This is a genomic window from Duganella sp. OV510 (genome assembly GCF_900100205.1).
Classification (GTDB): domain Bacteria; phylum Pseudomonadota; class Gammaproteobacteria; order Burkholderiales; family Burkholderiaceae_D; genus Rugamonas.
In genome coordinates this window covers 1,246,648-1,303,173 of record NZ_FNEQ01000001.1, presented here as the reverse complement: position 1 = coordinate 1,303,173, position 56,526 = coordinate 1,246,648, and the positions used below count along the sequence as shown (strand labels likewise).

The following is a 56,526-nucleotide window of genomic DNA, read 5'->3' as shown; positions in this document are numbered from 1 at the left end:
CCGCCTCGACGCAAAATCTGCCATTTGTCGACGCGTGCGCTGGCGCTTTTCAAGGTCGATTCGAGTTGGCCGGCTGCAGGCTCATTGGCGCCTACCGACAGATGAAAGGTGTGCGTCATGCGGAACTGGCTGTCCAGTGGCCTGGTATCTGGGGAAAGGGCGGTAAATGTGCTCATGATTTCTCCTGCAAGCTTGGCTCGATTTGGAGTAACCATGTCACACCCGCTTCGTTGCCGTGAAAAGGCCGCATCGCCGTAGAGGCTTCCACCTTGCCCGGGGAGGCAGGTTGGCGTCGGTTGAACCGACTCTTGATGCTGATGAGCTATAGCGAAAATCCGTTATAGCGAAACTTTGTTCAATATAGCGGAAATTCGTCTGGCATGCAACCGGTGGGGATTATTGATTTTCTTGCAGCAGCTGGTGGAATATGGCGCGGCTGTCATCGTCGATGCGCAGGAACTGGACGCCGGTTTTGAAGCCGAGTTCGGCGTCGGGATCGCTGTAGATCACCTGGCCCATGGCCAGCACGTTGTGGTCGACTTCGCCCAGCTGGACCTTGAAGGAGACGGCGCAGTATTGCGCCAGGCGCATCTGGCTTCCGGTTTGCAGGCTGATGCCACCGTGGGACAGGTCCAGCGTGTGGACTTCGTGGCGGCTCTCGTCGGTCATGGTCAGCACGGCTGGCTGGCGCACGTCGTGGCGGCGGGCTGTGCGGGCTTTCTGAGTCATGGTGCTAGCGGAAGTTCGATTATGGAAAGATTATCACACTCTCCGATTGCGGCGGTCGGGACGTAGCACTAATAGCCACCAACACAACACTCCGATCGTCAATTGCGGCAAATTGAACAGGAATTTGTCGAGCGTGACGTCGCGCCGTTGCGGCCACGCGCTGTTGGCGGTTTCGGCGATGATATTGGTATGGTAGAAACAGGCCGCCAGCAGGAGCAGCGCGGCAATGCCCCATACCACCGGCAGGCTGGTGAGGCGGTGGCGCAGCAGCGCCGCGAACGGATAGGCCAGCACGCAGCAGAAGACGTAGGCAAACAGGTTGGCCGGCAGGTTGGCCAGATCAAAGTGCGGCAGCACGACCGGCACCGCACAAATCGCCACCGCCAGCATGACAGCAATGACAGGATGGGCGCGTTCAGGCCAGGAATCAAAACGAATGGTCATATTATGTGTATGCTGAAAAGGCGATCATTGTAGTGCTACTTTCTGCACTCGGTGAACTTGTCTTTTCGGAACTTGTCCAAGCTGTTATGGTGGTTGGTGTTTTACGGAGGGAATATGTCTAAGTCCGCAACTGTTGCGTTTATTGTTCAATTGGAAACAGCGCTAAAGCGAAAATTGGAAGCCGTTGCTGAAGCGCGTGGGCAAGCTGCGGATGATCTGGCTTCGGAGGCGATTGCTCTTTTCCTTGAGCAGGCGGATAGTTTGACGCCTGCAGAGAAAGCAGCAAGGCAAAGCTGGGAGCATTACAAGACCACCGGGCTTCACCTAACGATGGCTGAAGCCGACGCCTGGTTGTCAGAGTTGGAGGGGGGGCAGAATATAGAGCCTCCCCCATGTCATCGCTAATCTGGTCCGCTGCCGCACTCTCTGATGTGCAGCGTTTATACCGATTCCCGGCGCCCAAAAGTCAGACCGCCGCAAAGCAGGCCGTTGCTGCGATACGGCGGGCAGTCAGGTGGTTACAGGCTTATCCGCATCTGGGTAAGCGAACCTTTCACCTCGGACCGGGGCATCGACAACTGGCTGTGCCGTTTGGAGCTGAAGGATACGTTGTCTTTTATGTAGTGAGTGGCGGCGTGGTCACTATACTGGCAGTAAAACATCAACGTGAGTGCGCGCCTTAGCCCTGTTATTTTTCCTGGTCGAGCAGGGCCTGAATTTCTTCGCGTTCTTTTTTGCTGACGTGGCCGCCGCGCAGGGCGGCCAGCACCAGGGCTTTGCCGGAGCCGGCGAAGGCTTTCTGGATCAGGTCTTTCAGCAGATTGGTTTGGACCGAGTCCTGTTCCTGCACCGGCGAGTAGATATGGGCGCGCTGGCTTTCGTCGCGCTTCAGCAGGCCTTTGGTGTGCATGATCTGCAGCACGCGCAGCACGGTGGCGTAGTTGCTGTCGGGACGCGTTTCCAGCGCGGCCTCATGGACCTGGCGCGCCGTCGCCGGGCCGAGCGCGAACAGCAGGCGCAGCATTTCCAGTTCGGCGGCGGTCGGTTTTGGCAGATTCTGGGTACTCATGGATGTAGAATAAAATATCTAGAATTGATTGTCTAGCTGTTCTTTGATGGTGTCGAAGCGTGGCTGGCCTTGCTGGCAGACGGCTTGCAGCGCGCGCAAGGGCTGTGGCGCACTGTCGGCGCGGTCCAGCAGCTCTTCCAGCAGGTTGCCGAAGGCGCGGACTTCCAGCGTTTGCAGCGCGTCCGCCTGCGCGCCGGCCGGATCGTAGAAGGAGGCGGCGCCGAAGTCGCCCAGCAGTGTGTGGCCGTGCTCGTCGTGCAGGATGTTGTGGCCGTAGAGGTCGCCATGCAGGATGCCGTGGGCGTGCAGTTGCGCGGCGGCGGAGGCGATGCCGTGGGCGATTGTCAGGGCAGCTTGCAGGGTGAAGCGTTTGTCTTCGGCGTAGATGTCGCGGGTGCAGCTATCCAGGCTCGGCGGGCCGGCCAGGTTGCGGAATTCCGGCGGGATCAGGGACATGACCAGGCCGTGCGTGTTGTCGGGATGGTCTTCAATGTGGCCGAGGATGGGGATCAAATTCGGATGGCCGCCGGCGCCGAGGCAGGCGGCCATTTCGCTTAGTGGCGAGCCGTCGCTGGTCATGGCGCCTTTGAACAGCTTCACCGCGACCGGCTGGCCGGCGTCCTGCCATTCGGCGCGGTAGATGATGCCGGAGGCGCCTTCGCCGAGTTTGTCGCGCAGCGTCAGCGCCGGCCAGCGGATGGCAGCGGACGGGGTGTGGACGAGGGCATTCTCGCGCTGTTCGCTAAAGGGATTGCCGGCGTAGGCCAGCCACGTCAGGCGCGGCAGCGACAGCAGCCAGTCCGGCAGCCCGGTCAGCTGGTTGCTGGCGATGCGCAGCAGTTCCAGTTTATGCAGCTGCGCCATCGAGGCGGGCAGGGCGCGCAGGCGGTTGCCGGCCAGCATCAGCTTTTGCAGCTGTGGACGCTCGCCCAGTTCGGCTGGCAATTCTTCGATGGCGTTATCAGTCAGCACCAGCCAGCGCAGCTGCGCCGGCAGCGCGGCGGCCGGCACATGGCGGATGCGGTTGGCCTTGAAGCCGATCATGCTCAGCGCCGGGCATGAGCCCAGCACCGCCGGCAGCCCGGTGAACTGGTTGTCTGAGCAGAAGATGATGCGCAGCTTGTGCAGCCGGTGCAGATCATCCGGCAGCGTCGACAGCGCGTTGCCCGACAGGTCGAGAATTTCCAGGCTGTCGGCCAGCGCGTAGATGTCGCGCGGGAATTCGGTGAGGCCGCAGCGCAAGGTCAGGCGTTGGATGCCCGCCAGCGCGCCGCTGCGCAACTGCTCCAGGGTGTGCATGTGAGGTGGCGATTGAAAACGACGGCGCAGTGTATCACTTCGCCGCCACCGCCGGGCTCACCCTCACCACTTCATTTCACCCTTGGCGACCTTGGCGCTGATGTCCAGCGCGCTTTGCAGGCCGGCATCCGGGTACAACTGCTTCATGCGGCCGATCAGCGCGGCCGAGTCGGTGGCCTTGGCCGCTTCGTTCTCGAACTTGACCAGATACTCGCGGGTGTAGCCCACGGCTTCCGGCGTCTGCGGCGCGCCCGGCTTGAAGTGGCCCGGCACGACAGTCACCGGCTTGAGCGCGGCAATGCCATCCAGCGTGGCCAGCCACTGGCGGCGCGCTTCGAGCGTCTGCGTGTCGGCAGTCCACACGTGCAGTTGATTAAATACTGTCACACCGCCCACCACCGCCTTGATCGATGGTATCCACACATAGCCGCGCGGCGCCGCCTTGATTTCCAGCGCCTTGCCTTCCAGCGTGATGCGGTCGCCTTGCAGCGGCTGCGGCACGATCACTTCACGCGGCGCGTTGTCCTTCAGGATCGGGCCCCAGTAAGCCAACTTGGCGGCTTTCTTCTTCTCGATGCCGGCAATGACGGCTGGCGTGGCGACGATCTTCGCCTGCGGGAAGGCGGCGTGGATCACGTCCAGGCCGAAGTAATAGTCCGGATCATCATGGCTGATATAAATCGTGGTCAGGTGCTTGCCGCTGGCGCGGATGCGCTCGACCAGCTTCAGCGCCTCGCCGCGCGAGAACTGGGCGTCGATCAGCACCGCGTCCTGGTCGCCGCTGACGATGACCGAGGCCACCGGGAAGATCGCGGCCTCGCCGGGATTGAACACTTCCAGTTGCAGCGGCGCTGCCTGGGCGGCAACGGAGGTGGCGAGGGTGGCGGTCAGCAAAGCTTGTTTGAACATGGTCACTCCAGATAAGTAAGAATGACGCCATCTTAAATTTCTCAATCCAATAGAAAAATACGGTAATCTGGCTTTGTTAATTGCATAAATCGGATGAATCATGGATCGCATCACTGCCGCGCGGGTATTTGTCAGCATTGCCGAACGCGGCAGCATGATCGCCGCCGCCAACGCGCTGGAGATGTCGCGCGCGATGGTGACCCGCTATCTGGCTGAAATGGAGCAGTGGGCTGGTGCCCGCCTGCTGCATCGCAGCACCCGCCGCCTGAGCCTGACCGATGCCGGCGACATCACGCTGGAACGCTGCCGCCGCATGCTGGACGTGGCCGACGGCATGGAAGTCGCCGCCAGCGAGGACGCGGACACGCCGCAAGGCCTGCTGCGCATCACTTGCTCGCAGGCGCTGGCGCAGGCCGAGCTGCTGGGCGCCGTCAGCGAATTCCTGAAACGCTATCCGCGCACCTCGGTCGACCTGCAAATGAGCAATCGCGCCGTCAACCTGATCGAGGAACGCATCGACCTGGCGCTGCGCGTCACCAACACGCTGGAGCCCAACCTGATCGCCCGCCAGCTGGGCGTCTGCGCGTCGGTGGTGTGCGCCGCACCATCGTATCTGGCAGCGCATGGCACGCCGACGCTGCCGCAAGACCTGGCCGGCCATAACTGCCTGACCTACACCTACTTCGGCAAGAGCCTGTGGCAATTCACCGATGCGGGCGGCGAACAGCTGTCGGTGCCGGTCAGCGGCAACCTGTCGGCCAACGAGGACTTCATCCTGCTGAAAGCGGTGGAGCAGGGCGCCGGCATCGCGCTGCAGCCGCTGTACAACGCCGGCCCACTGATCCGCGCTGGCAAGCTGGCGGCGTTGCTTCCCGGATACACTCCCTTAAGCATGGGTATTCACGGGATTTACACCTCGCGCCAATATATGTCGCCAGCCTTGCGCGCCATGCTGGACTTATTGGCAACCTGGTTTGGAAGCGAGCATGGGCGCGGCTTAAGTGAAAGTTAATGGCGGAAGTTTCATTTGTAATTTTCCGCACAAATGGTTGTTGGGATACAATACCGGTGCTATGCTGAATGGCCCGTTTTAGGTAACACCCGAACAAAAGCCCTTCCCCACAACTTGATGTGCAATCCGCTAACCGGTCAGGCCGTGTCGCGGAAGGTTAGACCAACCCGCTAATTCCTCGCGAAGCGCGAAGAAAGGTGAGCAAGAATGATGCAACAATATACGTCCAACTCCTACCTGTTTGGTGGGAACGCTCCGTACGTTGAAGAACTGTACGAAGCGTATTTGAACAACCCAGGCTCCGTTCCAGACAACTGGCGTGCCTATTTCGACGCCATGCAGCACGTGCCGGCAGTCGATGGCTCCAACAAAGCAGACGTCGCTCACGCCTCCGTCATCGCCTCCTTCGCAGAGCGCGCCAAAGCAGGTCCTATCCGTACCGTCACCGCTTCCGCCGACGTTGAAATGGGCCGCAAGCGCGTGGCCGTTACCCAGCTGATCGCAGCCTACCGTTACCTGGGCTCTCGCTGGGCCAACCTGGACCCGCTGCAACGTCAGGAACGTCCAAGCATTCCTGAGCTGGAACCAAGCTTCTACGGCTTCACCGATGCCGACCTGGACACCGTATTCAACATCAGCAACACCTATTTCGGTGGCGAGACCGCGACCCTGCGCGACCTGCTGAATTTCCTGCGCGACACTTACACCCGTTCGATCGGCGCAGAGTATATGTACATCTCCGATCCGACCGAAAAGCGCTGGCTGCAAGAGCGCCTGGAGTCGATCCGTTCGACTCCGAATTTCACGCCGGAAAAGAAAAAGCACATCCTGGAGCGCCTGACCGCAGCTGAAGGCCTGGAACGCTATCTGCATACCAAATACGTCGGCCAGAAGCGTTTCTCGCTGGAAGGCGGCGAAACCTTCATCGCTTCGATCGACGAGATCATCCAGCGCGCCGGTGAAAAAGGCGTGCAAGAGATCGTCATCGGCATGGCCCACCGTGGCCGTCTGAACGTGCTGGTCAACACCCTGGGCAAAGCGCCTAAAGACCTGTTCGAAGAATTCGAAGGCAAGCACGGCGACGACCTGCCGGCAGGCGACGTGAAATACCACCAGGGCTTCTCGTCGGACATCTCGACCGCTGGCGGTCCAGTCCACCTGTCGCTGGCGTTCAACCCATCGCACCTGGAAATCGTCAACCCGGTGGTTGAAGGTTCGGTCAAAGCCCGTATGGATCGCCGTGGCGACCACGGCGGCAAACAAGTGCTGCCGATCCTGGTACACGGCGATGCGGCATTCGCTGGCCAGGGCGTGGTGATGGAAACCCTGAATCTGGCGCAGACCCGTGGCTATGGCACTGGCGGCACCGTGCACATCGTCATCAACAACCAGATCGGTTTCACCACCTCCGACCCACGCGACGCCCGTTCGACCATCTACTGCTCGGACGTGGTCAAGATGATCGAAGCGCCAGTGCTGCACGTCAACGCTGACGATCCAGAAGCCACCGTGCTGGCTTCGCAGATCGCCATGGATTACCGCGCCGAATTCGGCAAGGATATCGTGGTTGACATCATCTGCTTCCGCAAACTGGGCCACAACGAGCAAGATACCCCAGCGCTGACCCAGCCACTGATGTACAAGAAAATCGGCAAGCACCCAGGCACCCGCAAGCTGTACGCGGACAAACTGGCAACCCAGGGCGTGATCGCGGCCGATGGCGGCGAGCAGCTGCAAACCGCCTTCCGTGACGCCATGGATGCCGGCAAGCATACCGTTGATCCAGTCATCTCCAACTTCAAGAACAAGTTCGCCGTTGATTGGCTGCCGTTCCTGAACAAGAAATGGACCGACGCCGCCGACACCGCCGTGCCGCTGACCGAACTGAAACGCCTGGCCACCCGCATCACCACCGTGCCGGAAAACTTCAAGGTGCACTCGCTGGTGGAAAAAGTGCTGGCTGACCGCGCTGCCATGGGCCGTGGTGAAGCCAATCTGGACTGGGGCATGGGCGAACACCTGGGCTTCGCCTCGCTGGTATCGTCCGGCTATGCGATCCGCCTGACCGGCCAGGACGCCGGCCGTGGCACCTTTGTGCACCGTCACGCCGTGCTGCACGACCAGAACCGCGAACGTTGGGACGCCGGCACCTACGTGCCGCTGCAAAACATCGCCGAAGGCCAGGCGCCGTTCACCGTGATCGACTCGGTGCTGTCGGAAGAGGCAGTGCTGGGCTTCGAGTACGGCTACTCGACCGCCGAACCGAACACGCTGACCATCTGGGAAGCCCAGTTCGGCGACTTCGTCAACGGCGCCCAGGTTGTCATCGACCAGTTCATCAGCTCCGGCGAAGTGAAGTGGGGCCGCGCTTCCGGCCTGGTGATGATGCTGCCGCACGGCTACGAAGGCCAGGGTCCGGAGCACTCGTCGGCTCGCCCGGAGCGCTTCCTGCAACTGTGCGCGGACAACAATATGCAAGTGGTGCAGCCTACCACCGCCGCGCAGATCTTCCACGTGCTGCGTCGCCAGATGGTACGTCAGTTCCGCAAGCCGCTGGTCATCATGACCCCGAAATCGCTGCTGCGTAACAAGGATGCAGGTTCGCCGCTGGGCGAACTGGCCAAAGGCGCGTTCCAGACCGTGATCGGTGAAGTGGACGAGAGCATCGACGCCAAGAAAGTCAAACGCGTGATCGCCTGCTCGGGCAAGGTCTACTACGACCTGGTCAACGCACGCAAAACGCGCGGCCAGACCGATACCGCCATCGTGCGTATCGAGCAGCTGTACCCGTTCCCGCACAAGGCTTTCACTGCCGAACTGAAAAAGTTCCCAGCTGCGACCGAAGTGGTGTGGGCACAGGACGAACCGCAGAATCAGGGCCCATGGTTCCAGATTCAGCACAACATCTTCGAGAGCCTGGAATCGGGCCAGCGTCTGGCTTACGCCGGCCGCCCAGCTTCGGCGTCGCCAGCAGTCGGTTACTACGACAAGCACTACGCGCAGCAAAAAGAACTGCTGGAAACCGCATTCTCGAAACTCAAGGGCTTCATCCTGACCAAGTAATCGTCACCACTTTATGAACGGAGCGCCCGGCTGCTACGCGGCGGGCGCCGCAAAAACAAAATATACGGAGTTTTTTCATGGCACAAATCGAAGTCAAAGTCCCACAACTGTCGGAATCCGTCGCTGAAGCGACCATGCTGACCTGGCATAAAAAAATCGGCGAAGCGGTAGCGCGCGACGAAAACCTGATCGACATCGAAACCGATAAAGTGGTGCTGGAACTGCCAGCGCCAGCCGCTGGTGTTCTGGTACAGATCATCAAGGGCGACGGCAGCACCGTGGTGGCTGATGAAGTCATCGCCATCATCGACACCGATGCCGGCGCCGCTGCAGCACCAGCCGCCGCCGCGCCTGCGGCTGCCCCGGCCGCCGCTCCTGCCGCTGCTGCTGCACCGGCCGCCGCCACCGGTGGTTCGAAAGGCGACGTGGCGATGCCAGCCGCTGCCAAGATCCTGTCGGAAAAAGGCCTGAGCGCTGGCGATGTCGCCGGTTCGGGCAAAGATGGCCGCGTGACCAAGGGCGACGCCCTGGCCGCTTCGGCATCGTCGACCCCGGCAGTTGCGCCACTGGCCGCACCAGCCGCCAAGCCAGCGCTGGCGCAAGTGTCGGCCCCTGCCGCCGCCAACCTGGGCGACCGTCCGGAAGAGCGCGTGCCGATGAGCCGCCTGCGCGCCCGTATCGCCGAGCGCCTGCTGCAATCGCAATCGACCAACGCCATCCTGACCACCTTCAACGAAGTCAACATGGCTCCGGTCATGGAACTGCGCAACAAGTACAAAGACAAGTTCGAGAAAGAGCACGGCGTCAAGCTGGGCTTCATGTCGTTCTTCGTCAAAGCCGCTGTTGCAGCGCTGAAGAAATACCCGATAATCAATGCGTCGGTGGACGGCAACGACATCCTGTACCACGGCTACTTCGACATCGGTATCGCTGTCGGTTCGCCACGTGGCCTGGTGGTGCCTATCCTGCGCAACGCCGACCAGATGTCGATCGCTGAAATCGAGAAGAAAATCGGCGAATTCGGCGCCAAAGCCAAAGAAGGCAAGCTGACGCTGGACGACCTGACCGGCGGTACCTTCTCGATCTCGAACGGCGGCACCTTCGGCTCGATGCTGTCGACCCCGATCATCAACCCGCCACAATCGGCGATCCTGGGCGTGCACGCGACCAAAGACCGCGCCGTGGTGGAAAACGGCCAGATCGTTATTCGTCCGATGAACTACCTGGCGATGTCCTACGACCACCGCATCATCGACGGCCGCGAAGCCGTGCTGGGCCTGGTGGCCATGAAGGAAGCGCTGGAAGATCCTGCACGTCTGCTGCTGGACCTGTAATTCATCGCATGATCCCGAAGCCGCGCGGCTTCGGGAGTTCTCAGGAAGGTCTTGCATGAGCGTTGCTGAAGAAATCAAGCGTTTGCACGAGCTGCACCAGGCGGGCGCGCTGTCGGACGAAGAGTTCGCCGCCGCCAAAGCCCGTTTGCTGAATGGCCAGGCGCCTGGCGCCACCAGCGACATCACCACCTTGCGCCGTTCGCGCACCGACCGCTGGCTAGGCGGCGTGTGCGGTGGACTGGGCCGCATCAGTGGTGTCGAGTCGTGGATCTGGCGCCTGCTGTTTGTGCTGTTTGTCTGCACCTTCGGTTTCGGCCTCGCCATCTACATCCTGTTATGGATCTTCGTTCCAGAAGACGAACTGATTGGAAATTAAAAAATGAGTAAACAATTTGACGTAGTAGTTATCGGCGCCGGTCCTGGCGGTTACATCGCCGCCATCCGCGCCGCACAGCTGGGCTTCTCGGTAGCCTGCGTGGACGCCTGGGCAAACGAAAAGGGCGGTCCGGCACCAGGCGGCACCTGCACCAACGTTGGTTGCATTCCATCGAAAGCGCTGCTGCAATCGTCGGAGCACTTCGAGCACGCCGGTCACGCGTTCAAGGATCACGGCATTGATGTTGCCGGCCTGTCGCTGAACCTGCCGCAAATGATCAAGCGCAAGGACACCGTTGTGAAGCAAAACAACGACGGCATCCTGTTCCTGTTCAAGAAAAACAAGGTCACCTTCTTCCACGGCCTGGCATCGTTCGCCGGCGCCGCCACCGCTGAAGGCTACCCGCTGGCCATCTCGGCGCCAGCCAACGAAAGCATCGTTGCCAAGCAAGTCATCATCGCTACCGGCTCGAACGCCCGTGCCCTGCCAGGCGCAGAATTCGACGAGCAACTGATCCTGTCGAACACCGGCGCACTGGCGATCGGCGACGTGCCGGCCAAGCTGGGCGTGATCGGCGCTGGCGTCATCGGCCTGGAAATGGGTTCGGTATGGCGTCGCCTGGGTTCGGAAGTGACCGTGCTGGAAGGTCTGCCGACCTTCCTCGGCGCCGTCGACGAGCAGATCGCCAAGGAAGCCAACAAGCTGTTCACCAAGCAGGGCCTGAACATCAACCTCGGCTGCAAGATCGGCAAGATCACCAAGGGCGCGAACAACGTCACCGTTGAATACGACAATGCCAAGGGCGAAGCCAACACCGCCGTGTTCGACAAGCTGATCGTGTCGATCGGCCGCACCCCGAATACCAACGGCCTGGCCGCCGACAAAGTCGGCCTGGCGCTGGACGAGCGCGGCTTCGTGGCGGTCGATGACGACTGCAAAACCAACCTGCCAGGCGTATGGGCCATCGGCGACGTGGTACGCGGCCCGATGCTGGCGCACAAGGCGGAAGAAGAGGGCGTTGCGGTTGCCGAGCGCATGGCTGGCCAGCACGGCCACACCAACTTTGCCACCATTCCCTGGGTGATCTACACCTCGCCGGAAATCGCGTGGGTAGGCCGCACCGAGCAGCAACTGAAGGCCGACGGCGTCGCTTACAAAGCCGGCACCTTCCCATTCCTGGCCAACGGCCGCGCACGTGCGCTGGGCGATACCTCGGGCATGGTCAAGTTCCTGGCCGATGCCAACACCGACGAAATCCTCGGCGTGCACATCATCGGCCCGATGGCGTCGGAGCTGATTTCGGAAGCCGTGGTGGCGATGGAGTTCAAGGCTTCGGCTGAAGATATCGCGCGCATCTGCCACGCTCACCCTTCGCTGTCGGAAGCAACCAAAGAAGCGGCGCTGGCGATCGACAAGCGCACGCTGAATTTCTAAGCCTGATGTAGCTTGGTGACAGGGCGGGCCGTCATGGCCCGCCGTTTTTGTTTGTGCAGATTGAAACTATGAACGTCCAAGAGTACTACCACAACGCGCTGTCGCAGCGCGGCTACAAGCCCGACGAGGCGCAGCAGCGCGCCATCACCCGTCTGCAGCAATGCTATGACGAATGGGTGGAGTACAAGTCGCAACGCTCCAGCACTTTCCGGCGCCTGATCAACCGTCCGGCCGTGCCGAAAGGCGTGTACATGTGGGGCGGCGTGGGCCGTGGCAAGTCCTTCCTGATGGACAGCTTCTTCTCGGTGGTGCCGCTGGTGCGCAAGACGCGCCTGCACTTCCACGAATTCATGCGCGATGTGCACCGTCAGCTGGACGAGCTGCGCGGCGTGGCCGACCCGCTGGACGAGGTGGCCAAGCGCGTCGCCAAGAAATACCGGCTGATCTGCTTCGACGAGTTCCATATCTCGGACGTGGCCGACGCCATGATCATGTACAACCTGCTGAAGGCGCTGTTCGACAATGGTGTGTCCTTCATCATGACCTCGAACTACGATCCCGAGCTGCTGTATCCGGACGGTCTGCACCGCGACCGCATTCTGCCGACCATCGCGCTGCTGTACGAAAAGCTGGACGTGATGAATATCGACGCCGGCATCGACTATCGCGGCCGCGCGCTGGAGCAGGTCGAGGCGTATTACACGCCGCTCAACGCCAAGACCGATGAGGCGCTGCGCGCTGCCTACGCCAGCGTCGCCGAAACCGCCGACGAAGATCCGGTGATCCGCATCGAGGCGCGTGAAATCCGCTCGCTGCGCCGTGCCGGCACCATCATCTGGTTCGACTTCCACACGCTGTGCGGCGGTCCGCGTTCGCAGAACGATTACCTGGAAATCGCCAGCCGTTTCCATACCGTGATATTGTCCGGTGTGCCGATGATGTCGGCCTCGATGTCGTCGGAGGCGCGCCGCTTCACCTGGCTGATCGATGTGTTCTACGATCAAGGCGTGAAGCTGCTGATGTCGGCCGAAGTCGAGCCGGAGGAGCTGTACACCACCGGCGCCATGGCCAACGAGTTCCACCGTACCGTGTCGCGCATCGTCGAGATGCAGTCGCAGGAATACATGAACCGCCAGCAGCGTGGCGCCGCCGCGTCGCTGTCGTGAAGGATAGACTGATGAAAGCCCGTTTTATAATGATCGCGCTGGCTGTGCTGAGCGCAGCGGCGCAAGCCCAGCAGGTGCAGTCGGTCGAGCAGGCCGATGCCGCCCTGGTGAAGGTGAGCAAGGACCGTGACGCGGTGGAAGGGGAATTCTCCGCCAGCGAGCGCGAGTGCTACACCAAGTTCTTCGTCAACAACTGCCTGGACAAGGCCAAGGAAAAGCGCCGTGTCGCGCTGGCCGAGATCCGCGCGCGCGAGGTCGATGCCGAACACTTCAAGCGGGTCGCCTCGGTTGCCAAGCGCGATGCCGACCTGGCCGAGCGCACCCGCAAGGACGCCGAGGAAGCGGCAACGCGTGCCGCCCAGCCGCCCAAAGCGCCGAAGGAAGAACATGCCGAGCCGAAGGCGCCAACCGGCCCGCGCGTGGCCGACCGCGAAGCCCAGCACGAAGCCAAGCTGAAACGCCAGGCGCAGCAGGATGCGGCCAATGCCGCCAAGCGCGCCGCGAATGTCGACGCGTTCGAGCGCAAGCAGAGCGAATCGCAGCGCCGCCAGGACATCGTCGCCCGCAAGAAAGCGGAAAACGAGGAGAAGGCACGCAAGGCTGCCGAGAAAGAGGCCGCTGCCGAGAAGAAGGCTGCTGCGCAGCCGGCGCCGGCCAAATAGCTTACACGGCGCGCGCCGCGCGGGCGCCTGGCGCCAGCAGCTTGATGATGGCCATCGAGCAGTTGTCGCCCTTTCCCTGCGCCCGTTCGCCGGCCTTGGCGATCAGCCGTTCGGCGGCCTGGCGCGGCGTGTTGCGCGCCACCGCCGCCGCCAGTTCTTCCGGCCGGAACCATTGCCACAGGCCGTCCGAGCACAGCATCAGCGCGTCGCCGGCTTGCAACCCTTCATGCGTGCCGAAGCTGACGAAGGGATCTTTCATGCTGTTGCCCAACGCATTATTCAACAGGCGCGCGCCGCGATGTTTTTTGGCGGCCTCCAGCGGCAGTTTGTCATGCTCGACCAGATGGGCGATGTATTCAGCGTCATTGGTACGCATGGTGCAGGCTTCGCCGCTGAAGCGGTAAATGCGGGCGTCGCCCACATGCGCCCACACTGCCTGCGCCTGCGGCGTCAACACCAGCAGCGCCAGTGCGCTGTGCGGCTCGGCTGAGGCGGCAATCGGATTCATCTTGATGACGTGGTGGGCTTCCTGGGCGATGTCGCGCAACAGTTGCTGCAGGCGGGGCAGGCTGGAGCTGTCGCTGGCGCGGAATTCGTCGAACAAATGCTTGCTGGTCAGCAGTACCTGATCTGGCGCGACGGCGTTGTGATTGCCATCGGCCAGCACCGCCAGCACATAGCCCGGCGCCTGCGCGGCGGTGAATAGCGCCACGCGGTCGTTTTGCTGCGGCCGGCTACCGGCGTGCTGCGCGGTGCCAGCCTCGATTTTATAATGGCTCATAAGATCATTTGTTGGCGTCCGGCGCGCCGTAGATTAAACTATGCACCGTGTCGCAGTTTGTATGCAACGGGGTTAGCAAAAGTGTTGTTCAAGTGAAACCATTTGGCTGAGAAATATGACTGATGTACAAGATATCCAGCGTCGTTTGATCGAACTCGACGTCGAACACCGCGATCTGGACGCGGTTATTGACATGCTCACCCTGGACGGCCACCACGATCAACTGCAATTGCGCCGCCTCAAGAAGCGCAAGCTGCAACTGAAGGACCATATCACGCTGCTGAAGATGCAATTAGTGCCGGACGTGCCGGCCTGAGCCGAACGCCACTACGAAGTTTATTTTGACCGAACACCTCCCACCGTCCAGCGACGCCACGCCCGCCGTCATCGGCGCCACGCCTGAACAGCCTCCCGGCAAATATGACTCCGAGGTCGAGCGCCTGTTCGGCGCCGGTGGTCCGCTGGGACCGGCTGTCGGCGATTTCCGTCCGCGCCGCTCGCAGACCGAGATGGCCAAGGCGGTGGCGTCTGCCATCGCCGGCCAGACCACGCTGATCGCCGAGGCCGGCACGGGCACGGGCAAGACCTTCGCCTATCTGGTGCCGGCGCTGCTGTGGGGCGGCAAGACGATTGTCTCCACCGGTACCAAGAACTTGCAGGACCAGTTGTTCCTGCGCGATATCCCGACCGTGCGGGCCGCCCTGCAGGCGCCGGTGTCGGTGGCGCTGCTGAAGGGACGTTCCAACTACCTGTGCCACTATCATCTGGAACGCACGCTGCAGAATGGCCGCATGACGTCGCGCGACGATGTCGGCCACCTGCGCGAAATCTCGCGTTTCCTGAAAATGACCAAGACCGGCGACAAGGCCGAGCTGGCGCGCGTGCCGGAAAACGCGCTGATCTGGAATCTAGTGACCTCGACCCGCGACAATTGCATGGGCGCGGAATGCCAGTATTACCAGGACTGCTTCATCATGAAGGCGCGCAAGGAAGCGCAGCAGGCCGATGTGGTGGTGGTCAACCACCACCTGTTCTTTGCCGACGTGGCGCTGAAGGATTCCGGCGTGGCCGAGCTGCTGCCGTCCGCCAACACGATTATCTTCGATGAGGCGCACCAGCTGCCGGACACCGCCACCTTGTTCTTTGGCGACACGTTTTCGACCTCGCAAGTGCTGGAACTGTGCCGCGATGTGCTGGCCGAAGGCTTGTCGAACGCCCGCGACGGCGCCGACTGGGGCAAGGTGGTGACGGTGGTGGAGAAGGCAGCGCGCGACCTGCGCCTGACGTTCCCGCAAGACATCGTGCGCCTGTCGCTGCCGCAGATCGCGCCGTCAAGCGACTTCTTCCCGGCGCTGCAAACGCTGAAAGACGAGCTGGACGGCATGATGGCGGTGCTGGAAACGCAGGCCGAGCGCGCGGAAACGCTGGAGCAGTGCCGTCAGCGCGGCCTGGACCTGGTTTCACGTCTGGCCGCCTGGAAATTCGATCCGAAAGCCAAAGTGGCCAAGGGCGAGGAAGCGGTATTCTGGGTGGAAGCCTATGCCTCATCGCTGCAGCTGCACAAGACGCCGTTGTCGATCGCGCCGATTTTCGCCGGTCAGCGTGAGGGCGTGCCGCGCAGCTGGATCTTTACCTCGGCGACGCTGGCGGTGAAAAAGGATTTCAGTCACTTTTCCGAGCAGATGGGACTGACGGACGAACCATCGATGTCCTGGCCCAGCCCGTTCAACTACGAGGATCAGGGCATTTTGTACGTGCCGACCGGCTTGCCGGACCCGAATTCCTTCGGCTACACGGACGCGGTGCTGGACCTGGCCTTGCCGATCATCGAAGCGGCTGGCGGCAAAACTTTCCTGTTATGCACGACTTTGCGTGCGGTGAAACGCGCCGCCGAACGCCTGCGCGATGAGTTTGAAAAGCGCGGCCTGCCGTATCCGCTGTTCGTCCAGGGCGACAAGGGCCGTACCGAATTGCTGGACCAGTTCCGTAAGGCCGGCAACGGCGTGTTGATCGGATCGCAAAGTTTCTGGGAGGGCGTGGACGTCCGTGGTGATGCATTGTCGCTGGTGATTATTGATAAATTGCCATTCGCACCACCGGATGATCCGGTGCTGGCCGCGCGGATTGAGGTGATGGAAAAGCAGGGTAAAAACGGCTTTATGCATCACACTTTGCCGGAAGCGATCATCAACCTGAAGCAGGGCGCCGGCCGTTTGATCCGCGACGAGAACGATCGCGGCGTGCTGATGCTGTGCGATCCGCGGGTGATTTCCAAGCCTTACGGCAAGCGTATCTGGCAAAGCCTGCCGTCCTTCAAGCGCACGCGCGAGCAGGAAGTTGTGTTCGAATTTTTCCGTAACAAGAATTCTGAACAGTAACTTCCGGTATCAAAACCACGGTCAGACGGCTGCCCCCGCAGCGGATCACAGTGCGGGGTGAACCCATATTTAATGGTCCTCTTGCGGCAACACGACAATCTTGCCCGTCACCCGCCGCGCCGCCATATCGTTGAGCGCCTGCGCAGCTTCCGCCAGTTTGTAGCGACCGGAAATCCGGGGTTTAATCTTGCCTTCTTGTAACCACTGCAGCAACTGCCGCATATTCTTTAAATTGCCTTTTGGATCACGCTTGGTGAACTCGCCCCAGAACACGCCCACCAGCGATGCACCTTTCAACAACGTCAGGTTGAGCGGCAATTTGGGAATCTCACCGTTGGCAAATCCGACCACCAGATAACGCCCACCCCACGCAATCGAACGGAACGCCGGCTCGGCATATTCGCCGCCAACCGGGTCATAAATGACATCCGGTCCCTTGCCGCCGGTCGCCGTCTTGACCGCCTCGCGCAAATCTTCCTTGCTGTAGTTAATCAGGACATCCGCACCGTGCTGGCGGCAGACCTCCAGCTTCTCATCGGACGAAGCACAAGCAATAATGCGGGCTCCAAGGGCTTTTCCTATCTCGATCGCCGCCAGACCTACACCCCCGGCTGCGCCAAGAATCAGCATGTTCTCACCATCTTCTAGCTTGGCCCGGTCGACAATCGCATGGTAGGAGGTGCCGTAGGTGAGCGTAATTGCTGCCGCTGTATCGAAGTCCATGCTGGGCGGCATGGGAATCAGGGCTTGCACAGACGCTAACAGTTGCTGTCCGAAACCGCCGGTCGGAACGAAGGCGATGACCTTGTCGCCCGCCTTGAAAGTTGTCACGTCGTCGCCGATGGCGTGAATCACACCGGACACTTCGCTGCCGGGCACGAACGGCAATTCCGGCTTGAATTGATATTTTCCTTGCACGATTAACACGTCCGGGAAATTCACGCCGGCCGCTTGAACGTCGATGACGACCTGCCCAGGACCGGGCTGCAGGTCTGGTAATTCTTTCACTTTCAGCGCATCCGGCTGGCCCCACGCTTCGCAAACGACAGCTTTCATTCTGGTCTCCCTGGTTATAAAAAAGAACGCTCGTTATATTTTTATCTTACCGGAAAACGCCAGCCGTTTGCGCAAAGTTCAGACTGTCGCGCGTTTGTTCTGGCGCAAAGTGTTCGCAGAAATGCTTGTTAGAGTTGGTTAAATGAAGGGGGATATCATGACTATCCGTCACGGCTGTTTTTTCAGTTATGCGCATGGCCAGCATGCTTATATGAGCAAGTTCAAGAACGACCTGGTCGAGGCCTTGAAGTGCTATCTTGAACCACACTTCGATAATGAGAACGAGCTGTTTATTGATAGCGAGCAACTCGCGGGCGGCGACGACCTCGATAGCAAGATCGCACGCGCCTTGTGCGAGAGCGTCTGCATGATTGTCATCTATACACCTAAATACGAGGCCCACGGCTACACTCGTCGCGAGTTTGCAGCAATGCAACTCATTGAGGAGGAGCGCAAGCACTGGTACACCTTGCCCAGCCACCTCATCATCCCCGTCATCATGACCCGCCACCCGGTCAGCCTGCCGCCGCAAATCACCGGACCGGGCATGTATGTGGACTTTTCCCGCTACACGCTGGCTAGCGGCGACCTCAAGGCCAACCCGGATTTCATTCCGGACATCGAGAAAATCGTCCACCGCATCGCCGAGCATTACCACTATCTAAAACAGAGTACGCCGCCGGGGCATGACTGCAGCCGTTTCGTGCTGCCGGAGATTCCGCCCGAATGGCGTGCCATTCCTCCTCCACACTTTCCACGCTAAAGGTTTGCCATGGAACCCACTTCCCTGCCACTACCGCCGCTGAGCTGCGCCGGCGAAGTCATTACTTTCTATTCATACAAGGGCGGCACGGGTCGCACGATGGCACTCTCCAATATAGCGGTGTTGCTGGCGCGACAGCAGAACGCCACCACACCCGTGCTGATGATTGACTGGGACCTGGAGGCGCCGGGCTTGCACCACTATTTTGAACATCCGCAAGATCACAAGCCCGGCGTGCTGGAGTTTTTCGAGGCTTGCCACGAACAGGTCCAGCGCCTCCGCCATGGCGCCGCAGCGCCGGACGACGAGGCGCTGGCGCATGAGGTGCTGGCCGCCGTTAATTGGGAGCAGTACGTCAGCCGCGTCGACGAGGCCAGCCAGCTATACCTGATGCGCGCCGGCCGGCTCGACGATACTTTTCCGGAACGGTTGGCGGCGATGGAGTGGGAAACGCTGTTCCACAGCTGCCCGGCGCTGTTCCGCTGCTTTGCCGAGCGCATGTCGCGGCATTTCCGCTATGTGCTGGTGGATTCGCGCACGGGCCGCACCGATGTCGCCGGCATCTGCACGACTCTGCTCCCGCGCAAGCTGGTGCTGGTGTTCACGCCCAACCGGCAAAGCCTGGACGGTGTGCAGGCGCTGGTCCAGCGCGCCACCACCTATCGCCGCAGCCATGAGGACGAGCAGCGGCCGCTGATGGTGTATCCCTTGCCGTCACGTATGGAAATGGATGACAGCGCGCAACGCGCCCAATGGCGGCGCGGTGATCCTTCGCAACAGATTGCCGGCTACCAGTCCGGCTTCGAGGAGGTGCTGCGCGATAGCTATGGCATGCAGCAGATGTCGCTGGAAAGCTATTTCGACGAGGTGCAGCTGCAACAGACGCGTGCACTGGCCTATGGCGAACAGGTAGCGGTGCGGCAGGACCACGGCGAGGGCGACCGCTTTTCGCTGACCCGTACCTTTGAGTCGCTGCTGGCCTGGCTGGCGCCGGGCTATTTCCCTTGGCAGTCGCTCGGCGAAATCCGGCTGCAAACCGCCATCAGCGAGGCCCGCCGGGCGCTGGAGGAGGGCGGCGCGGTAGCGCGGGCGGTGTCGGCGCCGCTGGCACGTGATCTCAACGCGCTGGGCGAACTATATCGCCGCGAGGGCCGTTGGCGGCAAGCGCTGGCCAGTTTCGAGGAAAGCCTGTCGCTGCGCCAGCGCGGCCTGGGAGAGGACCATCCCGACACGCTGCTCAGCAAGGCCAATCTGGCGCACGCCCTGCGCAAGCAAGGCCGGCTCGATGAGGCCTTGTTTCTGGATGAGTGCATCGTCGACGCCCGCCAGCGCATGCTGGGCGAGGTGCATGTCGATACGCTGGACGCGCGCGCCAGCCTGGCTGCCACGCTGGCGCAGCTGGGGCGCATAGCCGAAGCGCTGGCCTTACAGGACGGCGTGCTGGATACCTATCTGCGCCTGCTGGGACCGGATCACCTGCTGAGCCTGTCCGCCAGGGCGGCGCATGCCGGCATGCTGCTGCAACGCGGCGAGATCGAACTGGCCCGTGGCGCGCAGGAGCAGGTGCTGGCCGCGCGCAAGCGCTTGCTGGGCGCCGAGCACGCGGAAACCTTGCGCGCCAAGACCGCGCTGGCGTGTACCTTGCTTCAAATGCAAGAACTTGGTTCGGCGCGCAACTTGCTGGACGCAGTGCTGAAAGCCAATTTACGGCGGCTGGGGCCGGAGCATGCGGATACCCGAGATGCGCGGGAGCAACTAATTGATGTCCAGTTGCAACTGGGCGTGCCAGCCGATGAGGCGCCACTGGTGCCGGAATTGCATCAGGATGCCTCGATGGACGATTACGGCGATGCGCTGTTGCGGCCGGCGCACCGCCACGGCGCCCCGGCCAACAGCCGCTGGTCGCGCAAGCCCGACGATCTGCTGGCGCTGGACGGCCACCTGTCCGGCAGCCGCAACACACCACGTTGACAAAAATTAATACGAAAGCGGGCGGTCGGCATGCGCAGTCCAGCCATTGCTTCAGGTAAAATCCTTTGAATGAGAATCCTGATAAGCAATGACGACGGCTACCTGGCGCCCGGTATCAATGCGCTGGCCAACGCGCTGGCTACGATCGCCGAGATCGTGGTGGTGGCGCCGGACAGCAACCGCTCGGGCGCGTCCAATTCCCTGTCGCTGGACCGTCCTTTGTCCGTCCAGCAGGCCAGCAATGGTTTTTATTTTGTCAATGGCACGCCCAGCGATTGCGTGCATATTGCGCTGACCGCGCTGCTGGATTACCGCCCGGACCTGGTGGTGTCCGGCATCAACAACGGCCCGAATATGGGGGATGACACGCTGTATTCCGGCACCGTCGCTGCCGCCACTGAAGGTTATCTGTTTGGCATTCCTGCCATCGCTTTTTCGCAGGGTGCCTACGGCTGGGAGCATATCGACGACGCCGCGCGTCATGCGCGTGACATCGTCCAGCGCTATTATGCAACGCTGCCCCATCCCTACCTGCTGAACGTGAATATACCCAACCGTCCTTATGAGCAGCTTAATGACGTGGTCGCCACCCGGCTGGGGCGGCGCCACCAGTCCGAGCCGGTGATCCGGGCCCAGGACCCGCGTGGCCGGGATATCTACTGGATCGGCCCGCCGGGCGCCTGCAAGGACGCCGGCGAGGGCACTGACTTCAACGCCTGCGCCAGCGGCAAGACTTCGATCACGCCGCTGCAGATCGACCTCACCCACACCACCCAACTCAATGCATTGGCAAAGGCCTTGGCATGACCGAAAAAAACCGTACCTTTCCTTTGCCGCTGTCCTCGGTAGTCGATCAGGGGGCCAGGAAGGCAACGGTATTCAAGCCGGTGGCAACACCGCAAACCGCCACCCAGAACGCCGCGCGCTACGCGCCACCGCAATATCCGGCGCCGCGCGCGGTGGCGGCGCCGTCCAAGTCGCATAGTTCTGCCATGGAGCGCGCCCACGCCGTGCCGCAGCAAGCGCAGCGCCAGAGCGCGCTGGTGTCGGACGGCGTGCGCCGCGCCATGGTGCAGCGGATCGCCAAACAGGGCGTCAAGGATCAGGTGGTGCTGGGCGCGATGGACACGGTGCCGCGCCATATGTTCATGGACGAGGGGCTGGCGCCGCAAGCCTATGTCGACGCCTCGCTGCCGATCGGCCATCACCAGACCATTTCCCAGCCCTACATTGTCGCCCGCATGATCGAAGTGATGCGCAATGGCGGCCAATTGCGGCGCGTGCTGGAGATCGGCACCGGCTGCGGCTACCAGGCAGCGGTGCTGGCCTGCGTGGCGCAGGAAGTGTATTCCATCGAGCGCATCAAGCCGCTGCACGAGCTGGCCAAGTCGAATCTGCGGCCGCTGCGCGTGCCGAACCTGCGTCTGCACTACGGAGATGGTATGCTTGGGCTGCCGCAAGCGGCCCCGTTTGACGGTATCATTCTGGCCGCGGCCGGAATGGAGGTGCCGCAAGCGCTGCTGGACCAGCTGGCGATCGGCGGCCGCCTGGTCGCACCGGTAGGTGGCCAGACGCAGCATTTGGAACTGATTACGCGCATCGGCAAGCAGGAGTGGACCAGCGAAACGCTGGAAGACTGCCACTTTGTGCCCTTGCGTCCGGGCGTTGTCTGATCGCGCCCGTACCACTAGATGAAGATGAGAATGACGAATAAAAGCAATGTGCTCGCCATGGGCCTGGCGCTCTTAGTATTGAGCGCCTGCCAGACTACCCCCAACCAGGCGCCGGTGATCGACCGTCCGATTACGCCAGCAGTCAAACCCGCGACGCCGAGCGAAACGGCGCAGATCGCCCGCGAAGAGCGTGGCCTGTATACCGTCAAGAAAGGCGATACGCTGATCCGCATCGCGCTGGAATTCGGCCAGAATTACCGCGACCTGGTGGTGTGGAACAACCTGTCCAACCCGAACGATATCAAGGTCGACCAGGTGCTGCGCGTGCTGCCGCCGGATAGCGCGCCGAACAGCCCGGGCGTGGAAACCGCCGCGATTGTCATGCCGCCATCCGACAAGACGCCGCCAGCGGCGCCGGTGGTCAAGAAAACCAGCCCGAAAGGCGAGAAGAAACCGTACACCGACGCCAACCTGGCTGAGTTGCAGCGCGCCGACAACGGCAAGGACGGCGCGGCTGCGGCCGCGTCCGCCCCGGCGCCGGTCGCAGCAGCAGCCGCGCGTCCAGCGCCACCTCCGGCCGCGCCAGCGGCGCCCGCCATGGCTGCCGACGACGCCAGCCTGAGCTGGGTGTGGCCGGCGGAAGGCAAGGTGGTCGCCACCTTCGACGAGGGCAAGAACAAGGGCGTGGATATCGCCGGCAAGGCTGGCCAGCAGGTCGTGGCGGCCGGTGCAGGAAAAGTGATGTACGCCGGTAGCGGCATCCGTGGATATGGTAATCTCGTTATTGTGAAGCACAGTAATAATTTGTTGTCCGCGTACGCGCATAACCGGACCATCCTGGTGAAGGAAGGGCAGAGCGTGAACAAGGGACAGATGATTGCGGAAATGGGTGATTCCGATACCGACTCCGTCAAGCTGCACTTTGAAATACGGCAGCAGGGCAAACCGGTGGACCCATCCCGTTTCCTGCCTAACCGCTAGCTGAGCCATGTAAAGCCATGACCTCGACGCCGCACGATCAGATGGATGATGACGCGCTCCCGGAGGATTTCCGGGATGATGCGAGCGATGAGGTCGCAATGGACGGCGCCGATGATGCCGACGACGACGCCCTGCCGGAATCCGGCGCGGTGCTGGAAACTGTCGACGAGCTGAAGAAAGTGCTGGCTGCCGAGCTGTCCACCGACACCACCCAGCACTACCTGAACCAGATCGGCACCCGGCCGCTGCTGACCGCGCCGCAGGAAGTCCACTACGCCACGCTGGCCAAGGCTGGCGATTTCAGTGCCCGGCAGACGATGATCGAGCACAACCTGCGGCTGGTGGTGTCGATTGCCAAGCACTACATCAACCGTGGCGTGGTGCTGCTGGACATGATCGAAGAAGGCAACATCGGCCTGATGCGCGCCATCGACAAGTTCGAGCCGGAGCGCGGTTTCCGCTTCTCGACCTATGCGACCTGGTGGATACGCCAGAGCATCGAGCGCGCCATCATGAACCAGGCGCGCACGGTGCGGCTGCCGGTGCACATGGTGCGCGAGCTGAACCAGATCCTGCGCGGCAAATACCATCTGGAAGCGCAGCATCACAACGGCAAGGACGCCACCGCCGAGGATATCGCCGAGCTGGTCGGCCGGCCGGTGGAGGAGGTGCAGGACATCCTGGCGCTGTCCGAACACGCCACCTCGCTGGATGCACCGCTGGACAATGATCCGCAATCGTCGCTGATGGACATGCTGCCCGGCGACAGCGACGACAGTCCCGATGCCCGCGCCGAGCATCACGAAATGACGGTGCTGGTGCGCGACTGGCTGACCAAGCTGCCGGACAAGCAGCGCATCGTCATCATGCGCCGCTTCGGCCTCGACAACGACGATCCGGCCACGCTGGAAACGCTGGCAGAAGAGATGGGCGTGACGCGTGAGCGGGTGCGCCAGATCCAGCAGGAAGCGCTGGTCAAGCTCAAGCGCGCGATGGCCGCGCGTGGCGTGGTCCGCGATTCGCTGCTGTAGTTCCTGCCTGTTCTGGTATCATGTCGGCCCTGCACGCGGGCGGCCGCGCTATTTCCAATATTGAACGCTATGCAAGAAAATACCATCGACATCAAATCGCTCGACATGGACGCCCGTGGCGTCGGCCATATTGAAAATGAAGACGGCACGCCGGGCAAAGTGGTGTTCGTGGAAGGCGCGCTGCCTGGCGAGCGCGTCAGTTTTGAAACCTTCAAGAAAAAGAAAAACTGGGAAGCCGCACGCATGACCGCGCTGCACCGCGAATCATCGATGCGCGTCAAGCCGAAGTGCGAACACTTCGACTACTGCGGCGGCTGCTCGATGCAGCACCTGGAGCCGAGCGCGCAGGTCGCCATCAAGCAGCGCGTGCTGGAAGATAACCTGTGGCACATCGGCAAAGTCAGCGCCGACAACATCATGCGCCCGATGTATGGCCCGACCTGGGGCTATCGTTACCGCGCCCGTCTGTCGGTGCGCTGGGTCGAGAAAAAAGGCACGGTGCTGGTCGGCTTCAAGGAGAAACGCTCGGTCTTCGTGGCTGACATCAAGAGCTGCCAGATCCTGCCGCCGCACGTGTCGGACATGCTGCTGCCGCTGCGCGCACTGATCGGTTCGCTGACGCTGTTCAACCAGATCCCGCAGATCGAACTGGCCATCGGCGAAGACGTCACCGTGCTGGTGCTGCGCATCATGGACGCGCTGACCGCCGACGACGAAACCAGGCTCAAGGCCTTCGCCGACCAATACAAGGTGCAGTTCTGGCTGCAGACCAAGGGCCCGGAAACCGCCGCACCGTTCTACCCGCTGGAACCGCAGTTGCACTACCTGCTGCCGGAATACGGCGTGCGCATGCCGTTCAAGCCGGTCGACTTCACCCAGGTCAACCACCACATCAACCGCGTGCTGGTGCACAAGGCGCTGCGCCTGCTGGACGTGCAGCCGGAAGACCGCGTGGCCGACCTGTTCTGCGGCCTGGGCAATTTCACGCTGCCGCTGGCGACGCTGGCGCGCGAAGTGGTCGGCATCGAAGGCAGCGAGTCGCTGACCGACCGCTCGCTGAGCAACGCCAAGGCCAACGGCCTGGATGGCAAGACCACCTTCTACAACCGCAACCTGTTTGAGGTGACGCCTGAGGACCTGGTCGCGCTGGGCAAGTTCGACCGCATGCTGATCGATCCGCCGCGCGACGGCGCCATGACCTTGTGCGAAGCGCTGGGCAAGCTGCGCGCGACCCACCCGGAATTCCTGCCGAAGCGCATCGTCTACGTCTCCTGCAGTCCATCGACGCTGGCGCGCGACGCCAGTTTGCTGGTCAACCTTGCCGGCTACAAGCTGGACAAGGCTGGCGTGGTCAATATGTTCCCGCACACCTCGCACGTCGAATCGATGGCGGTGTTCGATCTGCAGTAATCGGGCAGGCATAAAAAAGCCGGCTGTGAAGCCGGCTTTTTTGTTGGGGCGGGGAGCGCTTAGTCGCGGTCGCCGCCGAAGATGCCCAGCAGCGACAGCAGGTGGGTGAAGATGTTGTACACGTCCAGGTACAGGCTCAGCGTGGCGCGGATGTAGTTGGTCTCGCCGCCGTTGATGATCTGCTGCACGTCGTACAGGATGTAGGCCGAGAAGATACCAATCGCGACCACCGAGATCACGATCGCCAGCGCCGGGATGTGCAGGAAGATGTTGGCGATCGACGCCAGCATCAGGATGATCACGCCTGCGAACAGCCAGGTGCCCATGCCCGAGAAATCGCGCTTCGATACCGTTGCCACCGAGGCCAGCACTGCGAACACTGCTGCCGTGCCGCCAAACGCGGTCATGATCAGGAAGCCGCCGTTGGCGAAGCCGAGTATCCGCGACAGCAGCGGCGTCAGCATCAGGCCCATGAAGAAGGTGAAGCCCAGCAGCAGGGCGACGCCCAGGCCGGAATCCTTGTTCTTCTCAATCGCCCAGATGAAACCGAAGGCGACCGCCAGGAACAGCAGCGCCATCATGCCGCCGCCCAGCGGCAGGTGCAGCGACACGCCGATGGCTGCGCCGAGGACGGTTGGCACCATCGACAGGGCCAGCAGCCAGTAAGTATTACGCAGCACACGGTGCTGCACGGCCTGGCGACTACCAGCCAGGTCGTAAGTTTTTTGCATGTTGATCATATTGCCTCCAGTAAAGGATTTTCAGAACTACTTTGGTAAAAGCATAGCACGCCAGGGTAAGAATAAGTAAAAACATGCCAGAAAAGCACTTAATCCGGGCTTAAACAGGCTTAATGCCGGTGGTTATGGCTGTATTGCAAGCGTATATACGGCCGTTATTCTGGAATATGAGGTGTTCTATGGTAAAATCAAAGGTTGATTGGATTATCAATTTCGTTTTAAACCTTTCTTTTTATTGGAGTTTTTCAAAATGGCAATCGAACGCACCCTGTCGATCATCAAACCAGACGCAGTTGCAAAAAACGTGATCGGCAAAATCTACACCCGCTTCGAAGAAGCTGGCCTGAAGATCGTTGCCGCTCAAATGAAGCAACTGTCGCGTGAAGAAGCTGAAGGCTTCTACGCTGCGCACAAAGAGCGCGGTTTCTTCAAGGATCTGGTGGACTTCATGGTCTCCGGTCCAGTCATGATCCAGGCGCTGGAAGGCGAAAACGCCGTCCTGAAAAACCGCGAACTGATGGGCGCTACCGATCCTAAGAAAGCCGACAAGGGCACCATCCGTGCTGACTTCGCTGACTCGATCGACGCCAACGCAGTCCACGGCTCCGACGCTGTGGAAGCTGCTGCTGTAGAAATCGCTTACTTCTTCGGTAAGTAATTGTAAGGATTCCGTTTCCGCACTGCGGTGCGGAAACGGGATAAATGACAAGTAGAGAACTGACTATGAACGCTCCTCTGACCAACCTGCTGGACTTCGATCCCGCGCAGCTCATCGCGTATTGCGCCGAGTTGGGGGAGAAGCCGTTCCGCGCCAAGCAACTGCAACGCTGGATCCATCAATTCGGCGCGTCGGATTTCGACGCCATGACGGACCTGGCCAAGTCGCTGCGCGACAAACTGAGAACCCGCGCACAGATCGTCGCCCCGGCCATTATCAGCGACCATACGTCCACCGACGGCACACGCAAATGGCTGGTCGATGTTGGCAATGGCAACGCGGTCGAAACCGTGTTCATTCCGGAAGAGAATCGCGGCACGCTGTGCATTTCCACCCAGGCTGGCTGCGCCGTCAACTGCCGCTTCTGCTCGACCGGCAAGCAGGGCTTCAGCCGCAACCTGAGCGTCGGTGAAATCATCGGCCAGTTGTGGATGGCGGAATTCGAACTGCGCCGCACCAAGGGCATCGAGCCCGGCCCGAAAGGCGAACGCCAGATCACCAACGTGGTGATGATGGGCATGGGCGAGCCGCTGCTGAATTTCGAGCCGACCGCCACTGCGCTGAAGCTGATGCTGGACGATAACGCCTACGGCCTGTCGCGCCGCCGCGTGACCTTGTCCACCTCGGGCGTGGTGCCGATGATCGACAAGCTGTCGCAAGAAGTGCCGGTGGCGCTGGCGGTCTCGCTGCACGCCTCGAACGACGAGCTGCGCAACGGCCTGATCCCGCTGAACAAGAAGTATCCGCTGAAGGAACTGATGGCAGCCTGCAAGCGCTATCTGGAATTCGCGCCGCGCGACTTCATCACCTTCGAATACTGCATGCTGGATGGCGTCAACGACAGCGACGAGCACGCACGCGAACTGATCGCGCTGGTGCAGGATCGTGAATTCGGCGTCAACTGCAAATTCAACCTGATTCCGTTCAACCCATTCCCGGAATCGGGCCTGCTGCGCTCGAAGAACCCGCGCATCAAGGCCTTCGCGCAAATCCTGCTGGATGCCGGCCTCGTCACCACCATCCGCAAAACCCGTGGCGACGATATCGACGCCGCCTGCGGCCAGCTTGCCGGCGAAGTGCAGGACCGTACCAAGGTTCAGCAGCGCATGGAAAAGATGGCCGAGTATCAGCAAAAGTTTGGCGCCAATTTCGGCAAGATCGTGGAGATCCATTCCTGATGACCTTCCTGGCGCAGCGGAGCCGGCTCAGTCTCGTCGCCTTGTGCGCGGCAGGGGCGCTGGCCGGCTGTGCCTCGCCGGGAACAGGGCAGAGCGGCAAGGCCGAACTGACCACCGCCTCGGACCAGACGGCAGCGCAGCGCAAGGTGGATATCCGCATGCAGCTGGCCATCGGCTACTTCCAGCAGGGCCAGTACACGGTGGCGCTGGATGAAGTCAAGCTGGCGCTGGCGGCCGATCCGAACCACGCTGACGCCTACGGCATGCGCGGCCTGATTTACCAGCAGCTGGGCGAGCACGCCCTGGCCGAAGACAACTTCGTCCGCGCCCGCAAGCTGGCGCCGGACAGCCCGGAACTGGCGAACAACTACGGTTCCTTCCTGTGCCAGCTTGGCCGGGTCAAGGAAGCGTTGCCGCTGTTTGATGCGGCCCTGAATAACCGTGCCTACCGTTCGCCGGCCAGTGCCGCGAACAACGCCGGTTCTTGCGCATTGAAGATCAAGGATTACGCCAGCGCGGAGCGTTATCTGCTGCAAGCCTTGCAGTTGACGCCCGACCTGCCGGCCACTAACGCCAATCTGGCGCGGGTGTATGTTGAAAAAGGCGATTATGTGCGCGCCAATTTCTTTATCTCCCGCTTGAACAAGGTGGCAAAGATGGAGAGCCTGACGGCCGATGTGCTGTGGCTCGCGATTAAGGTGCAGCATAAGCTGGGCGATACGGATGCGGAAGCTGGCTGGGCGACGCAATTGCGCCGCCACCACGCCGGATCGGCCGAATATGCTGCTTATCAACGTGGGGCGTTTGATGAGTGAGACAGGGATACCAATGAATTCTGAGTGGGCAGAAGCGCCGAAGGAACAGGGCAGTACCGGCAAGGCTACGCCCGGCGCGTTGCTGGCAGCGCAGCGTGAGGCGATGGGCTGGACGGCTGAACAGATTGCGGATCAACTGAAACTGGCCGTGCGCCAGGTGAAGGCATTGGAAGCCGGCGACTACGCCGCGCTCCCGAACATGGCGGTGACGCGCGGTTTCGTCCGTGCTTACGCCAAGGTATTGAAGATGGATGCGGCGCCGCTGGTCGCGATGATTGAAGTCGAGCCGCCCACCAGCCCCGAGGTGATGGCGCCACGCAAGGATTTGTCCGGCGCGTTTTCCGAGTCGCGCTTCCCGTCGATGACGGAGCGCTCGTCGGGCACGTCCGGCTGGATGGCCGGCCTGGTGGCGGTGGTGGTCGTGGGTGGCGCGGCTGCCTATGCCTACCAGAACGGCATGATCCCGGCCTCGCTGTTCGAGCGCAAGGCGGAAGAGGTCAAGACGGCTGAAGCCACACCGCCGATCGAGACCACGCTGGTCAAGCCGGGCGAAGAGAATACGGCGATGCAGCAGCAGAATGTGCCGCTGATTTCGGTGCCGGCGCAAAATGAGCCTGGCGCGACGTCGGCAGTGCAGGGCGTTGAACCGACGCCAGCGCCGGCCGCAGTATCGCCGCCTGCGACGGTGACGCCGCCGGTGCCTACGCCAGCTCCGGCGCCGGCCCCGGTGGCGGCAGCGCCAGTAGCGGCGCCGGCCGCCGCTGCCCCGGCGCCAGCGCCAGCGCCAGCGCCAGCGCCGACGGTGTCGGCCACGGCCAACGGTGTCGGCCACCAGCTGGTGCTGAAAGTGACCGAGGATTCGTGGGTGGAAATCCGCCGCCCAGGCACGACGCCGCTGATTTCGCGGCTGGTGAAAGCCGGCAGCACCGAGACCTTTGATATCAAGGACCCGGCGCTGCTGATCGTCGGCAAACCAGGCGGCGTGCAAGCCACGCTGGCAGGTGCGCCGCTGCCGTTGCCGAATATCCCGGGCGGGACGATTTCGCGCGTAAATATTAAGTAAGCAAACAGAGTTAAAGAATCATGACGCAAACTGCTATTCCATCGGGACCAACGGATCGCCGCGCCAGCCGCCGGGTGTTGATCTCGCACGGCGAGCGCAAAATCTGGGTGGGCGGTGACGCCCCGGTGGTGGTGCAGTCGATGACCAACACCGACACCGCCAACGCCATCGAGACCGCGATCCAGATCCGCGACCTGGCGCGTGCCGGTTCGGAACTGGTGCGCCTGACCGTCGACCGTCCGGAAGCCGCCGAGGCGGTGCCTTACATCCGCGAACAGCTGGACAAGATGGAAGTCGATGTGCCGCTGGTCGGCGACTTCCATTACAACGGCCACACGCTGCTGAACGATTATCCGGAATGCGCCAAGGCGCTGTCCAAGTACCGCATCAATCCGGGCAATGTCGGCAAGGGCGCCAAGCGCGACTCGCAATTTGCGCAGATGATCGAAGTAGCGGCGCGCTACGACAAGCCGGTGCGCATCGGCGTCAACTGGGGCAGCCTGGATCAGGCGCTGTTGGCGCGCATCATGGACGAAAACGCCGTGCGCGCAAATCCATGGACCGCGCAGCAGGTGATGTATGAAGCGCTGATTACCTCGGCCATCGAAAACGCGCAGCGCGCCGAAGAACTGGGCCTGGGCCGCGACAAGATCATCCTGTCGTGCAAGGTCTCGGGCGTGCAGGATCTGATCGCCGTGTACCGCGAATTGGGCAAGCGCTGCGACTACCCGCTGCACCTGGGTCTGACCGAAGCGGGCATGGGCAGCAAGGGCATCGTCGCTTCGACGGCGGCGCTGTCGGTGCTGCTGCAAGAGGGCATCGGCGACACCATCCGTATTTCGCTGACGCCGGAACCAGGCGGCGACCGCACCAGGGAAGTGGTGGTCGGCCAGGAGATTCTGCAAACCATGGGCCTGCGCAAGTTCACGCCGATGGTGATCGCGTGCCCAGGCTGCGGCCGCACCACGTCGACCACCTTCCAGGAGCTGGCGGATAACATCCAGACTTTCCTGCGCGAGCAGATGCCGGAGTGGAAAAAGACCTATCCGGGCGTGGAAGCGATGAACGTGGCCGTGATGGGCTGCATCGTCAACGGTCCGGGCGAATCGAAGCACGCCAACATCGGCATCAGCCTGCCGGGCACCGGTGAATCGCCGGCGGCGCCGGTGTTTGTCGACGGCGCGAAATTCGCGACCCTGCGCGGTGAGCGCATCGTTGATGAATTCCAGGAAATCGTACTGAATTACGTGAAGAAGAACTACAGTAAACGCATTGAAGAACACTATGTCCAAATCTGAAAAAATAACAGCCGTCAAAGGCATGAACGACATCCTGCCGCAGGACTCGCACCTGTGGCAGCTGTTCGAGAACACCGCGCAATCGGTGGTGCAAAGCTATGGCTTCCAGCAGATCCGCACGCCGATCGTGGAAGACACCGCGCTGTTCAAGCGCGCCATTGGCGCCGTGACCGACATCGTCGAAAAGGAAATGTACTCCTTCGAAGATTCGATGAACGGCGACCAGTTGACGCTGCGCCCTGAAGGCACGGCCGGTGCGGTGCGCGCCGTCATCGAACACAACCTGGTCTACGAAGGCCCGAAACGCCTGTGGTACACCGGCCCGATGTTCCGCCACGAGCGTCCGCAGCGCGGCCGCTATCGCCAGTTCTACCAGTTCGGTTGCGAGGCCGTCGGCTTCAGCGGCCCGGACGTGGACGCGGAAATGATCATCATGTGCCGTCGCCTGTGGGATGACCTGGGCCTGCCGGAGATCCGCCTGGAGATCAACTCGATTGGTGACGCCGAAGAGCGTGCGCGCCACCGCGTCGATCTGATCGCCTACCTGGAAAAGCACGAAGACATCCTTGACGCCGAAGCCAAGCGCCGCCTGCACAGCAACCCGCTGCGCATCCTGGACACCAAGAACCCGGCGATGCAGGACATGGTCAACGCCGCGCCAAAGCTGATGGACTACCTGGGCGAGGAGTCGCTGGCCCACTTCAACGGCGTGCGCAAGATCCTCGACCACGCCAACGTGCAGTACGTGATCAACACCCGCCTGGTGCGCGGCCTGGATTACTACAACCGCACCGTGTTCGAATGGGTCACCGATGCACTGGGCTCGCAAGGCACCGTGTGCGCCGGCGGCCGTTACGATCCGCTGATCGCCTCGTTCGGCGGCAAGCCGACGCCTGCCGTCGGTTTCGCCATGGGCATCGAGCGCCTGCTGGAGCTGATGAAGGAAGCCGGCGAGCCGGACGCGCCTAACCAGTGCGACGTCTATCTGGTGCACCAGGGCGAAGCGGCTCAGCTGCAAGCCTTCGTGCTGGGCGAGCGCCTGCGCGACGCCGGCCTGGACGTGATCATGCACGGTTCCACCGCCGCCGGTCCTGGCAGCTTCAAGTCGCAGATGAAGAAGGCCGACGGCAGCGGTGCCGCTTTCGCCGTCATCATCGGGGAAGACGAAGTGGCCAACAACACCGCTGCCGTCAAAGCGATGCGCGCGGCCGAGGGCGAACAGCAGCAAACCACCGTGCCGTTCGACGACGTGGTGGATTTTGTAGTGGACCAGATCACCGATAGCGGCGATCATCACCACCATGTGCACGACGAGCACTGCAATCACTAAGCAATCACTAAGCATTCCATTCAACTATAACGGCAGACGAATACCATGGCATACGATCTTGAAGAACAAGAACAACTCGCGTCCCTCAAAGCGTGGTGGGACAAGTACGGCAACCTGACGACCTGGGTGCTGATCGCTGTACTGGCTTCCTACGCCGGCTGGACCTATTGGCAGAACCGCGAGCGCGGCCAGGCTGGTGAAGCGTCGGCGCTGTATGCCGAGCTGCAGGCGGCCGTGGAAGCCAAGGACAATGCCAAGGTGCTGCGCGCCGCTGGCGACATGCAAAGCAAATACGCCAGCACCGCCTACGCGCCGATGGCCGCGCTGGTGGCTGCCAAGAGCGCCTTCGACGCCAACGACCTGAAATCGGCCAAGGCCCAGCTGCAATGGGCTGCTGACCACGGTGCCGACGAGTTCAAGGCGGTGGCCAAGATCCGCCTGGCCGGTGTGCTGCTGGACGAGAAAGCCTACCCTGAAGCACTGAAGGCGCTGGAAGGCAATCTGCCGGCACAATTCGCCGGCGCTGCCGCCGACCGCAAGGGCGACATCCTGGCCGCGCAGAACAAGCTGGCCGAAGCCCGCAGCGCTTACGAGGCGGCATACAATGCCACCGACAAGAAGAACCCGGGCCGTCAGCTGATCCAGATGAAACTGGAAGCTATCGGCGGCAGCGTGCCTGCTGAAAAAGGCGCGGCGTAATCGACACGTAACGATCAAGGTTTATAAAATTATGCGTATTACCGAAAAAGTAGTTGCAGCAAGCGTGTTTGCGATGTTGGCCGGTTGTTCCTTGTTCGGATCGAAAGAAAGCAAGAACCAGCCAGCAACGCTGGTGGAACTGAAGGACGCGTCGCTGACGCCGAAAGTGGTGTGGAAATACTCGGTCGGCAAATCCGGCAGCGCGGTGTTCACGCCAGCTTTCGCCGGCGACAGCGTGTACGTGGCTGATGCCGACGGCGCACTGGTGCGCCTGAACGCCGCCACTGGCAAGGAAATCTGGCGCGTCAAGACGGGCACCGACCTGACCGCCGGTGTGGGCACCGATGGCGAAGTGGTCGTCGTCGGTGGCGTCAAGGGCCAGATCCTCGCCTACGACAACAACGGCAAGCAGCTGTGGAAGGCGCAGGCGACCAGTGAAGTGCTGTCGTCGCCGGAAGCCGGCAATGGCCTAGTGGTGGTGCGCAGCGTCGACAATATGATCTCCGGCTATGACGCCAAGACCGGCGCCAAAAAATGGAATGTGGCGCGCACCACGCCAGCGCTGACCTTGCGCAACGCGCCGGGCATGGTGATCAGCGGCCAGAACGCCTATGTCGCCCAGCCGGGCGGCAAGCTGCTGGTGCTGAACACCGCCGGCGGCCTGCAGCGCTTTGAAGTAGTGGTCGGCGAACCGCGCGGCGCCACCGAGCTGGAACGCGTGACCGACATCGCCGGCGCCCCGGTGGTGTATGAAAAAGATGTCTGCGCCGTGTCGTACCAGGGCCGCGTGGCCTGCTTCGACGCCACCACCGGCGCACCGCACTGGAGCAAGGCGACGTCCTCCGACAAGGGCGTGGCGGTGGACCAGCGTTTCGTATTCGTCTCTGACGACAAAGGCGCAGTATCGGCCTATAGCCGTGAAAACGGCGCTAACGCCTGGAAGAACGACAAGCTGTCGTATCGCGTGCTGTCCACTCCCGTGTCCTATGGACGCGCGGTGGCGGTGGGCGACTACCAGGGTTACATCCACTTCCTGTCGCGGGAAGATGGCGCATTTATTGGTCGTGTGGCGACCGACGGCAGCGCAATCAACGCTGATCCTGTCATCGCTGGCACGAATTTGATTTTCCAAACCCAATCAGGGACTGTGACCGCTCTGGCGGTCGAATAATAAAATGAAGCCGGTAATCGCACTAGTGGGTCGACCCAATGTAGGGAAATCGACCTTGTTCAATCGTCTGACCCGCTCGCGCGATGCGCTGGTGGCGGACTTGCCTGGGTTGACGCGCGATCGTCACTATGGCGAGGGCCGTGTCGGCGAACGTCCCTTCCTGGTTATTGACACTGGCGGCTTCGAGCCGGTGGCCAAGGAAGGCATCCTCTATCAAATGGCCAAGCAGACCAAGCAGGCCGTGGCCGAAGCTGACATCGTCATCTTCCTGGTCGACGGCCGCCAGGGCCTGACGCCGCACGACAAGACCATCACCGACTTCCTGCGCAAGAGCGGCCGTCCGGTGATCCTGGTGGTGAACAAGGCCGAGGGCATGCGCTACAACGCAGTGGTGGCGGACTTCTATGAACTGGGCATGGGCGAACCGGCTGTCATTTCGTCGGCACACGGCGATGGCGTGGCCGACCTGGTCGACCTGGCGCTGGACACGGCGTTTGAAAAGCGTCCGGAAGATCCCGAAGAGCTGGAGCCGACCGACCGTGGCGTCAAGATCGCGCTGGTGGGCCGTCCGAACGTCGGCAAGTCGACGCTGATCAATACCCTGGTCGGCGAAGAACGCGTGATCGCCTTCGACATGCCGGGCACCACCCGCGACTCGATCGAGATTCCGTTTGAGCGCGACGGCAAGAAGTACACGCTGATCGACACCGCCGGCATCCGCCGCCGCGGCAAGGTGTTTGAAGCCATCGAGAAGTTCTCGGTGGTGAAGACGCTGCAATCGATCTCGGAAGCCAACGTCGTGGTGCTGATGCTGGACGCGCAGCAGGACATCTCCGAGCAGGACGCCCACATCGCCGGCTTCGTGCTGGAAACCGGCCGCGCGCTGGTCATTGCCGTCAACAAGTGGGACGGCCTGGAATCGTGGCAGCGCGACGAGATCAAGATCGACATCGACCGCAAGCTGGACTTCCTCGGCTTCGCCAAGATGCACTTCATCTCGGCGCTGAAGGCGCAGGGCATAGGCCCGCTGATGAAGTCGCTGGACCAGGCTTATGCGGCCGCGTTCGCCGACCTGTCGACGCCGAAGCTGACCCGCGCGCTGATCGAAGCGGTGGAGAAGCAGGAGCCGCGCCGCAAGGGTTCGATCCGTCCGAAGCTGCGTTATGCGCACCAGGGCGGCATGAATCCGCCGGTCATCGTGATCCACGGCAATGCGCTCGATGCGATCGCCGAACCGTACAAGCGTTTCCTGGAAAAGCACTTCCGCGAGACGTTCAACCTGGTAGGCACGCCACTGCGTATCGAACTGCGTACCGGTAAAAATCCGTTCGCAAAAACTTCCGGAAAATAATGCGTTTTTTTGCAGGAACACCCTGCAAAAAAAACAAAAACAGGTTACAGTGGCTTAGAAGCACCACTTTAGACGTGGCGAGCGGTGTTTCAGCGAAAATAGTTTGACTTTTATAGACTTTTCGCTGGGCCACGACCTTGAAGTCAAGCGTTTCGCCTCCACTTCCAACACAACAACATAAAATGGAGCTGTTATGAGCAATAAAGGGCAACTGTTACAAGACCCATTCCTGAACGCTTTGCGTAAAGAGCACGTTCCCGTCTCGATCTATCTGGTCAACGGCATCAAGCTGCAAGGCCATATCGAATCGTTCGACCAGTACGTGGTTTTGCTGCGTAACACCGTGACCCAGATGGTCTACAAGCACGCCATCTCCACCGTGGTACCGGCCCGTGCCGTCAACCTCAATATTGAAAACGAAGCGGAATAAGCATTGCCGCATCGTTTCTTTTCACCTAGCGTGACCGTCGTATGCGCGCCGCTTTAGTCGGTATTGATTTCGGCCAGGGCGACTTTGCCGCCAGCGTCGAGGAACTGAACCTGCTGGCCCGTTCGGCAGGCGCGGAACCTGTGACGGTGATCACGGCAAAACGCTCCGCCCCGGATGCAGCCTATTTCGTTGGCAGCGGCAAGGCCGACGAAATCGGTCAGGCTGTGCTGGCGGATGGCATCGAAATCGTCATCTTCAATCACGCGCTGTCACCGGCACAGCAACGCAATCTGGAAAAGCGCCTGAACATCCGGGTGCTGGACCGGACCAGCCTCATTCTGGATATCTTCGCCCAGCGTGCCAAGAGCCACGAGGGCAAGCTGCAGGTTGAGCTGGCGCAGTTGCAGCACCTGGCTACCCGATTGATACGCGGCTGGACTCACCTTGAGCGCCAGAAGGGCGGTATCGGCTTGCGCGGTCCTGGTGAAACGCAGCTGGAGACCGACCGCCGCCTGATCGGCGAACGCGTCAAGGCACTGCGTGCGCGTCTGTCCAAGCTGCGCAAGCAGCACGAGACACAGCGCCGTTCACGCAACCGTACCCAGACTTTCTCGATTTCGCTGGTCGGCTATACCAATGCCGGCAAATCGACCCTGTTCAACGCGGTGACCAAGGCCGGCGTGTATGCTGCCGACCAGCTGTTCGCCACGCTGGACACGACCTCGCGCCGTGTCTACATGGGTGAGGAAGTCGGCAACGTGGTGCTGTCCGATACGGTCGGCTTCGTGCGCGAACTGCCGCACCAGCTGGTGGCGGCGTTCCGTGCCACGCTGGAGGAGACCATCCACGCCGATCTGCTGCTGCACGTGGTCGACGCCGCGTCGCCAGTGCGCATGGAGCAGATCGAGCAGGTCAACCTGGTGTTGAAGGAAATCGGCGCCGATCATATTCCGCAGATTCTGGTGTGGAACAAGATCGATGCGGCGGACCTGCAACCGTCGGTCGAGCGGGATGAGTATGATAAGATTTCCCGGGTCTTCCTCAGTGCCCGCACTGGCGAGGGACTCGACTTGCTGCGCGGCGCCATCACCGAATGGGCCAAGGACGCGCCAGGCGCGCGCCTGCAGCAGCCGTACCAGGTCGACCAGGACCCAGAAGAAGAACGAGAAGTAGAGAGCAATTCCACCCACCTTGACGTTGGATCACACTAATGCGTGTCTCCTCACTTATGAAACGACTCGGCTTGAAGCTGTCGCTGAACGACCCGCGATGGGGCAAGGACGACAAGCCGCAAGCCAATGAAGGCAAGAAGCCCGGCGAGGGCGGACCGCCAGACATGGAACAACTCTGGCGCGATTTCAATAATCGCCTCAATAATCTGTTCGGGCAGAAGAAGCGCCCCAACAACAATAACAACAACGGCGGCGATAACGGCGGCGATGGCGGTGGCGGCAATCGTCCCGACTTCTCCGGCGGCATTCGCGCCACGGCTGGCGCGGTCGGCGCGGTGGTCGCGCTGATCTGGCTCGCCAGCGGCTCGTTCATCGTGCAAGAGGGCCAGACCGGCATCGTCTATACCTTTGGTAAAGTCAGCCACACCACCGGCTCCGGTTTCAACTGGCGCTGGCCGTATCCATTCCAGAGCAACGAGACCGTCAAGGTTTCGCAGATGCGCATGGTGGAAATCGGCTATCGCGGCAATATCAAGAACAAGCAGGCGCGCGAATCGCTGATGCTGACCGATGACGAGAACATCATCGACATCCAGTTCGCCGTGCAGTTCAAGCTGAAAGATCCGGTCGCGTGGCTGATGAACAACCGCGATGAGGAAGACACCGTCCGACAGGTCGCTGAAACCTCGATCCGCGAAATCGTCGGCAAGAACAAGATGGACTTCGTGCTGTACGAAGGCCGCGACAAGGTCGCCTTTGAAACCCAGCAGCTGATGCAGCAGATCCTCGACCGCTACGCCTCGGGCGTGCTGGTGTCGAACGTGACGCTGCAGGCAGTGCAGCCACCGGAGCAGGTGCAGATCGCGTTTGACGATGCCGTCAAGGCGGGCCAGGACCGCGAGCGCCAGAAGAACGAAGGCCAGGCTTACGCCAACGACGTGATTCCGAAAGCGCGCGGTACCGCATCGCGCCTGATGCAGGAAGCCGAGGGCTATCGCTCGATGGTGGTGGAAAACGCCACTGGTAACGCCTCGCGCTTCAAGCAGGTGCTGGTCGAGTACCAGAAGGCGCCGGGCGTGACCCGCGACCGTCTGTACCTGGAGACCATGCAGCAGATCTTCTCCAGCACGTCCAAGGTCATGGTGGATGCCAAGTCGGGCAGCAACCTGCTGTACCTGCCGCTGGACAAGCTGATCGCCCAGGCTGCGGCCACCGACGCGCAAGCCGCAGCGGCCCGCGCCGCCCAGGCTGCCGGTGGCCTGCCTGCCACCAGCACCACGCTGCCGTCGGAGCTGATGCCGTCGGTGGAAGTCAACCGCCAGCGCGATCCGCGCTCGCGTGATACGTCTCGTGACCGGGAGAGCCGTTAATGAATCGCATAGCTAGTACCGTTGTCCTGGCGTTCATCGCGCTGATGTTGCTGTCGTCGACCGTGTTTGTGGTCGACCAGCGCAAATATGCGATCGTGTTCGCACTGGGCCAGATCAAGGAAGTCATCCGCGAGCCGGGCCTGCACTTCAAGTTGCCGCCGCCATTCCAGAATGTGGTTTTCCTGGATAACCGCATCATGACGATCGAATCGCCGGACGCCGAGCGCTTCATCACCGCCGAGAAGATGAACATCCTGGTGGACAGCTTCGTCAAATGGCGCATCGGCCGCAACGAGAACCAGCCGAAGCTGTACTACGTGACCTTCGGCGGCGATGAAAGCCGCGCGCGTGACCGCATGTCGCAAATCATCAAGGCGGCGCTGAACGAGGAAATCACCAAGCGCACCGTCGCCGAAGTGATCTCCGGCCAGCGCGGCAAGGTGATGGAGGGCATCCGCACCAAGGTGGTCAACGAGGCCGCGCAGATCGGCGTCGAGATCATCGACGTGCGTCTGAAGCGGGTTGAATACGTTGAGCAGATCAACACCTCGGTGTATGAGCGCATGAAGGCCGAGCGTACCCGCGTGGCCAACGAACTGCGTTCGACCGGTTCGGCGGAATCTGAAAAGATCCGCGCCGATGCTGACCGTCAGCGTTCGGTGATCCTGGCGGAAGCCTATCGCGACGCCGAGCAGATTCGCGGTGAGGGCGATGCCAAGGCGTCGGCCATCTACGCCGAAGCGTTTGGCCGCAATCCGGAGTTCTACAAGTTCTACCGCAGCCTGGAAGCCTATCGCGCCACCTTCAAGAACCATGGCGACGTGATGGTGCTGGATTCCAGCTCGGACTTCTTCAAGTACTTCAAGGGCACCGGCGGCGCCGGTTCGGCCCCGGCGCCAGCCAAAAAGTAAGACCTGCGGGGAGCCTCTGGCTCCCCGTATCGCATCTTTTTCCCCTCGTTAGACGCATTTTCGCGTAAAATATCAGGTTCGGCCCTCTTGTTGAGTGGCCTTGGCCTGCGTGCCGCATTGTTCATTTCTTAATTAAATAGTCCCATGCCGAATTGGCTGCTGCCCGAGAATATCGCCGACGTTTTGCCGTCCGAAGCACGCAAGATTGAAGAATTGCGTCGCCTGATGCTGGATAACTTCCGTACCTATGGCTACGAGCTGGTGATGCCGCCGCTGCTGGAGTACCTGGAATCGCTGCTGACCGGCGCCGGTGAAGACACCGACCTGCGCACCTTCAAGCTGGTGGACCAGCTGTCCGGCCGCATGCTTGGCCTGCGTCCCGACATGACCACGCAAGTGGCGCGCATCGACGCCCACCTGCTGAACCGTGCCTCGGTCACGCGCCTGTGCTACGCCGGCAGCGTGCTGCATACCCGTCCGTCGGGCCTGCACGCGACCCGCGAGCCGTTGCAGATCGGTTGCGAGATGTATGGCCACGCCGGCCTGGAAGCCGACGCCGAAATCCAGGAACTGGCGCTGGCCTCGCTGGCCCTGGCCGGTTTCACCGAGGTGCGGCTGGACCTGACGCACGTTGGCGTGCTGCGCGCGCTGCTGGAAAACTGCCCGGCCGCCCAGCGCGACCAGGCGAAAATCCACGCCGCGCTGCGTGCCAAGGATGTGCCGGACCTGCAGGCGCTGGCAACCAATTACGACCCGGTGGTGCGCGACGCCTTGCTGGCGCTGCCATCGCTGTACGGCGACATCGATGTGCTTGGCAAGGCGCGCGAGGTACTGCCGGAGCTGCCGGGCATCGCCAAGGCGCTGGCCGAACTGGCCGCGTTGGCGGCGTCGGCGCTGGGCCGCGCGCAAGTCGCGATCGACCTGGCCGACCTGCGCGGCTACCAATACGAAAGCGGCGCGATGTTCGCGCTGTATGTGCCAGGCTTGCCGAACGCGGTGGCGCGCGGTGGCCGTTACGATCACGTAGGCGAGGCCTTCGGCCGGGCGCGTCCCGCCACCGGCTTCTCGCTCGACCTGCGCGAACTGGCGCGCCTGTTGCCTACTGCGGAACGCAAGCATTCGATCCGCGCTCCGTGGGGCAATGCGCCGGAATTGAAGGAAAAAATCGCCGAGCTGCGCAAGTCCGGCGAAGTGGTGATCCAGAGTATGCCGGGTCACAGTCACGAGCTGGACGAGTTCGAGTGCGATCGCGCGCTGGTCCTCGACGAGAATGGTAGTAACTGGATTCTTAAAAACTTAGGTTAATGTGATGTCAAACAAAAACGCAAAAAACGTCGTCGTCATCGGTACCCAATGGGGCGATGAAGGTAAAGGCAAAATTGTCGACTGGCTGACCGACCACGCCCAGGGCGTGGTGCGCTTCCAGGGCGGCCACAACGCCGGCCACACGCTGGTCATCGGCGGCGTGAAAACTGCGCTGCAACTGATCCCGTCGGGCATCATGCGCCCAGGCGTGGCCTGCTACATCGGTAACGGTGTGGTGGTGTCGGTGCCGGACGTGCTGCGCGAAATCGACAAGCTGGAAGCGGTGGGCGTTGAAGTCGCCTCGCGCCTGAAAGTGTCGGACGCAGCGCCTGTGATCTTGCCATACCACTCGGCACTCGACCTGGCCCGCGAATCGGCCCGTGGCGAAGCCAAGATCGGCACCACCGGCAAGGGCATCGGCCCGGCCTACGAAGACAAGGTGGCGCGTCGCGCCATCCGTATCGCCGACCTGCTGAACGAACAGCGCTTCTCGGAAAAGCTGAAAGAGAACCTGGACTACCACAACTTCGTGCTGGAGAACTATCTCAAGGCGCCGAAAGTGGATTACCAGAAGACCCTGGACGACGCGCTGGCCTACGTGCCGCGCCTGCGCCCGATGGTCACCGACGTGTCGAGCGCGCTGTACAAGGCGCACAAGGCCGGCGCCAACCTGCTGTTTGAAGGCGCGCAAGGCTCGCTGCTGGATGTCGACCACGGCACCTATCCGTTCGTCACCTCGTCGAACTGCGTGGCCGGCAATGCCGCCGCCGGTGCTGGCGTTGGCCCGAGCATGCTGCACTACGTCATGGGCATCACCAAGGCTTACACCACCCGCGTGGGTTCCGGCCCGTTCCCTTCGGAACTGCCGACCGATGCAGGCGTTGGCCACCACCTGGCGCAAGTCGGCCACGAGTTCGGTACCGTGACCGGCCGTGCCCGTCGCTGCGGCTGGTTCGACGCCGCGCTGCTGCGCCGCTCGGTCCAGATCAATGGCGTCACCGGCATGTGCATCACCAAGCTGGACGTGCTGGACGGCCTGGAAACGCTGAAGCTGTGCACCGGCTACACCATCGATGGTGAAGCAGTCGACATCTTCCCATCGGGCGCTGAAGAAGCCGCGCGTTGCGTGCCGGTGTACGAAGAAATGCCGGGCTGGAAAGACACGACCGTCGGCGCCAAGTCGATGGACGCGCTGCCGGTTGCCGCCCGCAACTACATCAAGCGTATCGAAGAGTTGGTCGGCGTGCCGGTCGACATGGTATCGACCGGTCCGGATCGCGAAGAAACGATCGTGCTGCGTCATCCGTTCGCGTAATCAAGGAATTTTATGACCACCACCACCCCACAATCGAACGAAAAACACCTCTGGGTATCCTGGGACGAGTACCATCGCCTGATCGAGCGTCTGGCACTCAAGGTGCACGAATCCGGCTGGCAGTTTGACATGGTGCTGTGCCTGGCGCGCGGCGGCGTGCGTCCTGGCGACGTGTTCTCGCGCATCTTCGACGTGCCGCTGGCGATCCTGTCGACCAGCTCCTACCGCGCCGAGAAGGGCACCGTGCAGGGCGACCTGGACATCGCCAAGTACATGACCATGACCAAAGGTCCGCTGAGCGGCAAGATCCTGCTGCTGGACGATCTGGCCGATTCCGGCGTCACGCTGATGAAGGTGGTCGACCACCTGAAGCAGAACTTCGCCGGCGTGACCGAAGTGAAAACCGCAGTGATCTGGACCAAGGGCAGCTCGGCCTTCAAGCCGGACTACCAGATGGAAGAACTGCCGCACAATCCATGGATACACCAGCCGTTTGAAGACTACGACGCGCTGCGCCCGCATCAGCTGGCAGCATGGATCAAGAAAGGCGAAACGGCTGCGTAAGCCGTTTGAGCAAGGGAGCTTCGGCTCCCTTTTTCGTTAACCCACACAGATGCCCATGACCCAAGACTTCTTTCAGACTTTTATCCTGCTGGTGCTGGTGACCGACCCGTTCGGCAATGTGCCGCTGTTTGCCAGTGTGCTCAATCCGGTGCCGGCGGCGCGCCGTCCGCGCATCGTCATCCGCGAGTGCGGCATTGCGTTTGTGCTGCTGCTGATCTTCATGTTCTTCGGCCGCCACTTCCTCAGCGCGCTGCACCTGTCGGAAGTAGCGCTGCGGATTGGCGGCGCGGTGATCCTGCTGCTGATTTCGATCCGCATGATCTTCCCGCATCCGGATGGCGTATTGGGTCGCACCGATGGCGCCGAGCCGTTCATCGTGCCGCTGGCGATCCCCGCGCTGGCCGGTCCTTCGGCACTGGCGACGGTGCTGCTGTTCTCGCGCGAGAGCACCGGCGAAGTGCTGGTGCACGTGGCCGCGCTGGCGGCGGTGGGCGTGGTGTGGCTGCTGGTATTCCTCAGTGCCGAGAAGCTGCAGAAGGTGCTCGGCCCGCAGGTGATGACGGCCTTCGAGCGCCTCATGGGCCTGATCCTGACGGCGATGTCGGTCGAGATGCTGTTGAGCGGAATACGCGAGTTCGTCAAAACCCTGTAAAGTGGTCCTTTTGCGGAGGACGCCATGCATCAGGTAACGCAATGGGACATGATCGGCCGGCTGGCGTTGTCAGCCTTGCTGGGCAGCTTCATCGGCTATGAGCGCGAGCGGCTGGCCTGGGCGGCTGGGCTGCGTACGCACATGCTGGTTTGTGTGGGTTCGTGCCTCATCATGATTGTGTCGGCCTATGGCTTCGTTGATGTCAGTGCTCCGGGCGTAGGACTCGATCCTTCGAGGATGGCGGCACAGGTGGTCTCCGGCATCGGCTTTCTTGGCGCCGGTGCCATCATGGCGCGCGGCGAGATCGTGCGCGGTCTGACGACGGCGGCCAGCGTCTGGTCGGTGGCCGGCATCGGGCTGGCGGTTGGTGGCGGGTTGTATATTCCAGCGGTGGCGGCCACCGTCATCATTCTGATTATCCTGGCAGGCATCAAGCCGCTGGAGCGCCGCTTCATCGCCAGCCGCCAGTTGCGGGCGATGGTTATTTTCACCGAGCGCGATGCGCTGTCGCTGCCAAGACTGCATGAAGCGCTGGGACCCGGCAGCGCCCGCGTCAAGACTTTCGTCATGCGCCACAAGGCCGGCGCACCCGACATCGACGAGATCCAGATCACGCTGTCGCGGTTGACGGAAGGGCAGTACAGCGCCATCGGCAAACGCCTTGCCGAACTCCCTGGTGTGCTTGAAGTCAAAGAGGGTGAAGTCTCGTCCTGACTGGTAAAGGTGGCTTGACGCGCATCGCTTTGCAGCTTATATTTAGATAACTGTCTAATTAGATGATTGCCTAATGAATGCCACCAACAGCGCTTTCAAAGCCATAGCCGATCCCGCGCGGCGCGAGATCCTGCGTCTGCTGCGCAGCGGCGAAATGACGGCGGGCGAGCTGGCGGAGCACTTCGACATGAGCAAGCCAACCATGTCGCACCACTTCGCGGTGCTGGCGGAAGCGGATCTGATCACGCGCCGGCGCGAAGGGCAGACCATCTGGTACGGCCTGAATACCACCGTGCTGCAAGACGTGCTGGCCTGGATGATGGACCTGGCTGGGCCCGAAACCAAAGGGAGGAAGAAATGAAAAAGTGGAGCATTATCGTTTGCCTGCTGTTGATCGCTGCCGCCTGCGCGGCCATGGGCTGGTACTGGCCGCTGCTACCGCCGCATGTACCGGTGCACTGGAACGCCGCCGGCGACATCGACGGTTACGGCCCACGCGCCGCCTTGCTGCTGCTGGGCCCCGGCCTGATGTTGCTGATGCTGTTGCTTGGGCTGCTGTTGCCGCGTATCTCGCCACGCCGCTTCGAGATCAGCAGCTTTGAAGCCACGTACTCCTATCTGTGCGTGGTCACGGTGGCCCTGATGGGCTATGTGTATGCGCTGGTGCTGCTGGACGTGGTACACGGCGGCGTGGCGATGCATCGCGCCGTTCCGGCCGGTGTCTTCATCCTGCTGATCCTGATCGGCAACCCGATGGGCAAGGTGCGCCGCAACTTCTTCATGGGCATCCGCACGCCGTGGACGCTGGCCAGCGAAGCAGTGTGGTACACCACGCACCGGCTGGCGGCAAAGCTGATGGTGGCAAGCGGCCTGCTTGGCCTGGTCGCGCTGTGGCTCGGCGCTCCGCACTGGATGCTGCTATCCATAGCGCTGGCCTGGGCGCCGATGGCGGCCGGCTACTCGCTGTTGCTGTACAAACGTCTTCCTCACTGATTGGAGAAAAGTATGCGTTTCAAATTCATGCTGTCGCTGTTGCTGGTTTCCCTGTCGGCGGCTGCGGCGCAGCGGCCGGTGTCGCTGGATGTCGGTGGCGGCACTGTCTACGGCACAGAGCTGACGCCCGATGGCGTGCAAGGCAAAGTGCCGGTGGTGCTGCTGCACGCCGGCTCCGGCCCCACCGACCGCGATGGCAACAGCAATATGCTGCCTGGCCCGAACGACTCGCTGAAGTTGCTGGCGGAAGGACTGGCGAAAAATGGCATCGCCTCGATCCGCTACGACAAGCGTGCCATCGGCGCCAGCGCGCTGCCGGTGTGGAAAGAAGAAAACCTGCGGCTGGACGACTACATTGGCGACGCCACCGCATGGCTGAAGAAGCTGCGCACCGACGCCCGCTTCTCGCGGGTGGTGATGGCTGGCCACAGCGAAGGCGCGCTGATCGCCTCCGAAGCCTGTGCGCAGGGTGGGGCGGATGCCTGCGTGCTGATCTCCGCCAGCGGCCGTCCGCTCGATGAGCTGCTGCGCGAGCAACTGAAAGGCAAACTGCCAGCGCCGCTGATGGCGGAAAGCGACCGCATACTGGATGGCCTCAAGCAGGGTAACACTACCGACAAAGTGCCACAGCCCTTGATGTCGCTCTACCGCCCGGACGTGCAGCCGTATCTGATCTCCATGCTGCAGCACGACCCGCGCAAAGCTGTCGCCGCGCTGAAGATGCCGGTGCTGATCGCGCAAGGCACGAAGGATGTTCAGGTGCAGGAAGCGGATGCCAAAGCACTATCCGCCGCCGCACCGAAGGCCAAACTGGTGATCATCGACGGCATGAACCACGTGCTGAAAATCGTCGGCGACGACCAAGCCTTGCAGCAGAAGTCCTACTTCACACCCGACCTGCCAGTTGCCCCGCAACTGATCGATGCTGTAAGCAACTTCGTCAACAAGCCTTGAGCTTGATGCAGCCCCAAGTGCTTTATTAACCGCCTCGTACACTGCTCCTATTACCCGGCGATAGAGGCAGTGTTATGAGTGCGGAAGATATAGACGTAAGCAGCATGTTCGTAGCTTGCTGATGAGCGCGCTCGCCATCTCTCTTCCTGGAGCGCCGGAATCCACGGAGAAATTGCGTGCGCTTTGTCGGAACTTACCCGTTCACTGGTGGTCGCGATTTACATCGCGTGGACGGATTACCGTCGAGCTACATAAGCGTATTGAGGCTGGCGACATGGAGGCTATTCGGGAGGTAATCTACGATTGGCTATCTTATACGGAGGATCTATGAATAATTACGAGTCTCTGTTTTATGAAATTCTTACGCTGACCAGATCGGAGCAATTGTGCTGGCATCAGATAGGACGAAAAGAAAATGCCGAGATCATACTCAATCCTCATCTTGTGATCCGGCAGTTTGCTAGTGACATGCGGCTTGAGGGGAATGTCTTAGGGCTGCTGCTGTTGGAGCGAAGGCACCTATATAACGAAGAGGATTTTTTTATTGAACCGCTCGAAGAACGCCGCGCCGAATTGCTGGTCTTGGCGGAAGGCGAGCTGATTGCCAGCCTGACTGAAATGTCAGTCAGGCTGGCCAGGATGATGGAACTTTTAGACTTGGCAATCGATCAAAGTAACCGCAGGTTACTTGTGCAGCCTGCTTAGGCGATGTTGTCGGTGCCGGGAGCGCCGAACAACTGCTGCTTGAGGTGGTGCAGCTGGTCGCGCACTTGCGCGGCCTTTTCGAACTCCAGGTTCTTGGCGTGATCCAGCATGGCTTTTTCGAGGCGCTTGATCTCCTTGCTGATCTGCTTCTCGCTCATGGATTCGTACTTGGCCGTCTCCTGCGCCACCACCAGCTCTTCCTTCGCACTCTTCTCGCTGTAGACGCCGTCGATCATGTCCTTGATGATCTTCTTCACGCCGCGCGGCACGATGCCGTTGGCTTCGTTGAAGGCGATCTGCTTGGCGCGGCGGCGTTCGGTCTCGCCGATGGCGCGTTCCATCGAATCCGTCATGCGGTCGGCGTACAGCAGCGCCACGCCGTTGAGGTTACGCGCGGCGCGGCCGATGGTCTGGATCAGCGAACGCTCGGAACGCAGGAAGCCTTCCTTGTCGGCGTCCAAAATGGCCACCAGCGACACTTCCGGCAAGTCCAGGCCCTCGCGCAGCAGGTTGATCCCCACCAGCACGTCAAAGGTGCCGATGCGCAGGTCGCGCAGCAGTTCAACGCGCTCCACGGTTTCGATATCGCTGTGCAGGTAGCGCACCTTGATGCCGTGATCGGCCAGGTATTCGGTCAACTGCTCGGACATGCGCTTGGTCAGCGTGGTCACCAGCACGCGCTCGTTCTTGGCGACGCGGTCGGTGATCTCGGACATCAGGTCGTCAACCTGCGACAGGGCAGGGCGCACAATGATCAGCGGGTCGACCAGGCCGGTTGGGCGCACCACCTGTTCCACCACCTGGTCCGCATGCGTGTTCTCATAATCAGCAGGCGTGGCGGAGACAAACACCGTTTGCCGCATCTTGCTCTCGAATTCCTCGAACTTCAACGGACGGTTATCCAGTGCCGATGGCAGGCGGAAGCCGTAGTCGACCAGATTGGTCTTGCGCGAACGGTCGCCGTTGTACATGGCGCTCAACTGGCCGACCAGCACGTGCGATTCGTCGAGGAACATCAGTGCGTCTTTCGGCAGATAGTCCACCAGCGTTGGCGGCGGCTCGCCCGGCATGGCGCCGCTGAGATGGCGCGAGTAGTTCTCGATGCCCTTGGTGAAGCCGATTTCCGCCATCATCTCCAGATCGAAGCGGGTACGCTGTTCCAGTCGCTGTTCCTCAATCAGCTTGTTCTCCTTGCGGAAGAACTCCAGGCGGTCGCGCAGCTCGGCCTTGATGCTCTCAACCGCACGCAGCACGGTGGAGCGCGGCGTTACATAGTGCGAACCCGGGTAGACGGTGAAGCGCGGGATCTTTTGCTTGACGCGGCCGGTCAGCGGGTCGAACAGCTGGATCGATTCCAGCTCATCGTCCCACAGCTCCAGGCGCACCGCGAGGTCCGCATTCTCTGCCGGGAAAATGTCCAGCGTATCGCCGCGCACGCGGAAGGTGCCACGGCCGAAGTCCACTTCATTGCGCGTGTACTGCATCTGGATCAGGCGCGCGATGATGTCGCGCTGCGCCACGCGGTCCTTCTGGCGCAAGGTCAGAATCATCTGGTGGTATTCATTCGGATTACCGATACCGTAGATGGCCGACACGGTCGCCACGATCACCACATCGCGCCGCTCCATCAGCGACTTGGTGCACGACAGACGCATCTGCTCGATGTGCTCGTTGATCGACGAATCCTTTTCAATGAACAGGTCGCGCTGCGGCACGTAGGCTTCCGGCTGGTAGTAATCGTAGTAGGAGACGAAGTACTCGACCGCGTTCTCCGGGAAGAATTCGCGGAACTCCGAATACAGCTGCGCGGCCAGCGTCTTGTTCGGCGCGAAGACGATCGCCGGACGGCCCTGGCGCGCGATGACGTTGGCCATCGTGTAGGTTTTACCGGAGCCGGTCACGCCCAGCAGCGTCTGGAAAAACAGGCCGTCGTCGATGCCTTCGCACAGCTGGTCAATCGCCGCAGGCTGGTCGCCGGCGGGCGGGAAGGGCTGGTGCAATTTGTAAGGCGAATCCGGGAACGTGACCACGGTTGCCTCGGGAGTTTCTGCTACAGGTAAATCAGCCATCTTGCTCAGACCTTTGTTAGAATAATGGCCTGCCAGCGGCCTGAAGTCGTTATTTTAAAGGGCGCTGTCTATACATCTCTGCTGCGAACCGCTTCCACTCGAATCCAATCTTATCATGACGAATCCTAGCTTGTTCAGCGCCATCGACATGGCACCACGCGACCCTATCCTGGGTATTACCGAAGCCTTTAACGCCGACATCAACCAGAATAAAATCAATCTGGGTGTGGGTGTTTATTATGACGACAACGGTAAAGTGCCGCTGCTATCGTGCGTACAGAAAGCGGAAGAAATCCTGATCGCGGCGCCTGCGCCACGCACCTACCTGCCGATTGAAGGTCTGGCGGCCTATGACAAGGCGGTGCAGGAACTGGTATTTGGCGCCGACAGCGCCGTAATTCAAGAGAAGCGTGCAGTTACCGTGCAAGCCATCGGCGGCACCGGCGCACTGAAAATCGGCGCCGACTTCCTCAAGCGCTTCGCGCCGGATGCAGAGGTCTACATCAGCGACCCAAGCTGGGAAAACCACCGCGCGCTGTTTGAAAGCGCCGGCTTCAAAGTCAACAACTACGCCTACTTCGATGCGGCCACGCACGGCGTCAACTTCGCCGGCATGATCGCCGACCTGAAAGCCATGCCGCGCGGCGCCATCGTGCTGCTGCACGCCTGCTGCCACAACCCGACCGGCGCCGACCTGACCTCGGACCAGTGGACCGAAGTGATCGGCACCATCAGCTCCGGCGGCCTGGTGCCGTTCCTCGACATGGCCTACCAGGGCTTTGGCGCTGGCATCGCCGAAGATGGCGAAGTGGTGCGCCGCTTCGCCGAAGCCGGCGGCCCGCTGCTGGTGTCGAACTCCTTCTCCAAATCGTTCTCGCTGTACGGCGAGCGCGTCGGCGCGCTGAGCGTGGTGGCAGCTTCTGCGGAAGAAGCGTCGCGCCTGATGTCGCAACTGAAGCGCGTGGTGCGTACCAACTACTCCAACCCGCCAGTGCACGGCGGTAAAGTGGTGGCGACCGTGCTGACCACGCCAGAGCTGCGCCAGCTGTGGGAAGACGAGCTGGCCGGCATGCGCGTGCGCATCAAGGAAATGCGCGAAGCGTTTGTGGTGAAGCTGGCTGCCAAAGGCCATGACTTCGCTTTCGTGCGGGACCAGATCGGCATGTTCTCGTACTCGGGCCTGAGCAAGGCGCAAGTGGATCAGCTGCGTGCGGAGTCGATCTACGCCGTGGACACCGGCCGCATCTGCGTCGCCGCGCTGAACTCGCGCAATATCGATATCGTTATTGACGCCATCGCCAAAGTGCTCTAAAATCTTGTTTCTTCGCGCTGCGTTGTAAAGTGCAAAACGAAGGACTGGCAACATAAAATACGGCAGTAAGTTGCATCTTGCTGATGCGAAAGAAACAGTATAAAATGTTGCCTCTAATCCCTGATAGCTCAGTTGGTAGAGCGACGGACTGTTAATCCGCAGGTCCCTGGTTCGAGTCCAGGTCGGGGAGCCAGAATACTAAAAGCCACGTTTTACGTGGCTTTTTTCATTTCTAAACGGTGATTCTTGATGTTGGTCGGTTGCTGCCTTATTGCTTATGAGCATCAAAGCCCTGGCCTTTATCGTAGCGGCACTTTCGCACTTGCCTCCCCAGCATATTCCACAGAACTAATCGTCAACGACGGCTTCAAAAGCTACACGCATCCGTATAGTTTCGTCGAGATGGCCTCGGGACTTACCGGCTGTGCGATAGGAGCCGGCTCGGTCGACCTCATCGGCACCTACAGGACGCATGCAGGCGGCGGTTTCAGCATTGACCTGAATGGCAGCTCGGCCGGCACCATTTCGCAATCGTTCGCGACGGTGACAGGGCAGTTTTACAACGTCAGCTTCAGCATGGCCGGTAATCCTGACGGTGGCGGCCTCACCAAGACCATCAGCGCCGGCGTGGCAGGCGTGAACACCTTTAGCTTTGACGGCACCGGCGCCAGCAAGACTGCGATGAGCTGGGAAACTCGCAGCTTCAGCTTCGTGGCAGCTTCCGCCCTCAGCACGCTGACTTAAGTCGGCGATAGCCCCACCACCAGCGCTTAAGGCGCCGCCCTGGACTACATCTCCGTCACAGCAGCAGTGCCGGAGCCAAAAAGCTACGCCATGATGCTGGCCGGTTTGGGCCTGGTAGGCTTGCTGGCGCGACGTCGCAAGGTTGCATAAAAAAAATTAGCCAAAATCGCATTCACCCGATATAATTCTGGCCTCAATTCCCTGATAGCTCAGTCGGTAGAGCGACGGACTGTTAATCCGCAGGTCCCTGGTTCGAGTCCAGGTCGGGGAGCCAGAATACAGCAGCGTGCCAAAAACCCAGCCCTAATCCGGTTGGGTTTTTGCGTTTCAGGGTCCGCGCTTACTCAATCAGCTAAGCCACCCCGTAGGATTACCTCGACGACGACGAGCTGCAACGGTTAGTGTCCGTACTGCGGGCCAATGAGCCGCCGATGGTGTGCCAGGTAGCGCTGTTCCTGCTTTCTACCGGGGCTCGGCTTTCGGAGGCATTGAACGCTGACTGGGCGCACGTCGACAGGGTATCGCGGGTGTGGCGTATTCCGGCGACTAACTCCAAGTCTAAGCGGGTTCGGACGATGCCATTGAATGACCATGCAATCGAAGTATTGGAGCGCTTGGGCACCGAGGGCAAGTCGGCTCACCTGTTCATCAACCTGAAGACCGGCGAGCGGTTGACGGCTGTGAATAAAGTATGGGGGCGACTGCGGGTAAAGGCTGGACTACCGCATCTCAGGCTGCATGACCTTCGACACCAGTTCGCGTCGTTCTTGGTCAACGCCGGCCATACCATCTACGAGGTGCAGAAGATCCTTGGACACTCGGACACAAAGGTGACTGAACGGTATGCGCACTTGTCGCTGAAGACGTTGCAGGTTGCTGCTAACAGTGCGTCGGTGGCGATGCGGGGCGCTGGTAAAGCGGAGGTCGTCGTGCCGGAGGTGTTGGAAGCTGCGTAGTTGAGGTAGGGCGGGGCGGTGCATGTATCGGCCGTCTCGCATAGTGACTATTTATCTGGAGCGACCTTCTTGCGACAATAATATATCTTTCGAGTGAGCAAGATGATATTCTTACATTAACCACGCCAAATTGGTGACGGTGCAGTAGGGTTGGACTTTATACCTAGATGAGAGAATACTCGTGCCTTCGATAAAAAAATTCACTATCAAAAATTTCAAAGGGATCGAGGAAGTAGAGCTCGATTTGGATGGACGTATAAAATGTCCGGTGATAACGTTGATCGGTCTTAATGAGAGTGGGAAAACAACCATTCTTGAGGCACTCTCTCACTTTGTGAGTGGAGACAGGTCAGTTTCTGAACTCTTTGAGGGCCCCCATGCAAAGGCTTCTGGTGTCCGGCTTATCCCTATCAATAAAAAAGCCGCCTTCTCATCTAAAGTCGAAATAATCGCTAGTATTGAGCTTAGTCAAGAGGACTTGAGCGCGGTTCGGAAGAATATTGATGCCCGAGTTGATATCGATATGGCCGCTCTTTCTACGCCTTTTTCGATTATAAGGTCCTATAAATTCGAGGACAGTGTATTAAAAAGTACAAGCAATTTTTGGGGGTTTAAACTTCTTACGCGAAATAATAAGAAAGGTCAGTTTAAAGAATATGTGCGCCCTACCGAGTTGGAGCACGACATATGGCACGCAGTTTATACTGTATTGCTGGGACGCCTGCCAAATGTTTCGTATTTCCCCACTTTCTTAGTGGACATGCCTCAAAAAATTTATTTGAAAGCTCACGATAAAGAGACAGCCATAAATCGACATTATCGCTTCGTGCTCCAAGATATCCTCGACAGTTTGGGTGAGAACCTTTCGCTGGAAAAGCATGTATGTAATCGTATTGAGGAATTTAAATCATCTGAAAACACTCCAAACTGGTTCTCAATATTTTTTGGTGGTCCAACTAAGGCGCCGATAGATTCTGTATTCCAGAAGATTGCCAATGCAGTTACAGGTCAAGTTTTAGGAAGTTGGCAGAGAGTTTTTCAAAGAGCGATTAGTGCTAAGAGTATATCGGTGGAGTGGAGTATTGATGCTGAGCGGGATCATATGCCATATGCTATGTTTTACGTTTCAGATGGTGAGTCACGGTATGCGATCAGCGAGCGTTCGCTAGGCTTTCGATGGTTCTTCTCATTTCTCCTATTTACCGCTTTTAAGCAGGGAAAGGAAAGAAAAACCATATTTATTTTTGATGAGCCCGCCGCCAATCTCCATGCAAAAGCCCAAGCTGAGCTGCTTACCAGCTTTTCGAAGATTGCATCAGATGGTAACCGAGTTATTTACTCAACACACAGCCATCATATGATTAATCCACGTTGGTTAAGTGGTGCATATATTGTAGAGAATACTGCCCTTGATTACGACTCTGGAGATAATTTTGGTCTTTCCACGAAGCCTACTAACGTAAAGGCCACGTCTTATCGCCAATTTGTGGCGAACTATCCCAGCAGGTCAAGCTATTTTCAGCCCGTAATCGAACAGCTTGAGTACGTCTCTCCTGAGGTAGTGGGCGAAGCCCCCTATTTACTCGTTGAGGGAATTTCTGATTACTACGCCTTAAGGCTGGCGCAGCGAATTTCGAATCGAAGCTTCGGCTTCCGCTTACTGCCTGGTGTCGGTGCCGGAGCGTGCGGACCTATGGTAAGCCAACTCTTGGGACGAGGGGAGTTGTTTGCTATTCTACTTGATGATGATAAAGCTGGGAAGAAGGAAGCTCAGAGGTATGTAGATGAGTGGTTTCTAGCGAAGAAGTCAGTCTGTACAATCGGAACTATTAATCCGAAGTACGCTGGTTTTCAAATCGAAGGTTTGATTGACAGTGAAACCCGAACTGGCATTCAAGAAAAGTTGGAAGTGTCAACGCTGACAAAAAAACAGATTGGGCTTTATCTTGCTGAGTCTGTGGCTGGTGAAAATTTATTAAATACATGCTTGTCAAAACGAACGATCGGGCAGCTATTGGAAGTCTTAGATTACTTTGAGAACCTATTGGTAGATCATTCGCAAGAAAGACTGTCAGCCAATGGATAGGGTGATATTCACGGAATATATTGCTGAATGTGGTTAGGGCTATTTTAAAATTACCGCCATGGAATAGGAAAACAACTTGGACTTAATTAGCCAGTTCATCTCTCGATACCGAAAAGAATACGATTTCTATGAGCAAGCTTGTCGAATCGTGGCGCAAGTCCTTGACTCTAATCTCCAATCGACTGGCATTAGGGCGATCGTAACGTGGCGAGCAAAGAATCCCTTAAGGCTTGAGGCCAAAGTACGTCAGCGCGCTGCATCGCAATCATATTTGTCTGTAGACGATATCTACGACGACATAGTCGACCTAGCTGGTGTACGAGTAGCACTTTACTTCCCTGCTGAACGCGGCGAAGTCGGTCGTATCATTCGATCGCTGTATGTTCCCGTTGCCGAGGCGAAAGAGTTTCCTACGGCATCTGAGCCGACTTATAAGAAGAGGTTCTCTGGTTATTGGGCAACGCACTATCGCGTCCGTTTACCAGACACGTTGCTTAACGAATCGCAGAAACGGTACACGGAGGCCCGTATAGAAATTCAGGTTGCATCGGTATTAATGCATGCGTGGTCCGAGGTCGAACATGATCTTGTCTACAAGCCACTTCAAGGGAAACTTTCTGAAGAAGAGTATGCGATTCTTGACGAACTTAATGGTCTGGTGTTGGCGGGGGAAATTGCCCTAGAGCGGCTGCAGCGGGCGGGAGAGATGCGGGTATCATCGGATGATCGAGAGTATACCAACCATTATGACGTAGCTTCCGCTTTGCTGGAAATGTCCCGTGCTAAATTGGCGCGGCTGGATATTCACGATTCGGCAATAGGTCGAGTTGATTTGCTATTTCAGTTGTTGCGGGCTCTCGACTTGAATACGCCTGAGAATTTGGCGAAATATGTTAATGCTCTTCATGCTGACTTTGAGAAACGGCCTCTTGCCGAGCAAGTTATCGATCAGGTTCTTTCCGAGGATACCTCTCGTTATGCTGTGTATGAAAATTTACGTACTTTCGATGTTCCGTCTCTCTCCGCTATTTCAGTTGATTTTCTACGATCATCGCAAAGCGAAGCAATAGGCCAATTCATTGCCTTGTGGATTGATTACGAAAGAATGCTGCGGGCTGTTGCTTCGAAGAAAGGCTACAAGAGTTTAGGTATGCCGTCGGGGAGGTTCTTATCCACCCTCACTGAGTTTTCGCCTGAGCTCGTCGAAGCTGCGGAACGTCTTCGACATTTCCGAAATCAACTAGTACATGGTATCGAAGTTCCTGATGCCGATTACATTCGTACGCAGGTTGCTGACCTGAAAAGACTCGTCGAATCGATGCAGCACGCACTAAAACCCCCGCCCAAGCCATCTCGCAAGGCGGCAAAGAAAGTGCCGAAGTAGTACCAACTGATTCTTGTGTATATCTGCGAAGACCTCGTTTGCACCTACTGGTGCAGACTCACATGAATGGTGATGATATGGCAACGCACGAACTCGACTTGCTCGAAAACGCAATCGATAGCTTGGCTGAAGCACTGGCAAAGTTTGAGGAAGGGGATGCTGGGGAGACAAAAGCTTTTAAGTTCTCCGTTTTACATATGGCACACTTTGTGGAGCTGGTTTTTAAGTATCACATTGCCAGTAAGCATCCTCTTTTGATATTTAAGGAGCCGTTCGCTGCCAAACTGGACCGTAACAAAACGATTACTCTTTGGGAGGCAATCAACTTCATCAACAACGAAGCCGCAGATACCGTTTCTCCTGCCCTTAAGAAAGACCTTGAATGGCTAAAGCGGCTTCGCAATGAGATAGAGCATCACCAGTTTAAGATGGAAGTACCAGAGGTGAGGGCTGTCATTGGGCGTTTATTTCGCTCAGTTGTTGAGTTCGTCAAAGAGCATACCGACATTGAGCTCGAATCTTTGATACCTGAGTCAACAATGGAGACGTTTCAGGTGCTGTCAGATGAGTATGAGTTTACGGTAAGGACGGCATTGCAGGCGGCTGAGCAGTTTGAGAAAGATCACCCCTCCGACCCTTATGACCCCGATGAACGTCCTGTTCGTTTGGACTGTGAGAACTGCGGTAATCCGACTCTTATACTCAACGACGATTCGAGTAGCGGATATCGCTGCCTTGTATGTGCCAATGAGGATGGAGACAACATCCCGTCTGGATGCGATATCTGCGGCGCACCTGCGACACAGGGTGAGTTGGATGCTTGGCCGTTAGAAGACGGAAGTTATGAATATAGGTGTTATTACTGCTCAGGTAAATATCGCGCAGAAAAGGATGACTAATTTGGCTTACGTGCTCGCCAGATATCTCAATGATGGTGGGAGATGCCCTGAAACTGGCGATTCGGCTCCTGTTCGGCGTTCGGCAGC

The 56,526-nt window shown here is 60.1% G+C and carries 54 protein-coding genes, 2 tRNA genes, 2 pseudogenes and 1 riboswitch (1 of these 59 only partly in view); of the genes and pseudogenes, 48 read left to right on the top strand and 10 right to left on the bottom strand.

Annotated features, from left to right (window positions below; genetic code table 11):
* The 3 genes from BLS51_RS06105 to BLS51_RS06095 form a co-directional block, all read right to left on the bottom strand.
* Positions 1-176: the 5' portion of a hypothetical protein gene (locus BLS51_RS06105; RefSeq protein WP_090176598.1), read on the bottom strand. 133 nt of this gene lie to the left of the window's left edge; 176 of the gene's 309 nt are visible here — the first part of the coding sequence; its start codon is at positions 174-176; its stop codon lies off the left edge, out of view.
* Between the two features lie 40 nt (positions 177-216).
* Positions 217-320: riboswitch (SAM-I-IV-variant riboswitch) on the bottom strand.
* Positions 321-396: 76 nt separating this feature from the next.
* Positions 397-729 (bottom strand): PilZ domain-containing protein, encoded by a 333-nt coding sequence (locus BLS51_RS06100; protein ID WP_090176602.1) that lies wholly within the window; start codon positions 727-729, stop codon positions 397-399.
* A 33-nt stretch (positions 730-762) separates the two neighbouring features.
* Positions 763-1,173: a hypothetical protein gene (locus tag BLS51_RS06095; protein WP_090176605.1), complete on the bottom strand. Its 411-nt coding sequence runs from the start codon at positions 1,171-1,173 to the stop codon at positions 763-765.
* A gap of 114 nt (positions 1,174-1,287) precedes the next feature.
* On the opposite strand from BLS51_RS06095, the gene BLS51_RS06090 reads away from it, so the two are divergent.
* Together BLS51_RS06090 and BLS51_RS30605 are read left to right on the top strand one after the other, a co-directional pair.
* The gene (locus BLS51_RS06090) at positions 1,288-1,578 is read left to right on the top strand and encodes a CopG family transcriptional regulator (protein WP_139168654.1); all 291 of its coding nucleotides are present in this window, start codon (positions 1,288-1,290) and stop codon (positions 1,576-1,578) included.
* Positions 1,566-1,856: a type II toxin-antitoxin system RelE/ParE family toxin gene (locus tag BLS51_RS30605; RefSeq protein ID WP_090176612.1), complete on the top strand. Its 291-nt coding sequence runs from the start codon at positions 1,566-1,568 to the stop codon at positions 1,854-1,856. The genes BLS51_RS06090 and BLS51_RS30605 overlap by 13 nt, the downstream gene beginning before the upstream one ends.
* 5 nt (positions 1,857-1,861) lie before the next feature.
* Here the strand turns inward: BLS51_RS30605 and BLS51_RS06080 are convergent, their stop codons facing one another.
* The 3 genes from BLS51_RS06080 to BLS51_RS06070 form a co-directional block, all read right to left on the bottom strand.
* Entirely contained in the window at positions 1,862-2,242 is a 381-nt protein-coding gene (locus BLS51_RS06080; protein ID WP_090176616.1) for a BlaI/MecI/CopY family transcriptional regulator, read from the bottom strand.
* An 18-nt stretch (positions 2,243-2,260) separates the two neighbouring features.
* Positions 2,261-3,541: a leucine-rich repeat-containing protein kinase family protein gene (locus BLS51_RS06075; protein WP_090176619.1), complete on the bottom strand. Its 1,281-nt coding sequence runs from the start codon at positions 3,539-3,541 to the stop codon at positions 2,261-2,263.
* A gap of 63 nt (positions 3,542-3,604) precedes the next feature.
* Positions 3,605-4,450 carry an MBL fold metallo-hydrolase gene (locus BLS51_RS06070; protein WP_090176624.1) on the bottom strand — a complete coding sequence of 282 codons (846 nt, stop codon included), beginning with the start codon at positions 4,448-4,450 and terminating at the stop codon, positions 3,605-3,607.
* Between the two features lie 100 nt (positions 4,451-4,550).
* Here BLS51_RS06070 and BLS51_RS06065 point away from each other — a divergent pair, with 100 nt between their 5' ends.
* The 7 genes from BLS51_RS06065 to BLS51_RS06035 all read left to right on the top strand — a co-directional run bounded on the left by BLS51_RS06065 (position 4,551) and on the right by BLS51_RS06035 (position 13,497).
* Complete coding sequence (locus tag BLS51_RS06065; protein ID WP_090176629.1) at positions 4,551-5,462, top strand: LysR family transcriptional regulator; 912 nt, start codon at positions 4,551-4,553, stop codon at positions 5,460-5,462.
* Between the two features lie 207 nt (positions 5,463-5,669).
* Positions 5,670-8,525 (top strand): 2-oxoglutarate dehydrogenase E1 component, encoded by a 2,856-nt coding sequence (locus tag BLS51_RS06060; protein WP_090176632.1) that lies wholly within the window; start codon positions 5,670-5,672, stop codon positions 8,523-8,525.
* A 77-nt stretch (positions 8,526-8,602) separates the two neighbouring features.
* Positions 8,603-9,859 carry a 2-oxoglutarate dehydrogenase complex dihydrolipoyllysine-residue succinyltransferase gene (odhB, locus tag BLS51_RS06055; protein WP_090176635.1) on the top strand — a complete coding sequence of 419 codons (1,257 nt, stop codon included), beginning with the start codon at positions 8,603-8,605 and terminating at the stop codon, positions 9,857-9,859.
* 55 nt (positions 9,860-9,914) lie between these two features.
* On the top strand, positions 9,915-10,235 hold the full coding sequence (locus tag BLS51_RS06050) for a PspC domain-containing protein (RefSeq protein WP_090176640.1): 321 nt from the start codon (positions 9,915-9,917) through the stop codon (positions 10,233-10,235).
* Between the two features lie 3 nt (positions 10,236-10,238).
* Complete coding sequence (lpdA, locus tag BLS51_RS06045) at positions 10,239-11,669, top strand: dihydrolipoyl dehydrogenase (RefSeq protein WP_090176644.1); 1,431 nt, start codon at positions 10,239-10,241, stop codon at positions 11,667-11,669.
* 68 nt (positions 11,670-11,737) lie between these two features.
* Positions 11,738-12,835, top strand: coding sequence for a cell division protein ZapE (gene zapE / locus BLS51_RS06040; protein WP_090176647.1), 1,098 nt, complete (start codon positions 11,738-11,740; stop codon positions 12,833-12,835).
* A gap of 11 nt (positions 12,836-12,846) precedes the next feature.
* Complete coding sequence (locus BLS51_RS06035) at positions 12,847-13,497, top strand: hypothetical protein (protein ID WP_090176651.1); 651 nt, start codon at positions 12,847-12,849, stop codon at positions 13,495-13,497.
* A 1-nt stretch (position 13,498) separates the two neighbouring features.
* On the opposite strand, the gene BLS51_RS06030 is transcribed toward BLS51_RS06035, so the two are convergent.
* A complete protein-coding gene (locus tag BLS51_RS06030) occupies positions 13,499-14,278 on the bottom strand; it encodes a PP2C family protein-serine/threonine phosphatase (RefSeq protein ID WP_090176654.1) in 780 nt (259 codons plus the stop codon).
* A 115-nt stretch (positions 14,279-14,393) separates the two neighbouring features.
* On the opposite strand from BLS51_RS06030, the gene BLS51_RS06025 reads away from it, so the two are divergent.
* Both BLS51_RS06025 and BLS51_RS06020 read left to right on the top strand, forming a co-directional pair.
* On the top strand, positions 14,394-14,594 hold the full coding sequence (locus tag BLS51_RS06025; RefSeq protein ID WP_008450659.1) for a YdcH family protein: 201 nt from the start codon (positions 14,394-14,396) through the stop codon (positions 14,592-14,594).
* A gap of 25 nt (positions 14,595-14,619) precedes the next feature.
* Entirely contained in the window at positions 14,620-16,656 is a 2,037-nt protein-coding gene (locus BLS51_RS06020) for a DNA repair helicase YoaA (RefSeq protein WP_090176659.1), read from the top strand.
* A gap of 69 nt (positions 16,657-16,725) precedes the next feature.
* Here the strand turns inward: BLS51_RS06020 and BLS51_RS06015 are convergent, their stop codons facing one another.
* Positions 16,726-17,712 (bottom strand): NADPH:quinone oxidoreductase family protein, encoded by a 987-nt coding sequence (locus BLS51_RS06015; protein ID WP_090176663.1) that lies wholly within the window; start codon positions 17,710-17,712, stop codon positions 16,726-16,728.
* 157 nt (positions 17,713-17,869) lie between these two features.
* Between BLS51_RS06015 and BLS51_RS06010 the strand changes: the two genes are divergently transcribed.
* From BLS51_RS06010 to rlmD, 7 genes are all read left to right on the top strand, one after another.
* Positions 17,870-18,475, top strand: coding sequence for a toll/interleukin-1 receptor domain-containing protein (locus tag BLS51_RS06010; RefSeq protein WP_090180530.1), 606 nt, complete (start codon positions 17,870-17,872; stop codon positions 18,473-18,475).
* 9 nt (positions 18,476-18,484) lie between these two features.
* Positions 18,485-20,446, top strand: coding sequence for a KGGVGR-motif variant AAA ATPase (locus tag BLS51_RS06005; RefSeq protein WP_090176668.1), 1,962 nt, complete (start codon positions 18,485-18,487; stop codon positions 20,444-20,446).
* 69 nt (positions 20,447-20,515) lie between these two features.
* Positions 20,516-21,253 carry a 5'/3'-nucleotidase SurE gene (gene surE / locus BLS51_RS06000; protein ID WP_090176672.1) on the top strand — a complete coding sequence of 246 codons (738 nt, stop codon included), beginning with the start codon at positions 20,516-20,518 and terminating at the stop codon, positions 21,251-21,253.
* Positions 21,250-22,119 carry a protein-L-isoaspartate(D-aspartate) O-methyltransferase gene (locus BLS51_RS05995; RefSeq protein ID WP_090176675.1) on the top strand — a complete coding sequence of 290 codons (870 nt, stop codon included), beginning with the start codon at positions 21,250-21,252 and terminating at the stop codon, positions 22,117-22,119. Before surE ends, BLS51_RS05995 begins: the two co-directional genes overlap by 4 nt.
* A 30-nt stretch (positions 22,120-22,149) precedes the next feature.
* Positions 22,150-23,100, top strand: a complete 951-nt coding sequence (locus BLS51_RS05990; RefSeq protein WP_090176678.1) for a peptidoglycan DD-metalloendopeptidase family protein — start codon at positions 22,150-22,152, stop codon at positions 23,098-23,100.
* 17 nt (positions 23,101-23,117) lie between these two features.
* Positions 23,118-24,131, top strand: a complete 1,014-nt coding sequence (gene rpoS, locus BLS51_RS05985) for an RNA polymerase sigma factor RpoS (protein ID WP_090176681.1) — start codon at positions 23,118-23,120, stop codon at positions 24,129-24,131.
* A 69-nt stretch (positions 24,132-24,200) separates the two neighbouring features.
* Positions 24,201-25,541: a 23S rRNA (uracil(1939)-C(5))-methyltransferase RlmD gene (rlmD, locus tag BLS51_RS05980; RefSeq protein ID WP_090176684.1), complete on the top strand. Its 1,341-nt coding sequence runs from the start codon at positions 24,201-24,203 to the stop codon at positions 25,539-25,541.
* Positions 25,542-25,600: 59 nt separating this feature from the next.
* Here rlmD and BLS51_RS05975 read toward each other — a convergent pair whose 3' ends face one another.
* A complete protein-coding gene (locus BLS51_RS05975) occupies positions 25,601-26,281 on the bottom strand; it encodes a Bax inhibitor-1/YccA family protein (RefSeq protein WP_090176686.1) in 681 nt (226 codons plus the stop codon).
* A gap of 250 nt (positions 26,282-26,531) precedes the next feature.
* On the opposite strand from BLS51_RS05975, the gene ndk reads away from it, so the two are divergent.
* From ndk to BLS51_RS05870, 22 genes are all read left to right on the top strand, one after another.
* Entirely contained in the window at positions 26,532-26,939 is a 408-nt protein-coding gene (ndk, locus tag BLS51_RS05970) for a nucleoside-diphosphate kinase (protein WP_072780823.1), read from the top strand.
* A gap of 65 nt (positions 26,940-27,004) precedes the next feature.
* Positions 27,005-28,177, top strand: coding sequence for a dual-specificity RNA methyltransferase RlmN (rlmN, locus tag BLS51_RS05965; protein ID WP_090176689.1), 1,173 nt, complete (start codon positions 27,005-27,007; stop codon positions 28,175-28,177).
* Positions 28,177-28,992 (top strand): type IV pilus biogenesis/stability protein PilW, encoded by an 816-nt coding sequence (gene pilW / locus BLS51_RS05960; protein WP_090176692.1) that lies wholly within the window; start codon positions 28,177-28,179, stop codon positions 28,990-28,992. Before rlmN ends, pilW begins: the two co-directional genes overlap by 1 nt.
* Positions 28,993-29,005: 13 nt before the next feature.
* Positions 29,006-30,055, top strand: coding sequence for a RodZ domain-containing protein (locus BLS51_RS05955; protein WP_090176696.1), 1,050 nt, complete (start codon positions 29,006-29,008; stop codon positions 30,053-30,055).
* Positions 30,056-30,075: 20 nt separating this feature from the next.
* Positions 30,076-31,353 (top strand): flavodoxin-dependent (E)-4-hydroxy-3-methylbut-2-enyl-diphosphate synthase, encoded by a 1,278-nt coding sequence (ispG, locus tag BLS51_RS05950; protein ID WP_090176700.1) that lies wholly within the window; start codon positions 30,076-30,078, stop codon positions 31,351-31,353.
* A complete protein-coding gene (gene hisS / locus BLS51_RS05945) occupies positions 31,340-32,683 on the top strand; it encodes a histidine--tRNA ligase (protein WP_090176704.1) in 1,344 nt (447 codons plus the stop codon). The genes ispG and hisS overlap by 14 nt, the downstream gene beginning before the upstream one ends.
* A gap of 45 nt (positions 32,684-32,728) precedes the next feature.
* Positions 32,729-33,382: a YfgM family protein gene (locus tag BLS51_RS05940; RefSeq protein WP_090176708.1), complete on the top strand. Its 654-nt coding sequence runs from the start codon at positions 32,729-32,731 to the stop codon at positions 33,380-33,382.
* Positions 33,383-33,413: 31 nt separating this feature from the next.
* Positions 33,414-34,553 carry an outer membrane protein assembly factor BamB gene (gene bamB / locus BLS51_RS05935; RefSeq protein WP_090176713.1) on the top strand — a complete coding sequence of 380 codons (1,140 nt, stop codon included), beginning with the start codon at positions 33,414-33,416 and terminating at the stop codon, positions 34,551-34,553.
* Between the two features lie 4 nt (positions 34,554-34,557).
* Positions 34,558-35,904 (top strand): ribosome biogenesis GTPase Der, encoded by a 1,347-nt coding sequence (gene der, locus BLS51_RS05930; RefSeq protein WP_090176716.1) that lies wholly within the window; start codon positions 34,558-34,560, stop codon positions 35,902-35,904.
* Positions 35,905-36,097: 193 nt separating this feature from the next.
* Positions 36,098-36,334, top strand: coding sequence for an RNA chaperone Hfq (gene hfq, locus BLS51_RS05925; RefSeq protein ID WP_072780809.1), 237 nt, complete (start codon positions 36,098-36,100; stop codon positions 36,332-36,334).
* A 41-nt stretch (positions 36,335-36,375) separates the two neighbouring features.
* Positions 36,376-37,545, top strand: coding sequence for a GTPase HflX (gene hflX, locus BLS51_RS05920; protein ID WP_090176719.1), 1,170 nt, complete (start codon positions 36,376-36,378; stop codon positions 37,543-37,545).
* A gap of 17 nt (positions 37,546-37,562) precedes the next feature.
* On the top strand, positions 37,563-38,876 hold the full coding sequence (hflK, locus tag BLS51_RS05915) for an FtsH protease activity modulator HflK (RefSeq protein WP_229207373.1): 1,314 nt from the start codon (positions 37,563-37,565) through the stop codon (positions 38,874-38,876).
* Entirely contained in the window at positions 38,876-39,787 is a 912-nt protein-coding gene (gene hflC / locus BLS51_RS05910; RefSeq protein WP_090176727.1) for a protease modulator HflC, read from the top strand. Before hflK ends, hflC begins: the two co-directional genes overlap by 1 nt.
* Before the next feature lie 144 nt (positions 39,788-39,931).
* A complete protein-coding gene (locus BLS51_RS05905) occupies positions 39,932-41,092 on the top strand; it encodes an ATP phosphoribosyltransferase regulatory subunit (protein ID WP_090176730.1) in 1,161 nt (386 codons plus the stop codon).
* A 4-nt stretch (positions 41,093-41,096) separates the two neighbouring features.
* Positions 41,097-42,407 carry an adenylosuccinate synthase gene (locus BLS51_RS05900; protein WP_090176735.1) on the top strand — a complete coding sequence of 437 codons (1,311 nt, stop codon included), beginning with the start codon at positions 41,097-41,099 and terminating at the stop codon, positions 42,405-42,407.
* Between the two features lie 12 nt (positions 42,408-42,419).
* Positions 42,420-42,971 (top strand): phosphoribosyltransferase, encoded by a 552-nt coding sequence (locus BLS51_RS05895; RefSeq protein ID WP_090176739.1) that lies wholly within the window; start codon positions 42,420-42,422, stop codon positions 42,969-42,971.
* A gap of 55 nt (positions 42,972-43,026) precedes the next feature.
* Positions 43,027-43,623 (top strand): MarC family protein, encoded by a 597-nt coding sequence (locus BLS51_RS05890; protein ID WP_090180533.1) that lies wholly within the window; start codon positions 43,027-43,029, stop codon positions 43,621-43,623.
* 24 nt (positions 43,624-43,647) lie between these two features.
* Positions 43,648-44,337 carry an MgtC/SapB family protein gene (locus BLS51_RS05885; protein ID WP_090176743.1) on the top strand — a complete coding sequence of 230 codons (690 nt, stop codon included), beginning with the start codon at positions 43,648-43,650 and terminating at the stop codon, positions 44,335-44,337.
* A 73-nt stretch (positions 44,338-44,410) separates the two neighbouring features.
* Entirely contained in the window at positions 44,411-44,698 is a 288-nt protein-coding gene (locus BLS51_RS05880; RefSeq protein WP_090176746.1) for an autorepressor SdpR family transcription factor, read from the top strand.
* Positions 44,695-45,330, top strand: coding sequence for an SdpI family protein (locus BLS51_RS29660; protein ID WP_090176750.1), 636 nt, complete (start codon positions 44,695-44,697; stop codon positions 45,328-45,330). The genes BLS51_RS05880 and BLS51_RS29660 overlap by 4 nt, the downstream gene beginning before the upstream one ends.
* A gap of 12 nt (positions 45,331-45,342) precedes the next feature.
* Positions 45,343-46,284 (top strand): alpha/beta hydrolase, encoded by a 942-nt coding sequence (locus tag BLS51_RS29655; protein ID WP_090176755.1) that lies wholly within the window; start codon positions 45,343-45,345, stop codon positions 46,282-46,284.
* Positions 46,285-46,611: 327 nt separating this feature from the next.
* A complete protein-coding gene (locus BLS51_RS05870; RefSeq protein ID WP_090176758.1) occupies positions 46,612-46,989 on the top strand; it encodes a hypothetical protein in 378 nt (125 codons plus the stop codon).
* Here BLS51_RS05870 and uvrB read toward each other — a convergent pair.
* A complete protein-coding gene (gene uvrB / locus BLS51_RS05865) occupies positions 46,986-49,058 on the bottom strand; it encodes an excinuclease ABC subunit UvrB (RefSeq protein ID WP_090176762.1) in 2,073 nt (690 codons plus the stop codon). The two genes, BLS51_RS05870 and uvrB, sit on opposite strands and share 4 nt — an antisense overlap.
* A gap of 115 nt (positions 49,059-49,173) precedes the next feature.
* Here uvrB and BLS51_RS05860 point away from each other — a divergent pair, with 115 nt between their 5' ends.
* The 8 genes and pseudogenes from BLS51_RS05860 to BLS51_RS05820 all read left to right on the top strand — a co-directional run bounded on the left by BLS51_RS05860 (position 49,174) and on the right by BLS51_RS05820 (position 56,439).
* On the top strand, positions 49,174-50,370 hold the full coding sequence (locus BLS51_RS05860; RefSeq protein WP_175472517.1) for an amino acid aminotransferase: 1,197 nt from the start codon (positions 49,174-49,176) through the stop codon (positions 50,368-50,370).
* 117 nt (positions 50,371-50,487) lie between these two features.
* Positions 50,488-50,563, top strand: a tRNA-Asn gene (locus BLS51_RS05855).
* An 84-nt stretch (positions 50,564-50,647) separates the two neighbouring features.
* Positions 50,648-51,264 (top strand): annotated as a pseudogene (locus BLS51_RS30600) (DUF642 domain-containing protein).
* Positions 51,265-51,312: 48 nt separating this feature from the next.
* Positions 51,313-51,388: transfer RNA gene (locus BLS51_RS05840), tRNA-Asn, on the top strand.
* 109 nt (positions 51,389-51,497) lie between these two features.
* Positions 51,498-52,070 (top strand): annotated as a pseudogene (locus BLS51_RS05835) (site-specific integrase); the annotation flags it as partial.
* A gap of 181 nt (positions 52,071-52,251) precedes the next feature.
* On the top strand, positions 52,252-54,156 hold the full coding sequence (locus BLS51_RS05830; protein ID WP_175472515.1) for an ATP-dependent nuclease: 1,905 nt from the start codon (positions 52,252-52,254) through the stop codon (positions 54,154-54,156).
* 76 nt (positions 54,157-54,232) lie between these two features.
* Positions 54,233-55,540 carry a RelA/SpoT domain-containing protein gene (locus BLS51_RS05825; RefSeq protein WP_090176777.1) on the top strand — a complete coding sequence of 436 codons (1,308 nt, stop codon included), beginning with the start codon at positions 54,233-54,235 and terminating at the stop codon, positions 55,538-55,540.
* 62 nt (positions 55,541-55,602) lie between these two features.
* Complete coding sequence (locus tag BLS51_RS05820; RefSeq protein WP_229208055.1) at positions 55,603-56,439, top strand: hypothetical protein; 837 nt, start codon at positions 55,603-55,605, stop codon at positions 56,437-56,439.
* Positions 56,440-56,526 lie beyond the last annotated feature (87 nt).

Bases quoted from the DNA above. Each gene is read 5' to 3' on its own strand.
- BLS51_RS06100 (WP_090176602.1), bottom strand. From the start codon at position 729: ATGACTCAGAAAGCCCGCACAGCCCGCCGCCACGACGTGCGCCAGCCA.
- BLS51_RS06095 (WP_090176605.1), bottom strand. From the start codon at position 1,173: ATGACCATTCGTTTTGATTCCTGGCCTGAACGCGCCCATCCTGTCATT.
- BLS51_RS06090 (WP_139168654.1), top strand. From the start codon at position 1,288: ATGTCTAAGTCCGCAACTGTTGCGTTTATTGTTCAATTGGAAACAGCG.
- BLS51_RS30605 (WP_090176612.1), top strand. From the start codon at position 1,566: ATGTCATCGCTAATCTGGTCCGCTGCCGCACTCTCTGATGTGCAGCGT.
- BLS51_RS06080 (WP_090176616.1), bottom strand. From the start codon at position 2,242: ATGAGTACCCAGAATCTGCCAAAACCGACCGCCGCCGAACTGGAAATG.
- BLS51_RS06075 (WP_090176619.1), bottom strand. From the start codon at position 3,541: ATGCACACCCTGGAGCAGTTGCGCAGCGGCGCGCTGGCGGGCATCCAA.
- BLS51_RS06070 (WP_090176624.1), bottom strand. From the start codon at position 4,450: ATGTTCAAACAAGCTTTGCTGACCGCCACCCTCGCCACCTCCGTTGCC.
- BLS51_RS06065 (WP_090176629.1), top strand. From the start codon at position 4,551: ATGGATCGCATCACTGCCGCGCGGGTATTTGTCAGCATTGCCGAACGC.
- BLS51_RS06060 (WP_090176632.1), top strand. From the start codon at position 5,670: ATGATGCAACAATATACGTCCAACTCCTACCTGTTTGGTGGGAACGCT.
- odhB (WP_090176635.1), top strand. From the start codon at position 8,603: ATGGCACAAATCGAAGTCAAAGTCCCACAACTGTCGGAATCCGTCGCT.
- BLS51_RS06050 (WP_090176640.1), top strand. From the start codon at position 9,915: ATGAGCGTTGCTGAAGAAATCAAGCGTTTGCACGAGCTGCACCAGGCG.
- lpdA (WP_090176644.1), top strand. From the start codon at position 10,239: ATGAGTAAACAATTTGACGTAGTAGTTATCGGCGCCGGTCCTGGCGGT.
- zapE (WP_090176647.1), top strand. From the start codon at position 11,738: ATGAACGTCCAAGAGTACTACCACAACGCGCTGTCGCAGCGCGGCTAC.
- BLS51_RS06035 (WP_090176651.1), top strand. From the start codon at position 12,847: ATGAAAGCCCGTTTTATAATGATCGCGCTGGCTGTGCTGAGCGCAGCG.
- BLS51_RS06030 (WP_090176654.1), bottom strand. From the start codon at position 14,278: ATGAGCCATTATAAAATCGAGGCTGGCACCGCGCAGCACGCCGGTAGC.
- BLS51_RS06025 (WP_008450659.1), top strand. From the start codon at position 14,394: ATGACTGATGTACAAGATATCCAGCGTCGTTTGATCGAACTCGACGTC.
- BLS51_RS06015 (WP_090176663.1), bottom strand. From the start codon at position 17,712: ATGAAAGCTGTCGTTTGCGAAGCGTGGGGCCAGCCGGATGCGCTGAAA.
- BLS51_RS06010 (WP_090180530.1), top strand. From the start codon at position 17,870: ATGACTATCCGTCACGGCTGTTTTTTCAGTTATGCGCATGGCCAGCAT.
- BLS51_RS06005 (WP_090176668.1), top strand. From the start codon at position 18,485: ATGGAACCCACTTCCCTGCCACTACCGCCGCTGAGCTGCGCCGGCGAA.
- surE (WP_090176672.1), top strand. From the start codon at position 20,516: ATGAGAATCCTGATAAGCAATGACGACGGCTACCTGGCGCCCGGTATC.
- BLS51_RS05995 (WP_090176675.1), top strand. From the start codon at position 21,250: ATGACCGAAAAAAACCGTACCTTTCCTTTGCCGCTGTCCTCGGTAGTC.
- BLS51_RS05990 (WP_090176678.1), top strand. From the start codon at position 22,150: ATGACGAATAAAAGCAATGTGCTCGCCATGGGCCTGGCGCTCTTAGTA.
- rpoS (WP_090176681.1), top strand. From the start codon at position 23,118: ATGACCTCGACGCCGCACGATCAGATGGATGATGACGCGCTCCCGGAG.
- rlmD (WP_090176684.1), top strand. From the start codon at position 24,201: ATGCAAGAAAATACCATCGACATCAAATCGCTCGACATGGACGCCCGT.
- BLS51_RS05975 (WP_090176686.1), bottom strand. From the start codon at position 26,281: ATGATCAACATGCAAAAAACTTACGACCTGGCTGGTAGTCGCCAGGCC.
- ndk (WP_072780823.1), top strand. From the start codon at position 26,532: ATGGCAATCGAACGCACCCTGTCGATCATCAAACCAGACGCAGTTGCA.
- rlmN (WP_090176689.1), top strand. From the start codon at position 27,005: ATGAACGCTCCTCTGACCAACCTGCTGGACTTCGATCCCGCGCAGCTC.
- pilW (WP_090176692.1), top strand. From the start codon at position 28,177: ATGACCTTCCTGGCGCAGCGGAGCCGGCTCAGTCTCGTCGCCTTGTGC.
- BLS51_RS05955 (WP_090176696.1), top strand. From the start codon at position 29,006: ATGAATTCTGAGTGGGCAGAAGCGCCGAAGGAACAGGGCAGTACCGGC.
- ispG (WP_090176700.1), top strand. From the start codon at position 30,076: ATGACGCAAACTGCTATTCCATCGGGACCAACGGATCGCCGCGCCAGC.
- hisS (WP_090176704.1), top strand. From the start codon at position 31,340: ATGTCCAAATCTGAAAAAATAACAGCCGTCAAAGGCATGAACGACATC.
- BLS51_RS05940 (WP_090176708.1), top strand. From the start codon at position 32,729: ATGGCATACGATCTTGAAGAACAAGAACAACTCGCGTCCCTCAAAGCG.
- bamB (WP_090176713.1), top strand. From the start codon at position 33,414: ATGCGTATTACCGAAAAAGTAGTTGCAGCAAGCGTGTTTGCGATGTTG.
- der (WP_090176716.1), top strand. From the start codon at position 34,558: ATGAAGCCGGTAATCGCACTAGTGGGTCGACCCAATGTAGGGAAATCG.
- hfq (WP_072780809.1), top strand. From the start codon at position 36,098: ATGAGCAATAAAGGGCAACTGTTACAAGACCCATTCCTGAACGCTTTG.
- hflX (WP_090176719.1), top strand. From the start codon at position 36,376: ATGCGCGCCGCTTTAGTCGGTATTGATTTCGGCCAGGGCGACTTTGCC.
- hflK (WP_229207373.1), top strand. From the start codon at position 37,563: ATGAAACGACTCGGCTTGAAGCTGTCGCTGAACGACCCGCGATGGGGC.
- hflC (WP_090176727.1), top strand. From the start codon at position 38,876: ATGAATCGCATAGCTAGTACCGTTGTCCTGGCGTTCATCGCGCTGATG.
- BLS51_RS05905 (WP_090176730.1), top strand. From the start codon at position 39,932: ATGCCGAATTGGCTGCTGCCCGAGAATATCGCCGACGTTTTGCCGTCC.
- BLS51_RS05900 (WP_090176735.1), top strand. From the start codon at position 41,097: ATGTCAAACAAAAACGCAAAAAACGTCGTCGTCATCGGTACCCAATGG.
- BLS51_RS05895 (WP_090176739.1), top strand. From the start codon at position 42,420: ATGACCACCACCACCCCACAATCGAACGAAAAACACCTCTGGGTATCC.
- BLS51_RS05890 (WP_090180533.1), top strand. From the start codon at position 43,027: ATGACCCAAGACTTCTTTCAGACTTTTATCCTGCTGGTGCTGGTGACC.
- BLS51_RS05885 (WP_090176743.1), top strand. From the start codon at position 43,648: ATGCATCAGGTAACGCAATGGGACATGATCGGCCGGCTGGCGTTGTCA.
- BLS51_RS05880 (WP_090176746.1), top strand. From the start codon at position 44,411: ATGAATGCCACCAACAGCGCTTTCAAAGCCATAGCCGATCCCGCGCGG.
- BLS51_RS29660 (WP_090176750.1), top strand. From the start codon at position 44,695: ATGAAAAAGTGGAGCATTATCGTTTGCCTGCTGTTGATCGCTGCCGCC.
- BLS51_RS29655 (WP_090176755.1), top strand. From the start codon at position 45,343: ATGCGTTTCAAATTCATGCTGTCGCTGTTGCTGGTTTCCCTGTCGGCG.
- BLS51_RS05870 (WP_090176758.1), top strand. From the start codon at position 46,612: ATGAATAATTACGAGTCTCTGTTTTATGAAATTCTTACGCTGACCAGA.
- uvrB (WP_090176762.1), bottom strand. From the start codon at position 49,058: ATGGCTGATTTACCTGTAGCAGAAACTCCCGAGGCAACCGTGGTCACG.
- BLS51_RS05860 (WP_175472517.1), top strand. From the start codon at position 49,174: ATGACGAATCCTAGCTTGTTCAGCGCCATCGACATGGCACCACGCGAC.
- BLS51_RS05820 (WP_229208055.1), top strand. From the start codon at position 55,603: ATGAATGGTGATGATATGGCAACGCACGAACTCGACTTGCTCGAAAAC.